This is a genomic window from Chondromyces apiculatus DSM 436, assembly GCF_000601485.1.
Lineage (GTDB): Bacteria > Myxococcota_A > Polyangia > Polyangiales > Polyangiaceae > Chondromyces > Chondromyces apiculatus.
Window position 1 is genome coordinate 114,647 of the sequence record NZ_ASRX01000018.1, and the last position, 57,671, is coordinate 172,317.

The window sequence follows — 57,671 nt, forward strand, 5'->3', positions numbered from 1 at the left end:
CCGCAGGTCCCCGCAGCGCCCGTCGATGCCGGTTGCGCAGGAGTCGCGCAAGTCGTCCCCGTCTCGCGCGAGCTGCCGCCCGGACACGCGAGGCGTCAGGGAAGTAGCCTCGCCACGTAGATGTCGCTGGAAGAGGCCACCGTGTCGCTGAACCCGGCGCTGGTCAGGGTGTGGTCGCCGAGTTCCAGGTTCCCCGTGAAGCTCCCGGTCAGGAAAGCGTTGCCCGCGTGGTCGAAGGCGACGCCCGTGGCGATCGCTTCCCACACCTGCCCGTTGGAGAGCTGCCACTCCAGGGCGCCATCGCCGTCGTGCCTCGCCACGACCATCTCGCGGCCTGCCCTGGTGAACCTGTATCCCACGGCAATGCTGTTGCCCTCTGCGTCCACGGCCAGGTCCTGCGGGATGCCGCCGAAATCGTGAGCCCAGCGTGGGATGCCGCTCGGATCGAAGCGCACCACCATGGACAGCATGCCGTGGTCTCCGACAAAGAGCGGTGTGCCGAGAGGGTCTTCCTGCGTGAAGAGGCCCAGGGCGCTGAGGTCGCCTTGCGCATCGATCGCTAGCTCCTGCAAGGTGTCGAGGCCTGGACCGCCGAACGTCCTGCGCCACTGCATCGCGCCGTCCGGATCGAGCTTCATCAGGAGCGCGTCTCGGGTATTGCTGTCCACGGGCGCAGAGCGGTCCGCCGTCGTCGCGTCGTCGATGCTGCCGGCGACCAGCAGGTTACTTGCATCATCGACCGCGACCGCGGTGGCGCCATCGTTCCCAGGGCCACCGAAGCTCACGCTCCAGAGGGTGTTGCCTTCGGGATCGAGCTTCACCACCAGGCCGTCGTGCGCGCCCACGAGGCTGCCCACGCTGGTGAGTGAGCCTCGGCCGAGGTCGATGGTGCCCTCGAAGGAGCCCACGAGGATGGTGTGGCCCATGTGATCCACGGCGACGTCGAAGAGGTTGATCCGCGCGTCTCCGCCCAGCCGGCGGCTCCACAGGATCAGGCCGTTGGCGTCGAAGCGCGCCACGAACACATCGGACTCGCCGATGGGTGGGTGAGGCCCGTCGCCGAAATCGAGGATCTCGCGGGCAGCTCCAGCGAGGGTGAGCCGGCCCTCGTCGTCGATCCGGAGGCGCTCCAGCTTCGCCCTCGCCTCCGGGAAGCTCCTGCTCCAGAGAGGATGGCCGCTGGTGTCGAGCTTCACGAAGAGCGGGACATATGAGCCCGTGGTGACCGTCCCGTCGCCTGCGGTGACCGCCTCCGAGGTGAGCCCCGCGAGGATGGCGTTCCCCTCGGCGTCGGTCACGACGGAAGCGCCATGGTCCGTGAAATAGGAGCCGACGCGCTGGACCCACTCCACCGTCGCACAGCATGCGGCGTCGGCCGCCTGGTCCGACGCCGGCGCCTCCTCCCCACCGCATGCTGCAAGGACCAAGAAGAGGGGGAGCGATGCCCGCAAGGAGGCACAGGCGTTCATGGCGCCAACCTCGCCACGTAGATGTCGCTGCGCTCGCGATCCGGCTGGCCGCTGGAGCCGGCGCTGGTCAGGGTATGGCTACCGAACTCCAGGTCCCCGCTGAAGGTGCCGGTGATGAACACGTTGCCCGCGGCGTCGATCGCCACGCCATCCGCCCAGGCGTACTCCTCGTCCGCGCTGTCGAGTTGCCACTGCAGGTCTCCGTCGGCATCGAGCTTCGCCGCGAGCAGGGTCCAGTTCGGCCAGGAGGTGCTGGACGACCCGAACCCCACGACCACGCTGTTTCCTTCGGCGTCCACCGCGACGTCGACCGCCGCGCGCTCCCCGAAGAGGTGGGACCACCGAGGGTCGCCGCCCGCGTCGAAGTGGACCACCTCGAGGCTCATGCCGTCGGTCCTCCCGGTGGAAATACCGCCTCCCCCCGACGGGGTCGTGGTGCTGGCGAGGGTGATCTCACCCCTCCCGTCGAACGCCAGCGCCCGTATGCCGCCTGAGTCCTCGTCCTGAGTGCCGAAGCGCTCGGCCCACGACACCGTCGCGCAGCATCCCGGCTCCGCGCCAGCCTCCCGCCCCTCCACCTCGCCCCCCCGCAAGCAGCGACGGTCACGAGCAGCGATAACGCCATCCAGGAAGCACACACCGCGCTCCTGCAGCCACGCTTGCACGGCTCGACGACCATCGTTCTTCCTCCACGCTCACCCGGGTGCAGGCCACGGCCGTCCCGAGAGGGGCCCAGTAGAGCAGCCGGAGATGGGCCCGTCACGATTCCCGGGTTGCTTCGTGCCGATTCCGGGCTGGACGATTGGCGCGGCGGGCCCTGCCCCCGCCGACTGCCGTCACGGCTCCTCCCCCCGCCGCAGCGCTGCCGACGGCCGACGACGACACCACTTCTGCCGCCGAAGTCATGGCGTCGGACGACGACGACACCCCTTCCTCCGCCCCACCCCCGGCCACGCCTCCCCTCCGCCTCACTTCCCGGCCCAACGTCATGGCCTGCAGCCCGACGACACCACCGCCGCCGCCGAAGTCATGGCGTCGGACGACGACGACACCACCTCCGCCGCCGAAGTCCCGCCCTCGGCCCCGGAGGACGGCACCTCTGCCGGCCACATCGAGGCCAGGGATGGCCGTCGACCACGCTCCTGCCAGCGCGGATCCCTCCCGCAGCCGCCGACGGCCCTGCTCGGAGCCCGGAAGCGCCGGCCGCGGGCCTCCGGCGATCGCTCTGGTTTCGACAGCGCTACCCTCGGCCGACGACGACACCACTTCCGCCGCCGAAGTCATGGCCTCGGCCGCCGAAGACACCACTTCGACGCCCCGGGAGCCCTGGTGCGCCTTCCGCGGGCCACGCTGCACCCCGCGGAGGTGGTGCCGCGTGAGAGCGTCACCCACATTGCGACGCAGCGAAGCGATAACGCGCAAGAGTGATGCCATCGTTCGCAGTTCCGCAGTGCGCCTCTCGCCAGTTCCGCGGCGCACCCCGACTCCCGCATCCACTGTGGCTGGAAACGCATGATCGATTCGATTTCGCTGGCGCCTCCGTTCCGGATGATTATCCGTATTCGCGCGCTCACTGGATGGGCGCACCGTTTCCCCTGCCCTCGTTCGCGCTGGAGGAATGCCCGTGACCATCAAGACCTTAAACGCCGAGATGGCGTTGCTGACGCTCTTCCCTCACGTCACCTACACGCTGGAGCGCCTCAAGGCCCACCCCCTGGGCGCCCCCCACGTCGCCACCTTCCAGGAGCTGCGCGACAGGGGCCTGCAGATCCTCACCACCGAGCTGGCCGTCACCGACGCTCAGGCCGGCGCGCAGGCGCAGGTCGACATCGCCGACGACAGGCTCGACGCATTCGCGAGCCTCGTCTCGAAGGCGGTGCTCACCCTCACCAGCGAGTCGCGGGAGCACCTCCTCTACACGCACTACTTCGGGAGCAAGACGCTCAGCGATTTCAAGCGGCCGGTGCTCGGCGAGCAGCTCGTGAAGATGCGGGGGTGGCTCTCGTCGTTCGAGACGAGCCCGCACCCTTCGCTGCAAGCGCTCGCGCCGGAGCTGACGCAGCTCGTCGCGCAGGCCGACGCCGCCACGAATGCGCGGGAAGCCGCGCGGCAGCAGAACCGCATCTTCCGGGACGTGGGCCTGCGGCGGCAATGGGTGAACGACCTCAACGCGGTCCGCAAGGAGGTGCACGGCGCCCTGTCGAAGGTGATGCACCAGCACACGGGGCTTCCCCCGGGCTTCGCCGACAGCTTCTTCGCCCGGGAGCGCAAGCGTCCGAAGGCCGGCGAGGTGGAGACGATGGACGCGCTGCTGGCCTTGAAGGCGTCGCTGCAGGGCGAGCTGCTGGAGGTGGAGGAGCGGATGGCGTCACTGCAGGAAGCCGAAGAAGCGGAGCGGCAAGCGGCCGACGCGCGCGCGGCCGAGGAGGCGGAACTCGTGGAGATCGACAAGGCCGTGGCGGCGCTGGAGAAGAAGCGGAAGGCGCTGCGAGAGAAGCTGGAGGAAGAGGCGCAGGGCTGACGCTCACCTTCAGCGGCTGGCGCTCTCCGCTCATGGCTCGCGGCGCCCCGTGCCGACGATCCGCATTCCCAGGCGCCCGAGCACCTCGCGCAGGCCTGCGGCCAGGGTGGCGCTGGTGGCCACGCCGGCCAGGTCGATCCCCAGGGTGACGAGGGTCTGCGCGGTGGCGGGCTTCACGCCCGTGAGCAGGGTCGTCGCGCCGAGGAGGCGGGTGGCGGACACCAGGCGTAACAGGTGGGCGGCGGCGGGGGCGTCGAGGGTCGCCGCGCCGGTGATGTCGAGCAGGACGGCGTGGGCGCCGCGGGTGGCGACCTCGTCGAGGAGACGGCTGGACAGGTCGTCGATGCGCCGCGGATCCAGCTCGCCCACGAGGGGGGCGACGAGGATGCCCTCCCAGAGCTGGATGACCGGCGCGACCAGGGCGCGGATCTCCTGGGCCTGGCGGTCGATGAGGTCGCGGGCGCTGGAGATGGCGTCCACCTGGGCGGTCAGGGCGGCGTTGGCGCGGGTGAGCGCTGCGGTGCGCTCCTCGATGCGGGCTTCCAGCTCGGCGAGGAGGGCGTCGTGCGCGGCCTCGACGCGCTTGCGGTCGCTGATGTCGCGCACGATGCCGATGAGGAGCTCCTCGCCGTCGATCAGCGTGCTGCGGGAGCTGATCTCGACGGGGAAGTGCGTGCCGTCCTTGCGGACGTGCACCGTCTCGAAGAGGACGCCCTCGGTGCGCGCGGTGGAGAGCTGGCGGGAGACCTCGCTCGCGGTGACGGCGGGGCGCAGGTCGCGGACGTGGCGGGAGAGCAGCTCGTCGCGGGTGAAGCCGTAGGTGCGCAGGGCGGCGTCGTTCACGTCGATGATGCTGCCGTCGGGCGCGGTGATCAGGATCACGTCGCGCGCGTACTCGAAGAGCATGTCGTAGCGGCGGTACATCCAGTGCAGCCTTTCCCCAGGGGTCCTTCACCAACGTACAACACCGCATGCCGTCCGGGCGGGGTGTAGGCGGGGTGTGGGCGGGGTGTAGGCGGGGTGTGGGCGGGGTGTGGGCGGGGTGTGGGCGGGGTGTGGGCGGGGTGTGGACGGGGTGTGTCGAAGCGGGGCGGTGACCATGGCGTGACGACGAGGAGGCGCGTGCGGCTTGGAGCAGATCTCGACGGGCGGGTCGGGTAAAGGCAAGCGCATGAGACAAACTGTCGCTGCGGGTCTGCTGGTTCTCCTCGCTTCTGCCTGTGCGCCGCTGGAGGTCGATGAGGTCGATGGGGGCGATCCGCTCGACCAGGGGGTCTCGGAGGGTGTCTCCGAGGCGGAGCAGGGCCTCGGGGCGTGCGGGGGGGGCGTGCCGGCGGAGGGGTCGATCGAGGCGCTCGGGATGCTCGATTTCCTCAACAGCGCGGCGGCGACGCTGGCGGTGCTCGATGACCAGGTGGCGCTGGATGCGCGGGCCGCGGCGGGGCTGGTGAACCACCGCAATGGGCCGGACGGGGTGCTCGGCACCGCGGACGACCAGCCCTTCACCTCCGTCGCAGGGGTGGACGCGATTGCCTACGTGAATGCCGCGGCCATCCTCGATCTGGTGGACCATGCCCGGGCCACGTGGTGGATCCCGCTCGCGGATGGGGATTGCCTGGGCACGTTCGAGGGGGTGACCTTCACGGCGGCCGAGGGGCGGCGCGCGCTCGCGCTGGTGAACCAGGCCAGCGCGGCGCGGCTCGGCGGCACCGTGGGCCTGACCAACCAGGCGGTGAATGGCATCCTCGGCGGGCGGGTGCTCTCCGACCTGCCGGCGCTCGCGCGGGTGCCCTACGTGGGGCCGCAGTCGATGATGAACATCCGCTCGGCCCTGATCAACGCGGTGCCCGGGGATCTCTGCGCGGGGACCGTGGAGTGCGGCGCCGGGCTGCACTGCGTGGGGATTCCGCACGACGGGTCCAGCTCCCAGGGGCGGTGTCGCGACCTGACGCCCATCCCTGGCGAGGGGTACTCGTGCGACACCACGGCCTGCGGCTCGGGGCTGTTCTGCTCCAGCTACTTCAGTTGCCTGCCGGGCTGGATGGCGGACTCGCTGACCAACCCGACCGACGTCACCATCCCGGCCTTCACCTCGGCGCCGGTGGAGTCCAGCGTCATCGTGCAGGGGCAGGCGACGGTGCCCGTGGATCTCGAGGTGGTCGTGGCGATCGACCACCCGAACATGCACGCGCTGCGCCTCCGGCTGGTGGATCCGAACGGGACCGAGGCCTTGCTGTGGGACGGGCCGGCGTCGCCGGGGCAGACGTTCCAGAGCCACCTGGAGGTGACGAATGGCATCTCGCGCGACGACATGGTGAATGGCCGGTGGCGGCTGCTCATCGACAATGCGGCAGGCGCGCAGGTGGGCCTCCTGCGGCAATGGACGCTGAACCTGACGAGCCGCTGGGACTGACACCCGGGGGCATCCAGACACCAGCCGGGGCGATCACGTCGGTGGGACCGCCCCGATCGCCCTGGAACTCATCTCGCTTGGATTGATGCGAACATGCTGAATTGACGCCTCGAGCGGGCGCTCACAAGGCGTTCTGCTGTATCCAGCTCACATAGTTGCCCACGCGGGTGTAGACGCCGGGACGGTTCTGCTGGCCGCATCCGTACCCCCAGCTCGTGATCCCCAGCAACTGGCTCCTGGTCTCATCGACGAGGGGACCGCCGCTGTCGCCCTGGCACGTGTCCTTGCCCCCCTCGGCCAACCCCGCACAGATCATGTTGTTGTTGACCGACGAAGAACCATAGATCGATTGGCAGGTCGTCCGGCCGATGATGGGGACATCGACATGCATGAGGTTGACCGAGCTCGGGCCTCCCTGGCTCGTCGCCCCCCAACCGGCGACCCAGACCAGGGCTCCAGAGGCCGGATCGCTCCCCTGAGCGGGCAGCGAGACGGGTGTCACGTTCGCGGCGGCGGAGCTGAGGTGTACGAGCGCGATGTCGTTGTCGAGCGTCCAGGAGTCGTAACCTTCATGGATGATGATCTTGCTCGAGGATTTGATGAGGCTCCCGGACTGTTGCAGACTCCCGTGGTAGGCGACGAGGGCTCGCACGCCTTTAACGCAATGGGCCGCCGTGATCAGCGTGCGCGCGTTGTAAAATACGGCGCCACACATGTGGAAAGTGGGATTGAAGCTGGCGCGCAACGAAGCCATGTAGGGGTATTGCCCAGCAATGGCCGGGGAGCCGCCGATGATGTTGTTGATTGATTCCTCTGGCAGCGGGAGGGGCACGGCTCCGTTCTCGGGTTCCTCGTCCATCAGCGCGCCGTCGTCGCTGACCGCATCGAGATCATCGACAGCGCCGCCGCACCCTGCAATCAGCAGAGATCCGGCGAGCGTCGAGAGTATCGCGCTCGTGAGGGGGAAGAGGCGCCTGGGGTTGGATTGCATCATCGCTGTCTCTCCTGTCGGGTTCGGGTTCGGGTTCGGGTTCGGGTTCGCGCCGAACATCCGCGACTTGAATGGAGCAGAGTGCTTACCATGAACGGCGCTTCGATGCGGCAGCGCCACCAGAGGTAGCGACACTGGGACGCATGCGAGGGACCATGAGGCCCTCGTGGATGATCCTGGCTCGCTGTCTCCGAAGCGCCTGTCAATCCCTGACGAACGGGGCTGCCCGGCATACATGTCTCTGGCGCCTACCGCGCACCTGTCCACGTCCGAGACCTCCTGGAGGAACCATGCTCTCTCTCTTTCGAAGCGATGATCGCCCCCTGCTCCGATTCGCCGTTCCCGCGCTCGCCGCTGCGGCCACCAGCTTCTGCCCCGCCGCGCCCGCCCACGCGGGCTCGCTGGCATCACCGCCCGGAAACGGCACCTACATGATCAAGGCGCTGCACTCGGGCAAATGCCTCGCCGTCAAGAACGCCAGCACCAGCGACGGAGCGCCGATCCAGCAGTTCCCTTGCGATCCCCAGAACGCCAGCCAGCGCTTCACGTTGACCACGGTCGGCCAGACGAACGTCATCCTCTTCGGGGTCACGTACACCATCCCGCTCTTCACGCTCACGACGTTCACCGGAAAATGCGCCGCCATGAGGGTGAACTTCGTCTCGTCTCTGGGAGAGAAGTTCTGGTATGCGATGGGCAATTACGTCGAACAGCAGACCTGCCTCCCAGATCTGCCGCGCTACCAGAAATTCTTCTGGGCGCCGGCACAGCACCCCTGGGAAGGCATGACCATTCGGTCTCCGAACGACGGCACCGCCCTCAGCTCGCATCTTTGTCTGCACATCCAGAGCGCCAGCTCCGACAGCGGAGCAGGACCCCTCCTCGACAGTTGCAACTTGTCCGGAACCGGCTCGAAGAACGACTCCTTCGTCTTCATGCCGGTCTCACCCTGAGGGAACCCCGGGACGGCTCCGGCATCACCGGGCTGGGGTCGAGCCTCCAGGGCTGAGGCGCCCTCCGCGCGCCTGGATCAGCGGGGGCGCAGCGGCGGGAGGGCGCGCCGGGCGCGGTCGAAGAGCGGGGTGCGCCGGCCCTCGTGGTTGTAGCTCCAGGCGTAGAGGATGCCCGCGATCGCCGAGACGGGGCAGAGGATGCCGAAGAGGTACACGAGGAAGAACTTGGGGAGGATCGCGCAGACGAGGACGTGGACGATGATGGCCGGGATGGCCTCCTTGAGAGGCGCGGCATACATCCACCCGATGGGGCCGAAGAAGAACGAGAGCACGCCCGAGGCGAGCAGCGACTTCTTGCCTTCGACCGGGGGAGACTTGGCCTGCAAGCCAGCCGCGCGGAGGGCGAGCTGGGCGCCCGAGGTGAGGCGGTCGACCTCGCCTTCGAGGCGCTCCCGACGCTCCAGCTCCGCGATGGTCTCCGGGCCCGAGCGCGGCCGCGCGGCGCCCCGCACGGTCCACAGGATCTCGCCCTCGTCGTCGGAGTCGAGCTCGACGAGGCGCGCCTTCATCATCTCGTCCATCATGCGGTCGAGCAGGGCGCGCGAGGCCCCGGTGTGGACGAGGAGGTTGGCGCGGGTGAGCGGGATCCGGGTCCGGGTCCACAGATCCAGCACTTTGGCCTCGAACGCCTGCTGCCGCATGGTCCAGAGAGGCTCGCAGAGGGGTCTGGCCCCGTCAATGGCGGTGGCCGGAGGCGGGGGTCAGAGGACGATCGCAGGCTTCTCCCGGAGCATGCTCGTGGTGAGCCGGCCCTTGCCGCTTTCCACCACGCGGCGCTGCTCGTACCAGGGCTTGGCCCGCTCACGGCCGAGCCAGAACATGACGAGCATCGCGGCGGACATCATCACGGCGGCGAATGCGAGGGGGACGTTCAGCATCGGTCGGGAACCGACGGTGAACAGGGAGGGGTCGTCGGGCATGAACACGAGGGGCAGCGTGCGGAGCTCTCCGTCGATCGAGGACTGGTAGGCACTCGGGCTGATCTCGACGACTGCGGTGTGCTCCGCGCCGTCCACGTCCCGGTAGCGGATGGTGGCGTCGTGGCGGGTGTGGCCGGGGCCCTCGTGCGCGCGGTAGGAGACGTCGGTGCGGATCACCTCGGCCTCGATGGCGCGGCCCGTGAAGGTGAGGGCGTGGTAGGTGCGGAGGAAGCCGAGGTGGAGCACGGCGAAGGCGGCGGAGAGCGCGAGGGCGGCGACGCCGTACCAGCGGGCCCAGTGTCCGTGGCTTTTGCCGCGCCCGCCGACGGTGACGCGCAGGGCCTCGGTGAGGCCGGCACGGACGAGGGGGATCGAGGGCGAGCCGCCGCGGTAGACGCCCTCGTTGCGCCCGGGCTGCCGCGTGGAGAGCACGCCGTCGACGCGCGCGAGCTCGCCGGTGACGAGGGTCGCCACGCGCTCGCGCTGGGTGCCCTCGAAGCGGCGCACTTCCAGGGCGTCGCTGTAGATCACCCGCTCGTCGGGGAGCACCCGCACGGCGTCTCCGCTGGAGAGGCGGAGGGTGAAGGGGTGGGTGACGAGGTCGCGGGAGTCCTCCTTCCACTCGTACTCCCACGCCTTGTTCTTCCACTCGCGGCCCGTCTCCCGGAGGGTGAGGGTGAGGGCAGGCGTGTCGTCGTCGGTCTCCACGATACCGTACAGGCTGATCGGGCCGGGATCGAGCGGGGGGAGGCTGGACTCGGCAGCGCGGGCGCGGGCCTCGGCGCGGCGGTGGGCAAACCAGCGCGCGATGGCGAAGAGGACAGTCCCGCCGAGCACCACACCCGTGAGGCCGTACACGACCAGGGTGTCGGCGCTGAAGGGGGACCACTGGCTGACGTCCGGCATGGGAGGAGATTTTCCCTTCCGCATTCCCCGCAGGCAAGGCGGTGGTTCGGGGAAAGCACGACGGCGGCTGGAAGGCGGCCAGTCTGCAGATGCGGGACGGAACGGGCAGCGTGGTGCTCTGCGTGGCTGGCCTGCGGGGCAGTGTCCTTCCCGCCGCCCTCCGGTCAGGGCGCGGCGGGTGCGGCGGGTGCGGCGGGTGCGGCGGGTGCGGCGGGCGCGGCGGGGGAGACGTTGTCGGCAAGCTTGCCCGTGCCCTCCTCCATCACGCGGTGTTGCTCGTACCAGGGCGTCTTCTGGCGGCGCTGGTGCCGGAACATCAACAGCACGAAGGCGCTGAACACGCACACGCTCAGGGCCCCGAAGCGCGACAGTCCTGGCTCGGTCCCCGGCACGTGTACGGAGGGGAATGCTGGCGCGACCAGGAATGGCATCCACCTGAGCTCTCCGCGGACCACCGCGTTGTAGGCGTCGAGGCTGACTTCGTCGGACGCTGCCTGCATCTGGCCGCGTTCATCCTTGTAGCTGACCTTGACGATGTAGTGCGACTGCAGCTCCTTCTCGGAGGTCGTGGTGTAGCTGTGGTGCCCGACCACGTCCGCGTCGACGACGTGACCCGTGAAGGTCAGCAGGTGGTATTCGTGACAGATGCCGAGGTGAATGGCAGCCAGGGCGATGCCCAGGTAGAGCGCTGCGCTCCTGTACCACCGCGCCCAGATCTGGTGCCTGTCCGCGAGCCCCCCCACGACCACCTGCAGCCGCTCGGTGAGCCCGGCGCGCACCTCGGGGAGCGGGGCCTCGCCCGCGCGGTACACGCCCGCGCTCCGCTCCGTGGGCCTCTTCGACAGCACCCCGTCGACGCGGGCTCGCTCGCCGTGGATGAGGGTCGCCTTTCGCTCGCGCGTGGTGGCGTTGAAGAGGCTCGCTTCCAGGGTGTCGACGTAGATCACCTTGTCGTCGGGGAGCACGCGCACGGCCTCGCCACTGGAGAGGCGGAGCGTGAACGGCTGGGTGGTGAGCTTCCGCTCGCTCTCCTTCCACGCGTGGTGCCAGGAGTTCTTCGACTGCCACTCGCTGCCCGCTTCCAGGAGGGTGAGGGTGAGGGCAGGCGTCTCGTCGTCGGTCTCCACGGTGCCGCAGAGAGAGATTGATCCCGGCTCGAGCGACGGCTCACGGCTCTCGGCAGCGCGCGCCAGGGCCTCGGCGCGGCGATGGGCGATCCAGCGGTACACCGCGAAGAGGAAGAGGCCCCCGAGGCCGAGCCCCCCGATGCCGTACACGATCAGCACGGCCAGGGGACCGACCCAGGTGCTCCACGGCGTGGGTTCCAGCATGGTTCGATCTTCGCCGCGCCACCTCGTGCATGCAAGCCACGCCGGGTGGCCGCGGAAGACGCACGCGGCTCGTGCGGCATCGGGTGCAGTCCACGCCACGCGCTCGGCCGGCGCCGCGGAGACCCTCCCCGCCCATGCCTACCCATAGCGACATGAAGGTATGGGCACAGGGTTCTTTCGCTGTCACGCCCGCGGGCCGCACCGCCATGAAGACGCGGCGCCGTGGCCTGCCCATAGCAACTCCTGGGCCTATGTAATTTCGTCGTCCGGCGGCACGGAGCCTCCACAGCACGACAAAAGCCCTTCATGGATGCCCTGTGGGCGTCGAATTCGCTCGACGTTGGGAGCGCGGTTGCTCATCCTCCCGACCCCCTCGACCGGCGCCCGGATTGCGCTGGACGATGGTCGAGGGCGGGGGTGTGCCTGCGGCGTGTCTGAAGAGACGTGCAGCGCGACAGGAGCGGGGCCACGGCCGGGAAAGGCCTTGAGCCAGACCGTGAATGGCGGGCTGCTGCAATGAAGGAGGCGTCCATGGAATCGAACGCGATGGGACTCACGGGGAGCGAGAAGAGCGACGTTCAGGCGCTGGGACGCGCCATCGAGCGCCATGTCGAGGAGAGCTGGGCAGCCTTGCTCGATACCCACCAGGACAGGCTGGGGTACGTGTACGAACGGTCCGGAGACCAGGCCTATGGCGTGTACGCGGACCTCTTGTTCAAGCCGGTGCACCAGGCGCTGAGGCAGGCCGGGCTGCGGGCCACGCCGAAGCTCCCGGGTGAGTTCGACATCTCGCGGGAGTGGGGCAACGCGGACGAGAGCGACCAGCAACGCTGGATGTGGAGCACCATCCGGCCGGCGAAGGGGGCGCAGGACGAGGCGCCTCTCGGCACCATCGTCACCATCCTCTTCCACGACCACACCCGGTTCCGGCTGCCGCGGCGGCCGCAGGTCCTCGCCCTCGTGGAAGTCGGCAAGGAGGCGGTCGCGGAGGCCCTGTCGCGCCGCTCCGACGAGTTCCGCAAGGCGCTGGAGTTCAGCGTCGCGTATGCGGAGTACCTGAAGCACGAGGCAGAGGCGGCGGCGAAGGCGTAGCGCTCCTGCCGGACGGCGCCGCAGAGCGTACCCCCGGAGCGCCAGGCCACCCGCCTTCCTCGGTGCGTCAGTCGAAGGTGATGTCGCCCGAGCCGGAGGAGCTGCCGTGGCGCTCGGGCGGCGAGCCGGCCACGTGGATGTCCCCCGAGCCCGAGATCCTGGCGCGCGCCGAGCGGTGGGCGGTGAGGCGCACGCTGGCCGAGCCGCTGACGGTGATCTCGGCGCTCTCCGCGGAGAGCGCAATGGCCTCGATGTCACCGCTGCCCGAGGTGGCGACCCGGAGGTGCGCCGTGCGGCCTCCGAGCGTGATGTCTCCCGAGCCGCTGGTGCTCAGATCCACCCGCTGGGCGTCGAGGCGCGCCACCCGGATCTCGCCCGAGCCGCTCAGATCAAGGGTGAGGGCGTCGCTCTGCAGCGAGGCGATGTCCACGTTGCCCGAGCCGCTCAGGGCCACCTCGGCGAGGTGCGGCGAGGCGCCCGTGACCCTGGCCTCGGCCGAGCCGTGCACGCGCAGGCGCGCCATGTCCGGGGTGGTGACGTCCACGCGACAGGGCACCTTCGGAGAGATGCCGAGGACCCTGTCGTCCACGTCGATGACCAGCTCCTCGCCGCGGAGGTCGGTGCGGATGAGGGGCACGAGGTTGTCGTCGCACCGGACGACCACCGAGATCCTGGGATCGATGGTGACGTGGGCGTCGATACTCCCCTCCAGGGTGATGGCGCGAAACGCGGGGGTGTGGACGCCGCCGATGGACCTGGCCTGGACCGCGGGGATCCCGCTCCCCTGGGTGATGCACGCCGGAGCGCAGAGCATCAGGGAGAGGCCGGCGAGGCGCACAGCCCAGGGATGGAGGGAGGGCCGCTCAGCGCGGGAGAGAGGACGAGGGGAAGCGGTCATGGGCAGAAAAACTCCAGGAGGGCTGCGGGCGACGCGGCAGGTGCTCACTCTCCCTTCGCACGATGCACCCTGTTTCTTTCAAGGCGCCGTTCTTTTTTCACGGCCAGAAGCGGGTGCTCTGGGCAAGCATGCCCCTGCCCCGCGCCACGATGCGTGACTGCTCGTACCAGGGCTTCGCGCGGTCGCGCAGCAGCCAGAACACGAGCAGGGCAACCCCCGAGGCCACGACCACCCCGAACGCCTGGAAGCGCGGCAGCAGCGGCCGGGTCCCGGCGTTGTGCACGGCGGGGTTCCTCGGTGAGACCAGAAAAGGCAGCGTCTTCGTGTTGCCGTAGGTCACCGCGTGGTGGGCGCTCTCGTGGATCTCGCCGGAGGCCTCCCACGTCTTGCCGCCCGCGCCCTTGTAGCGGACCTGGACCGCGCGGTGCGTGCGCTGGCCTCCCCTGTCGCGCGTGGTGTAGGTGATCGAGGAGGCGCGCCTCCAGGGTGTCGATGTAGATCACCTTCGCGTCGGGGATGACCCGCACGCCCTGGCCGCTGGAGAGGCGGAGGGTGAACGGGCGGGTCACGAGCCAGCGCGTGCTCTCCTTCCACTCGTGATGCCACACCTCTTTCTGCAGCCACTCGCGGCCCATCTCCTGGATCGTGAGGGTGAACGCGGGCGTGTCGTCGTCGGTCTCCACGGCGCCGTGGAGGGCGATGGGGCCCCCCTTGAGCGGCGGCAGGCTGGACTCGGCCGCGCGCGCCAGGATCTCGGCGCGGCGGTGGGTGAGCCAGCGATGCACCACGAAGACCAGGTGGCCGCCGAGGACGAGCCCACCGAGGCCGTAGACGATCACCTGGGCCAGGAGACCGGCGAAGACGCCCTGCGGGGTGAACTCGATTTCCACCGGCTGATCTTCGCCACCCTGCTCCGGGAGACAAGCCGCTTCAGCGCCGGGCGCGGAGCGATCAGCAGGCGGTGGCGGCGAGGAGCGCAGGGACGCGCGCTGCGAGCGCGTCGATGGCCGTGCGCACCTTCGAGGTCAGGTGCCGTGTCTGCGGCCAGACGGCGTGGATGTCGCAGCCGAGGCCCTTCTCCCGGGCGAGCACCCGCACCAGCGTGCCCTCCCGGAGGCGATCGGCGACCAGCCAGCAGGGCAGCCAGGCGATGCCCGCCCCCGCCAGCGTGGCGTCGGCGATCACCTCCAGGTCGTCGAAGCGGATGCGGCTCTTGATGGCGGTGGTGCGCTCGCGCCCCCCGGCGTCGGCGAAGCGCCATTGCACGATCCCCGAGTCGCGCCCGTAAGCGATGTTCTGGTGCAGGTCGAGATCGGCGAGGGTGGTCGGGGTGCCACGCTCGGCGAGGTACGAGGGCGCGGCGCAGACCACCATCACCTGGGTGCCCAGCCGCCGCGACATGAGGCCCGCGCTGCTGGCGAGAGGACCGACACGCACGGCGAGGTCGATGCCGTCCTCCACGAGGTCGATGACCCGGTCGGTGAGCGATACCTCCAGCTCGAGCTGCGGGTGGTGCCGCGCCAGGTCGAGCAGGATGGGGGCCACGCAGCGACGCCCGAAGAGCGCGGGGACGCTCACCCTGAGCTTCCCGGAGGGCGCGCGCCGCCCCGAGTCCAGGGCCGCCTCGGCCGCCTCCAGCTCGGCCAGGGCGCGGGCGCAGCGCTCGTAGAAGCCCTGCCCATCGTCGGTGAGGCTCTGGCTGCGGGTGGTGCGGTGGAAGAGCCGCACGCCGAGCTGCTCCTCCAGCCGGGCAATGCTCTTGCCCACGGCGGACCGCGACAGGCCCATGCGCTGGGCGGCGAGGGCGAAGCTCCCGGCCTCGGCAGCCTGGACGAAGGTGACGACCCCGCTCAACCGATCATGCACGGCGCCCTCCTCCGACAGGGCCCGGAGCCCGTCGCGATTGGTTCCACCCTCTCTACACTGAGGGGACATCTTGCCGCCACCAGGGACCGGGCCTCCACAGTAGGGTTCCTGCATCTGCGGACGACATCTGCGGACGACATCTGCGGATGACATCTGCGGACGACATCTGCGGACGACATCTGCGACCGCGCCTCTCGATGGCTGCCGGATGACGGCCAGCGAGGCTGTGAAGCGAGGACCCATGACCTCTCTCGAACGGTGGTTGACTGCCCTCTCTCTCGTGCTCCTGTCCGCCTGCGGGAGCGGCACCCCGGCGCCTTCGTCGGAGCCTGGGCCCGCGCCGGAGGCTGCACCCGCGTCAGGCGCCGCGGCGCAGGCGACGGCAGCGCAGCCGGCAGGGGCGGCAGGGGCGGCAGGGGCGGCAGGGGCGGCAGCGCAAGCAGGGCCAGGGGCGACCACAGGAGGGCCTGCGCAGGGTGAGGCGGCCGCCGCCTCGGTGCGGCTCTACGCGCTCGACTGCGGCCGCGCCGACATCCAGGACATGACGTACTTCGGCGACGACGGCGGCCCGAGGACGCTGGTCGCGACCTGCTACGTCGTCCGCCACCCGCGCGGCACCATGCTCTGGGACACGGGCGTGGGCGACGAGATCGCGAAGAGCAAGGACGGCGTCCTCGTGGACAGGAAGGTGGGCATCCGGTTCAGCCTGCAGACGCCGCTGCGCGACCTGCTCGGGCAGCTCGGGATCACCCCCGCCGACGTACAGTACGTGGCCTTTTCGCACATGCACGTCGACCACGCGGGCAACGCCAACATGTTCCCCGGCGCGACCTGGATCGTGAACCGGCGCGAGCTCGACTGGGCGACCAAGGAGCCGGCGCCCGCGGGGTACAACCCGGCGCAGTACACCTCCTACCGCTCCGTGAAGACGAAGCTCCTCGACGGCGAGGCGGACGTCTTCGGCGACGGCGCGGTGACCATCGTCCCCACGCCGGGCCACACCCCTGGCCACCAGAGCCTGGTGCTCAAGCTCCAGCGCGCGGGGACGGTGATCATCTCCGGCGACGCGTGCCACACCCACGGCAACTGGGAGCACCGCCGCACGCCGCCCTTCAACACCGACCGCGCGGAGTCCGTGAAGTCCATGGATCGCCTCGCCGCACGGGTCGGCGCCACCCACGCCCGCTTCCTGGTGCAGCACGAGCCCGACGACCTCGCGAAGCTCCCCCGCTTCCCCGCCTACCTGGACTGAGCTGCCCGCAGGGCCCACCGCCGTCCCACGAGAACGGCCCGTGGTATGAGGCGCCCATGCCCTACCACCTCCGCAGGACCTGCATCGACTGGCACTACGGGGAGGCGACGCCCGCGCTGCAGGCCGTCCTGCGCCGGGCGAACCAGGGCCTCTCGTCGCGTGACCTCACGGCGCAGGCCTTCGCGGAAGGGCTGCGCAAGCTCGCGGCGGAGAGGCCGGACCTCATCGCCGAGGCGCTCGTGGAGGATCGCTCGCGCGTCTACCGGATCTACCGGGCGCGGGGCGGCGCGGTGGCCGCCGCGGAGGTGGACGAGCGCCCCGAGGGGGCCCTCGGGCAGGCCGTGGCGCTGCCCTACCGCGCGATGGCCACCGTGACGCTCGCGCGCGAGGGGGACGAGATCCGCGCCATCCTCGAAGGTGAGAGCCACTTCGACGGCGGCGAGGACGAGGCGTTCGATCTCCCCGTCGACTACGACGACGAGGACGCCATGCGCTTCATCCTGGAGCGGGTGTCGCGGGCCATCGACGAGGGGGACCACCGGTTCGTCGCCGAGGCCGCCATCGCGGGAGGGACCACCGCGCGGTTCCTCGTCGCGCTGCGCCCCGGAGAGGTGTCCGTGCACAAGCTGGTGACGATGACCGAGCCTGCACTCGTCGCCCGCCTCCTCCGCCGCAATTTCGTGGAGGTGCCGCCTCCCGTCCCCGAGGACGGCGAGGGCGAGGGCGAAGAGGCATGAGCCCCGGGCGGCGAGGCTGTACGCGGCTCCGGTGGGGTGTCTAGACTGCGCCCGTGCCGACACTGCACTGCAATGGCGTCGATCTCCACTACGAGGAACGCGGGACGGGCGTCCCCGTCGTGTTCTCCCATGGCCTGCTCTGGAGCGGGCGGATGTACGAGGCGCAGGTCGAGGCGCTCTCCGAAAACGCTGGCGACTCCCGCGGCTACCGCTGCATCGCCTACGACCACCGCGGCCAGGGCCGCAGCCAGACCTCTCCCGTGCCCTACGACATCGAGACCCTCACCGCCGACGCGGAGGCGCTGCTCGCGCGCCTCGGGGCCTCTCCCTGCCACTTCGTCGGCCTCTCCATGGGGGGCTTCGTCGGCCTGCGCCTCGCCCTGCGGCGCCCGGAGCTGCTCCGCTCCCTCACCCTGATCCAGAGCGCCGCCGACGCCGAGCCGCGCTGGAACGTCCCCAAGTACCGCGCCATGGTGCTCTTCGCGCGCCTCGCCGGCTTCGGGCCCCTGGTGCCGGCCGTGATGCGGATCATGTTCGGGCAGACCTTCCTGCGCGACCCCAACCGCGGCGCCATCCGGCAGCGCATGGCCGACGCGCTGGGCGCCCTCGACGTGAACCGGACCGAGGCGGCCCTCGCCACCGTGACCGGGCGCGCCCCGGTCCTCGCAGAGCTGTCGGCCATCCGCACCCCGACCCTCGTGCTCCATGGCACCGAGGACCGCGCCATCGTGCCTGCCCGCGCCGAGCAGACCGCGCGCGCCATCTCCGGGGCCAAGCTGGTGAAGATCCCCCGCGCCGGCCATACCTCGAGCGTCGAGGAGCCCGCGGCCATCACCCGGGCCCTCCGCACCTTCCTCGACAGGCACTGAGCCCCACCACCGGCACACGCGGCACACACGCGGGCTTCCTCGGGTGCCAACGTCGGGGCTAACCTGGCGGCAGTTGGGAGAGCGCTCATGTTCCTGGTTCGAGACACGCAGGTCAGGGCGTTCGAGCAAATCGCGCTGACGGAGTTCGAGGACGAGATGGTGCGCCACTGCCGGGAGTCGTCCCCGCACCGGTGCCGCCTGCTCTCCGAGGCTGCGCTGCGCCGCGCCATCCAGGGCGCCCTGGAGGGAGCCTCGCGTCACGGCTTCACCCACCGCGGGCCGGCGCGGCTCTACGTGGACCTCACCTTCCTGCTCGGGAGCGGCTTCGACAGCGATCCCCAGGTTCCGTGGGCCGCGGAGGCGCTGGGCGAGGCGGGGCTCGGCCAGTCGTACCGGGCCGAGGCGCTCCACCGCGAGGTGTGCGCGTACCTGGAGGAGATCGGCGGGGAGGAGCCGGCGCGCACGCGCAGGTCTCTGGAGCGGCTGGCGGCACTCGCGGGCGGTGAGGGCCTGGCGAGGGCGGGCAGCCTCGCGGAGGACGCCCTGCTGCGCATGGCGGAGATGCACCCGGAGAAGGTGGCCCGGGTCGGCGAGGCGCCGCTGCGGCAGCTCGTGGACCGGGCCGGGGAGCGGGTCGAGGCCGCGTGGGGGGCGCGCGAGCCACGGACGGTGGCGCTCGTGTCGGGGCTGATGTTCGTGTTCGGTCATCGCTGCGACGAGGACCCGGTCCACCCCTGGATCGAGGCGATGCTCGGCGCGCGGGAAGAGCGGGGAGATGCAGAGCCGGGGCGCGTCGCCGGAGAGCTCTGGCGCGTGGCCGCGCTGTGGGGCGACGATGGCGCGGGGGACACGCGCGAGGAACAGCGCTGATGGCGAAGGCAGCGACAGGGACGAAGACGAACGCGCAGGTGCCGGCGAGCCCGTCCTCCGGGCAAGGCTCGAACACGCCCGTGAGTGCCACGCAGCAAGGCTGCCAGGAGAAGCGGGTCATCGTCATCGATCCGGGCCACGGGGGGACCGCGAACGCCGATCGCAGCACCTGGAACAACGCGACCTCGGTGTCCGGGGTGATGGAGAAGGATCTGACCCTCCAGTACGCGCAGAGCCTGAAGCGGCAGCTCGCGAGCGCCGCGGTGAAGCAGATCTTCACCTCCAAGAACTACTGCGACGTGCAGGTGATCCTCACCCGGGAGACCGACGTCAACCTGGCCGCCGCCGACCGCGTGGCCGTGGCGAAGACCAACAAGGCGGACATCTTCTTCAGCATCCATTTCAACGGCGCCGCCGCGGCGAGCGCGCGCGGCACGGAGACGTTCTACCGATCGTCGAGCAATGGGCATCAGACGAACGAGGCAGAGGACAGGGCCCTCGCGAGGTCCGTCAACGCTGCCGCCGTCGCGGCCATCGGCGCCGTCAGCGCCGGCTCCAAGGACCGCGGCGCGAAGGCAGACTCGGCGACGGGGCACGGCTCGCTCTACGTGCTGCGCGACCCGGGCATCGGCCTGAGCGGGGACATGTGCCGGTCGGTGCTGATCGAGGTCGAGTTCATCACCAACACCGCGGTGGATCAGGCGCTGGTGAAAGGCCCCCAGGCCACCGCGAACCGGGACGCGGTGATGCTCGCGGTGGCCAAGGCGCTGGCGAACGCGCTGTGATCGCGTGGCGATGGCTCGACGCGTGGCGATGGCTCGACGCGTGGTGATGGCTTGAAAGGAAGGGCGGCGATGGCGGACCAGAAGAAAGTACCAGCGAGCCCGACCTCCGGGGACAATGCCACGGCGAACGTCAATGCGACGACGCAATCGTGCCAGGAGAAGCGGGTCATCGTCATCGACCCGGGCCACGGGGGGACCGCGGACGAGCAAAGCAGCACCTGGAACAACGCCACGTCCGCGTCCAAGGTCCTGGAGAAAACCTTGACCCTCCAGTATGCCCAGAGCCTGAAGCAGCAGCTCGCGAGCGCCGAGGTGAAGCAGATCTTCACCTCCAAGAACTACTGCGACGTGCAGGTGATCCTCACCCGGGAGACCGACGTCAACCTGTCGGCCGCCGCCCGCCTCGCCGTCGCCACGCAGCACAAGGCGGACATTTTCCTCAGCATTCACTTCAACGGCTTCGACCCGGCGAGCGTGCGCGGAACGGAGACGTTCTACAAGGCGACGAGCAACGGCTATCAGACCAACGAGGCGGAGGACAAGGCGCTCGCGGAGGCGGTCTGCGCGGCCGCCGTCGCCGCCATGAAGGTCTTCGACAGCAAGGCCAGGAACCGGAACGTGAAGGCGGACAAGGACACGGAGCACAAATCGCTCTGGGTGCTGCGCGATCCGGGCGTCGGGCTGAGCGGAGAGATGTGCCGGTCGGCCATGATCGAGATGGAGTTCATCACCAACCCCGTCGCGGACAAGAACCTGGTGAGCGGCCCGAACGCGGCCGCGAACCGGGACGCGGTGATGCTCTCGGTGGCGAAGGCGCTGGCAAAGGCGCTGTGAGCGCGAGCGACGGGATCTGCCGGCTGCGCGGGGCACCGGGGGCGGTTCCTTGACGCTCCTGACCGACCGTGCGACGGGCTAGCCGTGGCGTCGAAGACCAGATCGGCCGGCCAGAGCGGGTCGTTCATCGAGGCTGCCCGGCGCGCGCAGCTCGTGCAGTGCGCGATCGATACCATCGCCTCGGAGGGTTACGCGCAGGCGTCGCTCGCCCACATCGCCGAGCGCGCCGGGATCAGCAAGGGCGTCATCTCCTACCACTTCGCGGGCAAGGACGAGCTCATCGAGCAGGTCCTCACCGAGATCATGACCCTCGCAGTGAAGACGGTCATCCCCGAGGTGGAGGCGCAGCCCACGGCGCGCGACAAGCTGCGCGTGTACATCGAGCGCAACATCGCCTTCGTGGGCGGCTACCCCGCGCACGCGATCACCCTGCTGGAGATCTGGACCGGCATGCGGAGCGCGGAGGGCCAGCAACGCTTCGACGCCCGCTCGTACGAAGCGGGGTTCGAGTACATGAAGGGCATCTTCCGCCAGGGCGAGGAAGAGGGCGACTTCCGGCCGTTCTCCCACCGGGTGATGGCGATGATGCTCCGCGGCGCGATCGACGCGGTGCTGCTGCAGCGGGTCACCTACGGCGACCAGGTGGACCTCGCGGAGTGCGCGCGCGAGATGGTGGCTTTCTTCGACGTAGCCACGCGCGCAGCCACGCACGCGGCTACGCAGGCGGCCACGCGGTCGGAGGCGCTGCGCGCGGGGGGCTCCCGGGCAAAGGTTGCCGTGAAGGGCAAGGCTTCCGGCGGGAGCAAGCCGGATGCGCAGGGCAAGCCGGCGACGCAGGGCAAGCCGGCTCGGGGCGCCAGGACCCCACGCTGACCCTGCGGGCCCTGACGCGGAGCCCTCGCGGGCTCGGAGGCGGGCGGCGCGCTCAGATCTGCGCCATGCCGCCGTCGACGAAGAGCTCGACGCCGTTCACGAAGCTGCTGTCGTCGGAGGCGAGGAACACGGCGGCCCTGGCCACCTCGTCCGGATCGCCGAGGCGGGCAAGGGGGATGGCCGAGGCCATCTGCGCCTTGAACTGGTGGGCCTCCTCGTCGGTCTTTCCCAGCCCGTGCAGCCCTGGGGTGTCGATGGGGCCGGGGCTGAGGGTGTTGACGCGGATCCGGCGGTCCTTGAGGTCAAGGATCCAGTTCCTGGCGAAGCTCCGGATCGCGGCCTTGGTGGCGCCGTAGACGCTGAAGGCGGGACTGCCGGTGCTGCCGGCGGTGGAGCCGGTGAGCAGGATGGAGCCGCCGTCGCGGAGCAGCGGGAGCGCCTTCTGGACCGTGAAGAGGGTGCCCTTGACGTTGACGCCGAAGGTCCTGTCGAAGTGCGCCTCGGTGATGGCGTCGAGGGTGGCGAACTCTCCGCCGCCCGCGTTGGCGAAGAGGATGTCGAGGTGGCCCTTCTCGCGCTTCACCACCTCGTAGAGGTGGTCGAGGTCGGCGAGGTTCGCGACGTCGCTGCGGACGCCGGTCACGTTCGCGCCGATGCTCTTCACCGCGGCGTCCAGCTCGGCCTGGCGGCGGCCGGTGATGAACACGTACGCACCCTCGTCCACGAACCGCTTCGCCGAGGCCAGGCCGATGCCCGTGGTCCCGCCGGTGACGACCGCGACCTTGCCTTCGAGTTTCTTGCTCATGGGTCTGCTCCTTGGAGGCGCGGTGACCACCGCGCGCACTGGAGGCGCGGTGACCACTGCGCCCCTGAGGAGAGTTCTAAGAACGGAACGCCGATGGCTGTAGAGGGCGAAATCAGTACTCTGCGTTCCACCAGATGAACGCCGAGGGTGGCCGATGCGGGACCTGAACGACCTGTTCTTCTTTGCGGAGGTGGTGGCGAACGGGGGGTTCGCGCCGGCGGGGAGGGCGCTCCAGCAGCCGAAATCGAAGCTGAGCCGCAGGGTGGCGCAGCTCGAAGAGAGGCTGGGGGTGCGGCTCATCGAGCGCTCCAGCCGGCGCTTCCGCGTCACGGAGGTGGGGCAGGCCTTCTACGAGCGCTGCCGCGAGGTGATGGCCGAGGTGGCGCAGGCCGAGGCCATCGTCGCCGAGGCGCAGGGGGAGCCGCACGGGCAGGTGAGGTTTAGCTGCCCGACCGGGCTCCTGGAGCTGGTCTCGCGGCCGCTGACGGAGCTGATGACGAAGTACCCGCGGGTGAAGCTGCACGTGGTGGCGACGAACCGGCGGGTGGATCTCATCGAGGAGCGGATCGACGTGGCGCTGCGGGTGCGCACCAGCATCGACACCGACGCGGCGCTGACCATGCGGAACCTGGGGAAGAGCCGGCGCATCCTGGTCGCCAGCCCGCAGCTCGCGCGACGCCTGGGCGACCTGAGGGACGTGGAGGCGCTGGCGTCGGTGACGACGATCAGCTCGACGGAGCTGTCCGGCGAGGTGGTGTGGGACCTGTGCGGGCCGGAGGGGCAAACGCGCTCCGTGCGGCACGCGCCGCGGCTCGCGTGCGCCGACTTCAAGGCGCTGCGCGAGGTGGCCGAGGCCGGGCTGGGGGTGGCGCTGCTGCCGGAGCACGCATGCTGGCTGGCGCTGCGGGAGGGGAAGCTCGTGCGGGTGTTGCCGGAGTGGTACGCGCCGGAGGGCATCGTGCACCTGGTGTTCACCACGCGCCGCGGGCTGCCGCCGGCAGTGCGCGTGTTCATCGACCACCTGACCGAGCGGCTCCGCGACGACAGGCTGCTCGCCACCGGCGAGGAGTGAGGAGCGTCCACGAGATCGCGGCGCGTGCATCCCGCGCGTGGCGGAGAGGTGGAGATGTCGCGACGCACAGCGTCGGGTCGATGCCGTGATCGTGAGGTGTGAACTTCCACCGGCGCGGTGCGCGCGCGTGAGGAAGGTGCTGACAGCGTGCCTCTACGGCGTCAGCGCACGCGTGTGCGCCGCGCGCGCTCGGGTCCGGGTGGTCCGCCCTCGGGCCGTGAGGTAGGTTGGATCGAGGAGACGAAGCTCATGTCGTATCGTATCGAGAATCCCGAGAGCTATCAGGGCAAGGTCGTCGACAACGGCGAGTGTGTCCGGTTCGTGCAGTCCCTGGCGAGGATGCCGCAGACCAAGAACTGGTCTCCCGGGCAGTACGTCAAGACGGCCTCTTACATCGCGCCAGGCACCGTGATCGCCACCTTCGTCGACGGCCATTATCCCAAGGACGACCACGGCAAGCATGCTGCGGTGTACATTCGGCACGACGACTTCGGCATCGACGTCTGGGACCAGTCGGCCGGACACCCCGTGGCCCGCCGGACCATCCGGTACAAGGAAGGCGACCAGTACCGCAGCAACGACGGCGACACGTTCTACGTCGTGGAGTGAGCCCGGCGCGGACTACTTCTTCTTCGGGTCGGGTTTGTCCTGCCCGTCCCAGAGCGTGACGGGGGCGTCGAAGGTGCCGGCGACCCAGGAGGGCTTGTAGCCCTCGCCCGAGGTGTCGGACATCACGACGATGCGGCCCTGGGCGCGGCCGACCTCTTGAATGCCCTTCTTGGCCTTGTCGTAGGGCTTCACCTCCCAGGAGGTGAACTCGATGGCCCAGGCGTTGTCGCAGTTGTAGCTCGTGGTGCCGCCGTCGGGCTTCTTGATCTGGAAGTAGCCCCGGTTCTGGCCGAAAGGCACGGAGGGCTTGGCGCCCTTCTTCGGCGCCTCCTTGAGGTAGACCGTCACGGACTGGCGCTCCTCGAAGGGCAGCTCCTTGTCCTCACCGATCTCGATCCTCCACTCGCCCTGGCTGCGGGAGACCTCGGCGGTCGCCATCTCCACGGCCATGCCGTTCGCATCGGACACCGCGACCGTCTTGGGAGCGTCGTCGAGCTTCGGGGTCTTGGTCCAGGTGAGCGCGGGGAGCTTGACGGTGACGTGCTTGGCCTGAGGCTCGGCCGGCTCGGACTCCTCCGCCACTGCCTCCTCGGCCGGGGGCTCGGCGTCGGCGGGCTCCGCGTCGGGGGCCTCGGCGGGCTCGCTCGCGGCCTGCGGCGGGAGGGGCGCGGAGGGGGGAGGCGCCGGGGGCGGGGGCGCGCCACCGCAGGCAGCGAGGAGCAGGACGGCAACGACGACGGACGTTCGGTTCATGGGCCGGGTCTCCTGCACCAGCTCCGTGCCGATGTCACGACCCTGATGGGCCTACCGCGACGGACCTGCCTCGTCAGTCCTCCTGTTTCCATCATCCCTCACCGAGCGCCGCGATCTCTTCCTCCAGCGCTTCCCACTCCGCCGACAGCGCCTCGACCTTGGCCCCGAGCGCTGCCTGCTCCTTTTCCAGGGCCGCGATCTCCGCCTTCGGGGTCTTCTCGAAGAAGCCCGCCGTGCAGTAGAGCGCGTCGATCTCCTTCTTGCGCGCCTCCGCCGCGTCGATCGCCGCGATCACCTTGTCGCGCCGCGCTGGCAGCTCCTTCTGCTTGTTCTTGCGGCGCTTCTGCTCTTCCCACGAGAGGCCCGCGCCACCTCCGCCACTGCCTCCTGCTGCGGCTCCTCCGGTCCCCTGGGCCTCGGTCCCCGTCCCCTTCCCTGCCCCATCCCCGCGCGCGTCCTTCTGCTCCCTGGCGGCGCGCTTGGCCTTCAGGGCCACGCTGTCGGAGTCGAGGTGGTCGTCGCCGCAGCGGGCCAGGTACTCCTCGTAGGTGCCCTCGAAGTCGTTGGGGCCGGCAGGCGTCACCTCCAGGATGCGCGTCGCCAGCCGGGAGACGAACCAGCGGTCGTGAGAGACGAGGATGGTGGTGCCCTCGAAGGACTGGAGGCCCTCGGCGAGCGCCTCGATGGACTCCAGGTCGAGGTGGTTGGTCGGCTCGTCGAGGAGCAGGACGTTGGGCTCGTCGGCCATGATCCGGCAGAACAGGAGGCGCGCGGCCTCGCCGCCGGACAGGCTCCCCACCCGCTTCGTCACGTTGTCGCCGGAGAAGAGCATCTTGCCGAGGCGGCCGCGCACGCCGCTCTCCGGGTCGGTGGGGAGGGCGGCGCGCAACACCTGCAGCGGCGTCGCCGAGGGGTCGTCGAGCACCTCGCGGTGGTCCTGGGCGAAGTAGCCGAGGCGCACCTCGTGGCCCCAGTCCACGGTGCCCGCGTCGGCGGCGAGCCTGCCGGCGAGGATGCGCAGGAGGGTGGACTTGCCGATGCCGTTCGGGCCGATCACCGCGATGCGCTCGCCGCGGCGGGCGACGAGGCCGACCCCGGAGAGCACCCGCTTGTCGCCGTACGCCTTGGAGATGCCGCGCGCGGTGAGCACGTCACGGCCGCTCGGGCGGGCCTGCACGAAGCGGAAGTGGGGCGCGCGGCGGGAGGTCTCGGGCAGCTCGGCGACCTCGATCTTCTCGATCTGCTTGAGGCGGCTCTGGGCCTGGCGCGCCTTCGTCGCCTTGTAGCGGAAGCGGTCGACGTAGGCCTGCTTGTGGGCGATCTCGGCCTCGGTGCGGGCGATCTCCGCCTTCTTCTGGTCGAGCTGGGCCTTCTTCTCGGCGACGAAGGTGGAGAAGCTGCCCGTGTAGAGGGTGACCGTGCCGTAGTCGACGTCGAGGATGTGGGTGGCCACGTTCTCCAGGAAGCGCTGGTCGTGGGAGATGACCACCACGCAGCCGGCGTGGGTGCCGAGGAAGCGCTCCAGCCAGCGAATGGAGAGGATGTCGAGGTGGTTGGTCGGCTCGTCGAGGAGCAGGACGTCGGGGCCGCCGATCAGCACCTGGGCCAGGAGGACGCGCAGCTTGAAGCCGCCGGAGAGGGTGCCGAGGGGCATCTCGTGCGCCTCGCCGGGGATGCCGAGGCCCTCCAGGATGGCCGTGGCGCGCGCCTTGAGGGTGTAGCCGTCGTTGGTGCGGATCCGCTCCTCCAGCTCGACCACCCGGGCCGGGTCGCCGTGGCCCTCCTCGATGGCCTTCTGGGCGCAGAGCGCGTCCCAGACCACGACGTCGCCGCGCATCGCCAGGTCGAGGATGCGCTCGTCGTCGCTGAGGAACCGGTCCTGCCGCAGCACGCCCAGGCGGGACTCGCGGGGCATGCTGAAGCTGCCCTCCGTGGCCGGCTCGTCGCCGGAGAGGACCTTGAGCAGCGTGGTCTTCCCCGAACCGTTCGCGCCCACCAGGCCGTAACGGGCGCCGGGGTTGAGCTTCAGGGAGACGTCCTCGAACAGGACCCGATCACCATAGGACTTCCCGAGGTTCGACGTGACGATCATCGCCCGCCGACTGTAGTCCGCAACGGAGCCCGCGGGACAGCGCGGCGTACCGCGGTCTCCCCCGACCGTGGCGCCGGTGAAGCGGGCCTGCCTGCTGATCCTTTGCGCGCCGGGCTCCGCCGGGTGATGCTCGGCCCGTGCCGCCTTCGCCGCCTCCTCCGGGTGCATCGAGCGCTCCACGCCTCCTGCCTCTCGCCGGGCTCACCGCAGCCGTGGTGCTCGTGGCGGCAGCCGCCGCGAGCTGCGGTGCCCGCAGCAGCCTCTTCGAGAGCGACGAGGGCTCGCCGTCCACGAGCAGCACCGAAGGTACAGGCGGCGACGGTGGCGAAGGCGGGGCCGGGGGTCTCGGGGGTGGCACGACGACCACCACGATCACGACCACCACGACCACCACCCCCACCGAGCCGCTCTGCACCTCCGACGCGGACTGCGACGACGGGCTCGAGTGCACCCTCGATTTCTGCGACGTGTTCGGGTGCTACTGGTACGCGGAGCACACCTTCTGCGACGACGGGATCTTCTGCACCGTCGACGAGTGCCACCCGGCGATCGGGTGCACGAACATGCACACGGACGACATCTGCGAGGACGGGATCGCCTGCACCATCGACGTCTGCGACCCCGACCTCGACGCCTGCGTCGTGGAGCCCTGCGACCTGGAGTGCATCAATCCCCTGTTCTGCGACGGCATCGAGCGCTGCGATGCCCAGATCGGGTGCATTTCCGGCCCTCCGGCGTGCTCGTTCGGCCTGGGCTGCGACCAGAGCACCTGCGCGGAGGGGGACGACACCTGCACCCACACCCTGCCGCCCGGGTGCGTGGCGCCCGACGTGCACCTGCTGGTCACCGACGACAGCGGCAACCTGTACGATGTGGCGCCCTACGCCTCGGGGCCGCCGGTGCTCATCGCCCCCACCACGGGGCGCGTTCACCTCGACATCGCGGTGCTCGGGGGGCGCTGGTTCTCCATCGGGGCCGATCTGGCGGAGCTGCTCCCCGGGACCAACCAGGTCATCGCCACGTTCCCGGACGTGGGCGGCAACTCCCTGGGCGCCGGTCCCGATGGCATGCTCTACGGCGCGGCCCAGCTCGTGTACCGCATCGACCCCAACACCGGCGCGTGGGCGTTCATCGGGGCGCTGCCGCCGGGGCACACCTCCAGCGGCGATCTCACCTTCATCGGCGACCTGATGTACGTGGCGACGGACGGCATGTGCGGGGGCAGCCTGGTCGAGTTCAACCTGGTCACGGGGACGAGCCAGGTGCTCGGCGGCAACGGCCTCGGCTGCGTCTTCGGCCTCGCTGCCATGGGGGACCAGCTCGTTCTCTACACCTGCGACGGCAGGATCGGGACCTTCGACCCGGCCACGCGCGACGTCCGGATGATCACCACGACCAGCATCCCGGTCTACGGGATCGACCTCCTCTCCGGCCCGTGAGGCTGCCCCGGGCCCTCCCGCGGCCAGCGCCGCGTCCTTCACGGGGCGCGAGGGAGGGTGCGATAGTCGCCGGGATGGCTCGCGGGCAGTTTCCTCTCGGCGTCGTGGCGGGGCTCGCCGGGCTCTGGGGACTGCTGCGGCTCTTCTTGATCGCGGCTGGAGGGGTGCCGGGTCAGGGGGTGGCGCTGCAGGTCGGGGAGGCGCGGGTCACGGCGATCCATCTCATCGCGTCGGACGGGGGAGAGAGGGCGCCGCGGCTGCTCGTGGCGGCGCACGGGGGGCTGGCGTCGAAGGAGACGCTGCTCGGGGCGTGCTGGGAGGCGCGCCGCCGGGGCGCGGATTGCCTCGCGGTCGATCTGCTCGGGCACGGGGGGGCGAGCGCGATCCCGGGGTCGCGGGTCGTGGAGGAGATGCACCGGGCGCTCCGCGTGGATCGGGTGCTCGGCGGCTACCGGGAGGTGCGGTTCGTCGGGCACTCGCTGGGGGCTGCGCTGGGGTGCGGGGGGGCGTTCCCGTGCCAGGCGTCGGTCGCGATCGGCAACCGGGCGCCGTGCGCGGAGAGCCGCATCGTCTGGGGAGACGTGCACCGCGCGCTCGGGCTCCCGGCGCCGTTCTACGCGCTCTCTCACGTGCTCGAGCCCTGGACGCCCGGGGTGCTCGACCAGGCCGTCACGCGCGTGCTCGGGCCGGCGCCAGCGGTGGACGCGCCCGCACCCGGGGGAGGAGGGCTCGCGCGCCTCGGCGCGGGCCTCCACAGGCTGCTGGGGGGGCCCATCGCCGCCACGGTGGCGGTGGCGTGGGCTTCGTTCGTGGTGATGATGGTGCTCGGGGTGGTGGTGGCGGGGTGGGTGCGCCGGGCGGTGGAGGCGCCTCCCTGGGCGCGGGGGTTGCTCGCGGCGGCGGCGGTCTACGCGGCGCTCGCGGTGGGGGCGTGGCGCGCGCTGTGGTTCCTGATCCCGACGCAGGGCTCGGACGTGGTGATCGTCGGCCTGTGCAGCGCGGGGGCGATCGGGGTGGCGCGCGGCCTGCGGACGCTCGGTGTGCGCGCGCCCGGGTGGGGCGTGCTGCTCGGGGTGGTGCTCGGACAGGCCCTGGGCATCTGCGGGTGGTGGCTGTTCCCGCGCCGTGAGCTCGCCGGGATCGTGATGATGATGCCGATGCTCCACGCGCCGCTGGCGATCACGGTGGCCGTGTGGGAGCGCGCCTCGCGAGCGCGGGGGGCCTGCGTCGTCGAGAGCGCGACATTCGCCACGGCCCTGCTGGCGACGTTCCAGGCGCTGCTGCTGCCAGCCTGGTGAGCGCGCTCCATCCGGTGTGTCAGCCACATAACCAGGACCCCCGCGACCTCGTGCCCTGACAGAGGGGGCCTCGTGTCCCAGGTAGGACACCACCCCGCGAACACCTCGGACCTGTTCCCGGAACACCTCGGACCTGTTCCCGGAACACCTCGGACCTGTTCCGCGAACACCTCGGACCTGTTCCCGGAACACCTCGGCGCCGCCTGGGCTCCCGCAGCATCGACGCCGTCTCCACGAAGACCTGATTCCCGGGGGATTCCCGGGCGTTGCGCGCAAGGGGGAGGGGCGTAGAGTGAGGGAGCCCATGAGTGCCCTCCGCGCCGCGCGTGCCCTCCTCCCCGCCCTGACGCTCTCGCTGCTCCTCGGCTGCCAGGACTCGCGACGGGTGCCGCCCCCGCCGGAAGCGTCGCAGGGGGATGGTCCTTCGCCCCGCACGGAGCCGCAGGGCTCTCCACAAGCTGCCGGCCGCGGGCCCGATGGAGAAGCGGTCGTTCCCAGCAAACCTCCGGTGCCCGGGGAGGACGGACCACCCCCCGGCGCCACGCCCCCTGGCGCCACGCCCCCCGCCTCTCCTGCCTCCCAGGCTCCCGGCGCTCAGGGAGCGGTGGCGGGAGCGACGGCCGGGACGGCGGCGGCGGCACAGGCTGGGGGCGGCACAGGCGCGGCTCCCCAGGCGGGCGGGGCGCGCGTCTTCGACCACCGCCATACAGACATCGACCGCATCCCGGCGAAGTGCATCCAGGCGCTCACCTCGTCGCCGAACGTGATCCATTACGGGCACCGCTCGCACGGGGCGCAGATCCTCGCGGGGGCCAAGGCGCTCAAGGCGTCGAAGCCGGCGCTCAACCTGGCGGTGGGGTATGCCTCCGTCCCCCACGATACGAACGCGCTCCGGATGTGGGACGGGATGCTCAAGGACAACGCGGTGAAGGCCGAGAATTACTGGGCGACCGACGCGGCGGTGGCCGATCTGCGCACGCTGCTCAAGGGGCACCCGGAGATCCGCACCAGCATGTGGGCGTGGTCGTACGAGATTGCGCAGCAGTCGCAGGAGCAGATCCAGCGCTATCTGACCACGCTCTCGGCGCTGGAGAAGGAGTTCCCCAAGGTGACGTTCGTCTACATGACCGGACCTGGCGACGACACGTACAACGGCAAGAACCGGGCGGAGCGCAATCAGCAGATTCGGGATTACTGCCAGGCCAATCACAAGGTCCTCTATGATTTCGAGGATCTCGACGTGTGGGGCGACGGCAAGCGCCACACGGCCACCGCGGATGGCGCGGTGATCCCGATGCAGCACCCGAAGTTCAGCGTGAAGACCCCTGGCAACACCGACTACCAGTGGACGCACGCCACCCAGGAGAGCAGCGAGACCAAGGCCCGCGCCTTCTGGTGGATGATGGCCAAGCTCAATGGCTGCGAGCTTCCCTGAAGGCGAGGCGCACGGGTAGCGCGACGCTTTGCCTGCGGGAGCAGGGGCCGAGCCGGGCAGGGTTGGCGAGGGTTGGGGGCCAGGAGGCCCGGGGTTCCCGGGCCCGGCCAGTCACCGGCAGAAAGCCGGCCGTGGATCCGCCGCGCGACGTCGGCGGAGAAAGAGGCGTCGCCCACGCGAACGCCGCGGACACCGGATGGGTCCCGCGTCGGTGAGCAAGATCCAGTGACTCAGATCGAAGCCTTGGACATTGACCATGAATGTTGCGACGCAGCGTGGCTGGCGGCTCCGTTCTCTCGAACGGATGAGCCACGCAAGAAACCGCAGGACCTCGAAGAGCGCCGATAACCCGACAGCACCTCAGGCGAAGCATCCCGGAGCCCCGGTCGGCGTTCCCGGACAGGAGGAGACCAGCAAACGCCAGCCCCATCTCCGAGCGCCCCCCCCAGGGCGCGCCGACTCTTACACTTTATCGCGCGAGCGCTGGCGACGTTATAGGAGCGAGCAGCATAGGCTGGTCCGGTACCACCTGAAGGAACTTGCGGACATCGCCCCACTGCGCCGCGTGGCCTAGCCGCGGTGGCGACGCTCGGAGTCGGTCCACCATCCCCGGCAGCTACGGAGCGCATCCGCGAACTGCACGGCCGCCGCGCGGGTCATCCACTCGAGCTGGGTGATCTGCTTCGGCCGCAGGACAGGCCTGCGCTTGAGCTGGCCGAGACACGCTTCGTTCACCCTCAGGTATTCCGCCTGCGCTCGCTGCGCCTGCGCCGCAGCGCGCTGGTAACGCTCCGCGGCATCGCGGAGCCGTAGCCTCAAAGAGGGGTCACCGGTCCCCTCCCGCGCCGTCTCTCCCTGCCCGTTCACGACCCCCGGGAGCGCCGACGCGACACTTGCCTTCGTGCTCGCTCCTGCAGCTACTTCCAGGCTCGCCTCGCTGGTGACTTCGCCCGTGGCCTCGTCGATGATCACGAGCTGCTGCGACCCGAGGAGATCGCTCTTCTGGGAGCGGAAGAGGCTCAGGGCATCCACGGCCGGAAGGTTTCTGCCAAGCGCCAGTCGACCCCTGCGCACCAAGACGAAGAGGCTGAACGAGGTTTTTGGCCCTACGATTGCGTCTTTCTCCAGCATAAGGATCTCCCCCCGTGGCGTTGGTAACAGCTACAGGATACTGGTCTAGAGAGAAATGAGCACCACGAGTTTCGTTCAGGCCGCTCATCCCCGTGAAACAGGCGCGATTCGCATGTTTCCCGCGATCCTGCGCAACCGTGTTCACGACACGCCCTTGCGGGTCTGGGTTCCTGCCTGCGGCACCGGCGAGCGCGTGTACGCGCTCGCGATGGACCTCGTGGAGTCGATGGAGAAACTCGGCGTGAGCTACCCCGTCCGCATCTACGCGACCGATGCGGACGAGCAGGTGGTGGCGAAGGCCCGCGCTGGCAGATACTCCGCCGACTCCCTGAGCGAGATGCCGCCGGAGCGGCTCCGCCGGTTCTTCACCACGTCGACCCATGGCGTCGAGATCCGTCACACCATCCGCGATCTGTGTGTCTTCGCGACCCACGATCTCGCCCACGATGCTCCTTACACCAAGCTCGATCTGATCGATTGCAGTGCGCTGACCGGTCCCTCCGGAGAGGAACTCCTCGCGCGCGCGCTGCCACGGCTCCACCATGCGCTCACCGCATCCGGGGTCCTGGTCTGCGACGATGACACGACGGCGCCCGGGCATACGTCCCTCTTTCGGCCCCTCGACCGGAAGCGCGGGGTCTTCACGAAACCACCGTCTGCTGGCCGCCTCCCTGAGGGCGTCTCGCCCACGTTCGCCCGCGGCAGGTCGCTGCCCCTTCCCCAGCCCCTCAACGGCCCAACCGAGGACCGGGACCCGCGGGGCGCGATCCAGGAAGCCCACCGGATCCTGATGGTGCGCTACGCTCCGTCCGGGGTGATCGTCGGCCCTGATCAGCAGGTCCTGCAGTTTCTGGGAGCCACCGGCCCCTACCTCGAATCGCCACCCGGGGAGCCCAGCCACCATATCTTCGAGATCGTGCGTGGCTGGCTGACCGCGGCGCTCGGCGCCTCCCTCGAGCGCGCCAGGGAGTCCGGTCAGTGCGTCCGCATCGGACCGATCAGCCCTCCCGAAGGCTTCGCGCTCAGCCCGGTCATCGTCGAAGCCATCCCGCTCCGGGCGCACGAGAGCGACGACGCGGCCGCGCCGCCCGAGCCCTACCACCTGGTGCTCTTCGAAGCGCAGAAGGGCGGCGAGGCCACCGAGCCCCTCGTCGCGCCGCCGCCCGGCAACGACCTTCCCGAGGCCCCTGCGGCACCGGACGTCTCGCCCAGCGTCAGGCAGATGGCCAAGATCCGACGAGAGCTCCAGATGTCACGGGAGAGCATGCAGTCGCTCATCGAGGAGCTCACCGCCACCAACGAGGAACTCCAGGCCTCCAACGAGGAACTCCTCGCCAGCAACGAGGAACTCCAGGAACTCGCCGACACTCTCGACACGACCCGCGAGGAGTTGCAGAGCACGCACTGCGAGGTCGTGGTCCTCAACCAGGAGCTCGCGCGCAAGAACCGCGAGATCAACCAGCTCAGCACGGAGATCGGGAGCGTCTTCGACACCACCGATCAGGCCCTGGTGCTCGTCGGCGCAGACCTCAGGGTGATCAGGTTCAGCCGCGCAGCCGCGGAGATGGTGGGTCTCACCGCGGAGAGCATCGGGGGGTTTCTGGGAGCGCTCTCTCTGAACCTTCCCACCGCCCCGCTGGAGCGCCGTATCTCCGACGTCATCGACACCCTGGAGGGCTTCGAGGGCGAGGTGCAGGACCACGGCGGGCGCTGGTACGGTCTGCGCGTCCAGCCCTGTCGCGCCTCGGGCGGCATGCTGGTCGGCGCTCTCCTCCAGCTCACCGATCTCGATCTCCTGCAGCAATCGCTCGAGCGCGCCCTGGGGCGCATCCGCGGCGAGGCGCGCCGCCCTCCCGACGCCTCGCCCTGAGCATTGCGGCAACATCGCCGCGGCGCTGCTGTGACGGAACGTCAACGCTGCGGTACGGGACGCCAGCGCTGCGGTACGGGGTGCCAGCGCTGCCGCCCTTCAGACCCCCCGTGGGACCTCTTCCACGGGCAGGCGCGGGTCGTCCGCCGGATCTACGGGCACCCGCGGCTCCGGCAACTCGGGCCCTGGGTCTCCAGGGTTCGGCCTCTCCTTTGCGGGTTCCTCCTCGGTCTCCCGGCGCGGCAGCGCTGGGTCAGGACCAGGCGTCTCCGAGGCTTGAGCCGACAGCAGAGGGATCTCCACCACCATCTTCGTCCCGTGCCCGCGCCCGGCGCTCTCGGCGTGGATGGTTCCCTCATGCGCCTCCACCAGGTGCCGCACGATCGCGAGACCCAGCCCGAGCCCTCCGTGCCGGCGGGAGTCGTTGCCCACGCCCTGGCGGAACGGCTCGAAGATGTGAGGCAATAGCTCCTCCTCGATTCCCTGCCCCGTGTCGGCCACCTCCAGGAAGGCCATGCTCCCTCTCCTTCCCACCGTGACCGAGATGGTGCCCCCCTCGGGCGTGAACTTCAGCGCGTTGCCGATCAGGTTCGCCACGACCTGCTCCATCCGCTTCGGGTCGGCCAGGATCATCGCTGGGGTCCCCACTTCCGTCGGGCCTTCCAGGGTGAGGTGCTTCGCCGCAGCCCCGGGTGAGAGCTCCGCCACCGCACGCTCGACCACCACGCAAAGCGGCATCGGCTCCTTCTCCAGGCCGAGCTTTCCGCTCAGCACCCGCGAGGTGTCGAGCAGGTCGTCCACGAGGCGCGCCTGCAGCCGCGCGTTGCGGTCGATCATCTCGATGGCGCGCGGCACGTGCTCCGGCTTCACCACCCCGGCCTGGAGCATCTGCGCCCAGCCCAGCACCACGGTGAGGGGCGAGCGCAGCTCGTGCGAGATCATGCTGAAGAACTGGTCCTTCGCGCGGCTCGCCAGCGCCGCCTCGCGCACCGCCGCCTCGGCGCGCGCCCGGTGCGCGCTGGCCTCCTCGAACAGCTTCGCGCGCTCCACCGCGTGCCCGCACAGCTCGGCCAGCGTGAGCAGGAAGGTTTGCTCCTCCTCCCCGAAGCCATCCGGGTGCGGCATGCGGACGCCGAGCGCTCCTACCGGCTGCCCCTCCACGAGAAACGGCACACAGGCGAAGGTACCACCGCGGGTGCGCCGGGAGCTGGGGCTGCGGTCCTTGAGCCGCGCGCCCGATCGCTGGCCAGCGCCGCGCGTCCCTGGCTCCGCCCTCGGCCACCATGGCATGTGCGTCTTCAGCACCTCCGGCAGGTAGCGCAAGAGCATCGCGTCCCGGACCCCTTCGATCTCGGCCGCCTCCCCCGCCTCTCCCACCACGCGCGGCGTCTCTTTTTCGGCTGGCATCAGCAGGGCCACGGTGGCCACCGCCCCGAGCCCCTCCAGCGCCTCCCGCGCCGCCACGGCGGCGACCTCCGTGAACCCGGGCGCCCGCGACAGCGCCGCCGTCACCCGCTGCAGCCGCCGCAGCCGCGCCGCGGCGTCCTCGGCCGTCTTGCGGCCCGCGGACTCCGCGTCGTGCGACGACGCCCGCTCGAGGGCCCGCCTCCCCGCGCGCTCCAGCGATCCGAGGAAGGCCCGGTCCCCCGCGCTGAACTCCCGCGCCCTGTCGAAGAACACCGCCAGGGCGCCCACCACGCCAGCCCTGCAGCGCAGGGGCACGCACGCCATGGCCGCCACCCCTGCCAGCTTCAGGGTGCGCGAGAGGTGGGGGTGCGTCTCCGAGGACGAGGCCCACAGCGGCTCCCCGTGACGCGACACGAGGGTGAGGGGGAACGGGGCGTCGAGCGGGGAGCGCGCCCAGAGCGCGCCCACGGTCGGATCCAGGCCCTGGCCGTTGATCAGCGCCACCTCCTGGCCCATGTTCGACAGGAGCCCCAGCGCCCCCCCGGTCGCCCCGAGCGCCACCATCGCGGCTTCCACCAGCACCGCCGCCACTTCCTCGACCGTCGTCGCGCTGGCGAGCGCCGTGGCCACGCTCTGCAGCTTCAGAACGCGCTGGGCAGGATCGTTCAGCGCATCCGCATCCGCATCCGCGAGCACCTTGGCTTGTCGAGCCCCCGTCATGGACGTGGAGTTTGATTCATCCGCGTCGTTACCGCGCTTGGGGTCGCTCCTGAAGTTCATCTGGTGAATGACCTTATTCTCCCTGTTCCTGGAGCTCTCGCCTCTTCGTCTCCCGGACCGCGACCAGGAGGAACTCCGCGGGTTTTCCTCCCTGCCCGGGGATCGAGCGTGCGCTCAGGAGCACCGGCTGCCGTGCTCCGTCGGCGAGCTCCAGCTCCAGCAGGTGGTCCTTCAGGATCACCTGCCTGGGCAGCACCTCCTCCAGCAGCACCCGGGTGCTGTGGAGGCGCCAGGGGCCACCATCCAGATCGTAGAAAAACCGCCCTCGCACCGCGTCTGCCGTGACCTGGAAGAGATCCTGGAAGGCCCCGTTCGTGTTGCGGACGCGCAGCGCCCCGTCGAGAACGCACATCGGCTCGGGCAGCAGCGCGAGTATCCCGTCCGCGTACGCGCGTATCTCCTGCGCCTCCTCCAGGGCGCGCCTCGACGCGTCCACGTCCACCAGGGTGAGCACCGCCCCCTCGATCTTGTTCTCCACGGTGCGGTAGGGCCGGATGCGCATGGAGAACCAGCGGCCGTCGCGATCGCGCACGTCCCCCTCGAAGCTCTTCATGGTGTCGATCACCTCGGCGATCCGCGCCTCCAGATCGACGACCTCGATCTTCGGGCGGATGTCGCTGATGGGCCGTCCGATGTCGGTGGGGATCAGGGTGAGCACCCGCTCGGCCATGGGGGTGAAGCGCCGGATCTTGAGGTCCGTGCTCAGCATGACGATGGGCAGGTTGACGCTGCTCAGCGAGTTGTTGAGGTCGTTGTTGAGCTGCGTGAGCTCCAGGTTGCGGCCCCTGAGCTCCTCGTTCACCGTGGTGAGCTCCTCGTTCGTCGACTGCAGCTCCTCCTTCGCCGTCTCCAGCTCCTCGTTGATGCTCTGCAGCTCCTCGTTGCTCGAGAGGATCTCCTCGTTCGCGGACTGCAGCTCCTCGTTCACCGCCTCCCGCTCCTCGATGATCGACTGCATGTGCTCGCGGCTCGCGGCGAGATCCTGCTTGAGGTGCGCCACCTCGTGCCGCTCCTCGGCCGTCAGCGGCCGCTCCCGGGAGTGCCTCCGCTGGTTCCTGCTCTCACGGGTCGGCATCTGCGAGGCCCGCTGCGCCTCGAAGAGCACGACGTAGTGCACCGGCGCGCCGAGGTCCCGCCCCTCCTGCGTGATCGTGCGCAGGGGGAGCACCTCGACCACGACGGTGCGCGGGGTGCCGTTCACCGAGAGCACGACGGGGTTGCTCCGGGTGGCCTCGCCGCTCTTCTGCGCCTTGTGGACCGCGGTCCGGATCTCCATGGGGAGCGGAGGTCGCGCCATCTTCATCAGGTTGAACGAGGGCTCTCCGGGCGCGGGCTCCAGGTAGTCCCCCGTCTGACCGCGGAACTGCACCACGTGCATGTCCTGGCTGATGACCACCCCCGGCGGGGCGTACCGCGCCATCACCAGCCGGTCCGCGTCGCGCTGCGTCGTCTGGCCGGTGGTCTCGCTCAGCGCCCGCACCAGGGCCGGCCTCGTCGTGAGGCCCGACGCGGCGGGCTGCAAGGTGGGCAGGAAGTCGACCGCGACCCGCGACAGGGCCGAGGTCTTCGCGAAGATCTTGTGCTTCCGGTCGATGACCTTGAACAGCTCGCCCGCGCTGCTCGTGGTCTCCGAGTGCCCGAGCACCAGGATGCCGTTCGGTTTGAGCGCGTAGTGGAAGACGTTGAGGACCCGCTTCTGGAGCGGGGGCTCGATGTAGATGAGCACGTTCCGGCAACTGATGAGGTCCACCCGCGAGAACGGCGGATCGCTGGTGAGATCCTGCCGCGCGAAGATGCACATCTCGCGCACCACCTTGCTGATCACGTAGCTCTTGCCCGACCTGACGAAGAAGCGCCGCAGCCGCTCGGGCGACACGTCGAGCGCGATGTTCTCCACGTAGACCCCGGCGCGCGCCAGCTCCAGCGCCGTCTCGCTCACGTCGGTCGCGAAGACCTGCACCGGCAGGTACACCTTGAGCTGCTCCATGCACTCCAGGAGCCCCATGGCGAGCGAGTACGCCTCCTCCCCGGTCGCGCAGCCCGGCACCCAGATCCGCACCGGCTGCTCCGGGATGTGCTCGCGCAGGAGGGCCGGAAACACGGTTTCTTTCAAGATCTCGTGCACGGCAGGATCGCGGAAGAAGCTGGTCACCCGGATGAGCACGTCCTGGTAAAGCGCGTCGATCTCCGCGGGTTCGTCCTTGAGCAGCTTCAGGTAATCCGCGAGCCGGTGCAGCTTGTGCAGCAGCATCCGCCGGATGATCCGCCGCCGGATGGTGGTGTGGCGGTAGAGAGAGAAGTCCACGCGCTTCGCGCCACGCAAGAGGGCGATGATGCGGCGCAGGTCCTGGTCGCCTCCCAGCCCCCGCTCCAGCTCGTCGTGGCTGTAGGCCCCCTGCAGGCGGGGACCCACCAGCGAGATCTCGCTGCCGATCTCCGGCGCCGAGAAGACGCCGTCGATGCACCCCGTGGCGATCGCGCTCCGAGGCATCGCGCTGTGCTTCGCCGTCTCGTCGCTCTCCGCGAAGGTGAGCCCCCCCTCGGCCTTGATCGCCTTGACGCCCAGGGCCCCGTCGGTCCCCATCCCCGACAGGATCACCCCGATCGCGCGCCCGCGGCACTCCATGGCCAGGGAGCGGAAGAACAGGTCGATGGGCATGTTCTGGCCCCGCGTCGGCCGGGGCTCCAGCGTGAGCCGCCCCGCGACGAGGAGCACCGTGGTGCCCGGAGGCATCACGTAGAGGTGGTCAGGCTCGAGCGGGAGGCTCTGCGTCACGGTGATCACGGGCATGGTGGTGAACCGCGCCGCCAGCTCCGGGAGGAGGCTGTCCTGCCTGGGATCGAGGTGCTGCACGAGCACGAAGGCGAGCCCCGTGTCCGGCCTGAGGTTCCGGAGCAAGGCTTCGAGCGATTCCAGGCTCCCGGCCGAGGCGCCGATGCCGACCACACCGAACGCGCGCTCCTCCTCGCTGCCGCCCTCGTCCTCTTCCGCCTCGGGAGGTCGGCCGCTCAGCTCGGGTTGCTCTTTCCCAGCGTCCTCGTTCCCGGGCCCCACCAGGTCGCCGTCGCCGCTCTCCTCCGCGCTGTCCTGGGTCTCTGCCTCCGCTCCGTCTTCAGTGGCCGGCACTGGACCCTTTGCCGGGACAACCTCGGGCGTCCCGTCGTCTGGACGCTCCTCTCCATCCGTTCCCATGCGCTCACCTTCCCCATGGCTCCCCGGTGAGTATCTCCAGGCGTCCAAGGGCATCGGAGCATCGGGCACTGCGTCCGGAAGCGGAAGGCCAAAGATCGCCTCTGTGCGTTCTTCTCCGCGTCCCTCTCGCCTCCTCGCTGTGCGCGCCGTACGCGCCGTGCGCACCGTACGCGTCGCGCGGCCTCTGACCCGGCCCGCCCGCGGAGCGCACGCCCTCCCCGGCAGTGCCCAGGTGCGATAGGGGCGAACCTGCAGGGAGAGCCCTAGAGGAGATAAGGGAGACCGGGGGCTCATGGCAGGGCAGGAACCATGCAATAACGGGCTTCCGTGCCATCCAAGCTCATTGTCGTCGGAGGGTCTGCTGGAAGCATCGAGGCCCTGCTCGCTATCATCCCCGGGCTCCCCGCAGACCTCGACGCGGCCCTCCTGGTCGTGGTGCACACCGGGAGCGCCGACAACCAGCTCCCGCTGGTGCTCTCGCGCCGGGCGGCGCTCCACGCAGTGCATGCGAGCGACGGAGAGACCATCCAGGCAGGCCGCATCTACCTCGCCCCCCCGGACCACCATCTCCTCGTGGAGGGCGATCGGATGCGCCTCAACCGGGGCCCTCGCGAGAACCGGCACCGGCCGGCCATCGATCCCCTGTTCCGGACCGCCGCGGCGGCCCACCGAGAGCACGTCATCGGTCTGCTCCTCTCCGGGGCGCTCGACGATGGGACCGCGGGTCTGCGCGCCATCAAGGCGAGCGGTGGCCTCGCCATCGTGCAGGACCCTGCTGACGCCATCATCCCCACCATGCCGCAGAGCGCCCTGACGCACGTCAACGTGGACTTCGTCCTGCCCGCTGCGGCCATCGCTCCCGAGCTGACCCGCCTGTGCGCGCCCCAGGCGACCACACCGCGTCCCTTGCCCCAGCCTCTCCCTATGCCCTCACCTCCCCCTCCACCCAGCGATCCTGTCGAAAATTCCCGCGTCTTCGGGTGCCCTGACTGCGGTGGTGTCCTCCGGGAACGCTCCGGGGACGGCACGCTCCAGTTCCTCTGCCGCACCGGCCACCTCTACTCCCCCGAGGCCCTGCTCGCAGGTCAGTCCGACGCCCTGGAGGCTGCGCTGTGGGCTGCTCTCCGCACCCTCGAAGAGCGGTGCTCCCTCGCCACGCGCCTGGAGCGCTCCGCCCGCGACCGCGGTCACTCCCTCTCCGAGGATAACTTCCAGCGCATGGGGGCCGAGGCTTCCGAGCGCGCCGGCTTGATCCGCTCGGTTCTTCTCGGACTCGGCCTCACCCCCCAGCCCTGACGCATTCTGCCCGGTGCCCTCGACGCGGCCGGCTCCCCGTGCGACGCCCTGCGGCATGGCGACAGAAGACACCGCGATCCTCGCAGGCGCGAGCGGCCTCATTGGCGGGCACCTGCTCCGCAAGCTTCTCGATGGAGGCCTCTACGGGCGCGTCATCGCCCTCGTCCGGCGGCCCCTGCCCGAGGCCCACCCGCGGCTCACGCAGCGCACGGTGAGCTTCGACGCCCTCCCCGACGACGCCTTCACCGGCACCGGAGACGTCGCAGGCGCCTCCGGGGCCCCGAGCGGCACCAGCGCTGGCACCATCGACGTCTACTGCGCCCTCGGCACCACCATGGCCAAGGCGGGCTCGCAGCAGGCCTTCCGCAAGGCAGACCATGACGCTCCCCTCGCCCTCGCCGAGCACGCGGTGAAGGCCGGGGCCCGGCAGTTCCTGCTGGTGTCGTCGGTCGGCGCCGACGCGGAGTCCGCGACGTTCTACCTGCGGGTGAAGGGCGAGCTGGAGCGCGACATCGCCGCGCTGTCGCTGCCGACCGTGCACGTGTTCCAGCCGAGCCTCCTGCTCGGCGACCGGAAGGAGCGCCGGGTGGGTGAGGCCATCGGGAGCGTGGTCGCCCGGGTGGCCAAGGGCGCGATGATCGGGGGCCTCCGGAAGTACCGCCCCGTGGAGGCCGACACGGTGGCCCGATCCATGGTCGCCGCCTCGCGCCAGAGCGACCCTGGGCGCCACACCTACCATTACGACGAGATCACCGATCTCGCGGCCCGCGCCTGGACCTGAAAGCGAGGCACCCCGCGCCGGGAGAAACCCGGGCGGGGTGCTGCATTCACCTGCCCTCGATCCTGCCCTCAATGGCAGGTCGAGGGGCGGGGCTGGAGCTCACTGGAGGCCGCTGTGCACGGCCTGGATCAGCTCCCCGTTGGCGGTGTCGCCGCTCAGCTCCCAGAACATGGCGCCGCCGAGGCCCTTGCTCTTGATGTAGTCCATCTTCACGGCGAGGGAGGCCGGGGTGTCGTAGCTCCAGAACTCGGTGCCATTGAAGGTCCAGTAGGACTTGGTGTCGGGGTGGGTGAAGCCCGGGTGGCCCTTGGCCTTGAGGACCTTGTAGTCCTCGATGCCCACCTCGTACGCGCCCTGAGCACCGCCGGCTGCCGTCTGCCACAGGCCGTTGTTGCCGCCCGCGACGCCGGTCCAGCCGCGGCCATAGAAGGGGACGCCCATCACCAGCTTGCCAGGAGGCGTGCCGCCCGCGAGCCAGGCGCCGAGGGCCTCGTCGGTGCTGTACTTGAGCGCCTTGGCGGGGTTCGCGCTCGCGTTGTAGAGCGCGGCGTGGAAGTTCGTGGTGGTCTCCCAGGCGCCGTGCATGTCGTAGGTCATGACGTTGACGAAATCGAGGTACTGGTGAATGGCGCCGACGTCGATCTTGGCGATCTTGTCGAGGCCCGCCGGCGCGGCGATGCTCAGCTCCAGGTCGGGGTCCACCGCGTCGAGCTGGCCGCGGAACTCGGCGAGGAGCGCCGTGAAGTTCTGGGTGTCCTCGGGGCGGTAAGCGCAGGTGTTGCCGCAAGAGCCAGGGTACTCCCAGTCGACGTCGATGCCGTCGAAGAGGCCCGCCCAGCGGCTGTCCTTGATGAAGAGGTCGACGCAGGAGGAGACGAAAGCGGCGCGGTTCTGGGGGAGGGCGGCGTCGGAGAAGCCGGCTGACCAGCTCCAGCCACCGAGGGAGATCATCACCTTGAGGTGGGGGTACTTCTGCTTGAGCTTGCGGAGCTGGTTGAAGCTGCCGCGGAGGACGCCGTTGTCCCAGGTGTCGGCGACGCCGTCGACGCTCTCGGCAGCGCTGTAGGCGCGGTCGTAATCGGCATAGGTGTCGCCGAGCTGGCAGCGGCTGTTGACGACGTTGCCGAAGGCGTAGTTGATGTGGGTCATCTTGGCGGCCGAGCCGCTGGTGTCGATGTTCTTGACGTGATAGCCACGGCCATAGACGCCCCACTCGGCGAAGTAGCCGATGATGCGGCCGTCGGTGAGGCCACCGCCGCCGCTGCCGCCATTGCCGCCGCCGGAGCCAGAGGCGCCGGAGCCACCGTTGCCACCGTTGCCACCGTTACCGCCGCTGCCGCCGTTGCCGGCGCTGGTGCTGCTGCTGGTCGAGGCGCTGGTGCTCGCGCCGCTGCCCTCGCAGGTGGACTCCTGCCAGAGGGCGGGGACCACGTCCGGGGCCCAGGTGGAGAGGGAGGTGTGGCCCTGGATGCACTGGTAGGCCTTGCCGCCGTACATGACGACGGAGCCGACGGCGTACGCGACGTTCTCCGCCCACTGGGGGGCGCTCGCACAGACGGCCGCGCTGAGGTTCTCGGTGCTGGGGTCCGCAGCGTCGGAGGGGTCCGGCGCGCTGACGCAGGCGACGAGGGCGGCGGAGGCGAAGAGGGGGAAGGCAATCGACGCGGCGAACTTCATGACGGTCTCTCCTGGATGCTGGTGTTGCGTTGCTTGGAGAGGCCTCATCGCAAGCGGTGTGCCGACGTGCACCTACAGGGGAGCCAGCGAGATTTCCGCGGGATTTGCGTGGGAGGGCCGCTGAGGGGGCGATCTGGGAGGGGGCAGATAGGGGGGCTGGAGGGGGGGAGGGCGATTTGGCAGATCGCCCCCCCGAACTGGCAGATCGCCCCCGGAGGCGCTGCGGTGGATCGCCCTGGAGGGCTGGAGGGCTGGAGGGCTGGAGGGGCTGGAAGGAGGGGTGGAGGCCGGTGGAGCGGTGGAGCGGTGGAGCGGTGGAGCGGTGGAGCGGTGGAGAGGCGGGGCCTCTGAGGGTGGGGCAAGTGCCCTCGCTTTCGCCGAGGCTCATATGGAAGAACCAAGATTATATCTGCAATGCATTCGTCAGCCGCCTTGATGGAGATTGCTCATGGCAGGTTTCGCGGACCCAACGCAAAGCGATCTGCATACGCGCAGGACCGCCCGAAAGAAATCTCTCGAACGCACGCAGCGTGCTAGGAGCGGCGCAGGGCAGTGCACGAGGCAAGGTGTGCACTGCTGAACAGGGTTCGTTCATTCTCCCCACGAAAGGGAGTTTACCGATGCAATGCGCGCGAAAGGCGATGGCGTTCCTCGTGGCACTCGGCCTGGGTGCATTCACCTCCTGCAAAGGAGAGGAGATCGGGACGTTCAGTTCGGAGCCGTCAGGTCTGCCTTGCCAGGGAGGAGCGTGCGTTCCCGCGCCCCCCGCGGGGTGGACGGGCCCGGTGTGGCTATGGACGGGGGCCGAGGCCGAGGCGCCGCGGTGCCCGGATGGGACGGCGGAGCTGGCGTACGAGGGCCATGCCGGCCTGCACGTGACGGCGAGCTGTGGGAGCTGCGCGTGTGAGGCATCGACGTGCGTGTTGCCCGAGGGTCTCAGCATCAGCACGGGTGGGCAGGACTGCGTGGAGCCGCTGCACGAGGTGTACACACCAGCGGGGTGGGATGGCTCATGTTTCTCGATACCGCCCGTGGTCGATCCCACCGGAGTCCTCTTCTGGGGATTCACGCAGAGCCCTTGCGCACCGGTGATGCCCAGTCCCGAGAGGGAAGCCGCATTTACGTGGGAGATCTTCGCGCGGGCCTGCAAGCCGTCGACGGTCGGGGAGCCCTGTGATGAGGGGAGTGCGACGTGCGTGGAGCCGGCTCCCGAAGGGTTCCGGCAATGCATCCTGCGCGAGGGGGAGCAGGAGAGGTGCCCCGCGGAGTACCCGGAGATTCAGCGCTTCCACGGGGGCGTCGAGGATGGGCTGAGGTGCAGCGCGTGCACGTGTGATGCTCCCGAGAAGAGTGGGTGCCGGCTCGCCATGAGGGTGTTTCAAGATGGCCATTGCAGCATGCCCGGCACAGGGTCGCTGGTTCCTTACGAGAGAACGTTCTGCGACAACACCTGGCTCCCGGATCGCTACGCGAGTGTTCGTGGCTACATCAACGAAGGCGAACCCGATGCATGCGTCCCTGGGGGTGGGGCGCTTGTCGGTCAAGCCACTCCTGGGCTGCCGACCACGTTCTGTTGCCGCAGCTTGCAGACTCCCGAACACTGAGGTCTGAAAAGCATCTCGCGTCTGGTCGCTCTGCCTTGCGAAGGAGCAAGAGACACCACGCGATCCGGAAGCTGTTGTTCACGCCACAACACCTGTGGGCGTAGCAAGAGTTCACGATGGGTGGCAAAGATGGTGACTCTGACGCAATGGCGCGCATAACGCCATGGGCGAGATGAAATGCGGATCCTCGCAGAGCGCCGGCATGATACGAGCGCTCTGCAGGTAATGCAGAGGGGGAGCCGGACGGCGTTGAACAATGAGCCCTATGTTTCGAGCAACGAGCATGGTCGCACCGCATGCATTGGTCTTTCTGACGGCGCTTTTCCTGGGAAGCTCCATTTCCGTGGCTGCGTGCACGACAGGGCGCATCGACATCTACACTTGCGAGAACCCTTGCTATGAATGCGAGGATCCGTGCGCTGGCGAGTGTGTCACGGGCGAGTGCGTTCCGTTGCCGGCCCTCGGGTGGCAGGGCCCGGTGCTGCTCTGGCAGGGTTCTCCGGAGGAGGAGCCCTCGTGTCCTCCGCATGCGCCGGCTCCCGTGTACAGGGGGTACGCCCATCCAGTCCGCGGTCAGCCTTGCGGGACCTGTGCATGCGCGTCGCCTTCGTGCAAGCTCCCTGCGACGCTCGGGGCGAGCACAACCGATGCGACCTGTGGTGGCACGTTGCAGACAGTGGCTCTTCCCGGGAACTGGGGCGGGACCTGCCTGCCGATCACGCCGCTCGACGCGCCGCAGTCCTTGCTCGCCGGGGCCACCACGGTCACCGCATGCGAGCCCGTGGGGACGCCACCCCTGGAGGAGACCGTCGCCTGGCGGGTCATGGCCATCGCGTGCGCCAGCGGAGCCGAACTCAAAGCGTGCGAGGACCCCGACGCGCTCTGCGCGCCTCCCTCCGGGAAGCCACTGGAGGGTTCGAAGCAGTGCGTCTTTCACCAGGGCGAGGCTCTGGTGTGTCCGTATGGGTATCCGCTGCAGTACGTGTTCAACAGCGCTCCGGGGGACAGTGTGACGTGCTCGCCGTGTACCTGCCTGCCGCCCCAGGAGAGCGTCTGTGAGGCCCTGGTAAACACGTACACAGACGCTAGCTGCGCGCAGTACATCCGAGATGTGCCGGCATCGGTGGGTACGGAGAGTTGCGTGGCGATAGATGCCGTTACAACCCAGGTTGGCAGCGTGCAGGCGGTGTTCTCGCTGGCCCAGCCAGGCAGTTGTACGCCTCAAGGAGGACAGATGGTCGGCGGCGGAGTGCCCGTCAAGCCCTCCACGTTCTGCTGCATGTAGCCAGGGATGCCAGATGATGGCCTGAGCTGAGCCCCTGTGAGCCTGTTGCATCCAGTCCGGACAGGCACACCGAGTTTAGCTGGGATACTTTCGCACGTGCCTGCAAGCCCGTGATCGGCTCCAGGGGCTGCGACGGGAGGAGCGCAACGTGCGCGGCACGAGCGCCTGAAGGCTTCCGGGAATGCATCCTGCGCGAGGGGGAGCGCGATGGATGCCCTGCCGGGTACCTGAAGCCTCACCGTTTCCACGGCGCCGGGACTTTGGTCCCTCACGACATCGTCTGCCGGGACAACGGGAGCCCATGCGATTACCACCTCGAGCCCGGCGCTGGACCGGGCGACGGTTTCGCGACTTTCAGCGGCGAACGCGCGGCGGGGGAATGGGAGGTCTGCGCGGCCGACGACGGTGGCGGCCAGATCGGTTCCATCAGGCGCGTGCAACTCTCGGTCTGGGCCTGCTGAAGCGCGATATGCGTCGCACGCGCTCGTCGTCCTTGCTGCTGGCTGCTCAGCCCTCGTCCGGCGCGATGGCGTCCCAGATGGCGGTGAGGTCGAGTTCGATGGCGTCGAAGGGGCTCGCGCGCACCACCTCTCCCTCTACGAAGGTCTGCTCCTGCGCGTACCGCTTCCGGTCGAACAGGTGGAAGACCTCCAGCGACTTGGCGAGGGGGTCGAGTAGCCACAGCCACATCACCCCTGCGCGGGCGTAGACCGGCATCTTCCGGAGGCGGTCATGGGTCGCCGTAGAGGGGGAGAGCACCTCGCACACCCAGTCGGGAGGCAGCGTGAAGAACTTCACGGTGGGGATCAGCGGCATGCGCTCCCGGCGCCAGCCGGCCAGGTCCGGGACGAGCACGTCGTCCCCAAGGTGCAGCTCGGGCTCCACGATGAACCACCATCCCCCCGGCCCACCTCGGCCCCGCTGAAACGGTTGCCCCAGGTCCATCGTGAGCGACGTGGCGGCTGCGCCGTGGGGACTCGCTGGACGGGGGAAGGTGTGCAGCACGCCATCGACGATCTCCGCAACAAGGTGCAGAGGTACAGCCTCAAGATCGGCGTAAGTCGCGGGGCGCTGCTTGGCGGGTTCTCCCATGGTTCACTTCCGATCGTAGCGTGAGAGCGGATGTGCATGCATCACAGCCGTGATGTTTTGTGCGCCTCTCTGTGCGCACGGTCCAAGCCTGCGAGCTCGCAAAACGCTCGGGTTGCCCCCAGCGCGAAAGTCGTGAGCGAATCGGCAGCCATGGTTGACGAAAGAATCGCCGAAGAGCTGTTCACTACGTGAAGAGTTCAGGCTGGTGGCGTACCGACGCCCTCAGGGCGCGGGCACGAAGCGGTAGAGGGCGCTCTCGGTGTCGGAGGAGAGGTAGATGGTCCCGGAGCGGCCGATGGCGACGCCCGTGGGGATGTAGCCGGGGGGCAGGCCCGCGCTCTCGGGGAGGCCGATGGGGAGGTTGCTCGCGAGCACGGTGGAGCGGCCGGTGGTGGGGTCGATGCGGACGAGCTGTTTGCGGCCCACCTCGGCGACGATCAGGGCGCCGTCAGGGTGGCGGGCGATGCCCTCGGGGGCCTGAAGGCCGCTGGCGACCGTGCTGCGGGAGCCGTCGGAGAGGCGTACCCGGGTGACGCTGCCCGAGCGGACTTCGGTGACGTAGACGCCGGGCTCCTTGGCGTCGGTGTCTGCGGCGAGGCCGACGGGGCCCTCCAGGCCCTCGGTGAGGACCGTGGTGCCCGCGGGCTCGGCGGTGTCGAGGCGGACGAGCTTGCCGGTGGTGGCTTCGGCGACGAGGAGGGTGCCGTCGGGGAGCTCGAGCGCGCCCTGGACGCCGTTGTCGTTGGTGATGGTCCGGAGGACCTCGCCAGAGGCGCGATCGAGGACCTGCACGCTGCTCCGGTAGGCGCTGCTCAGGACCACGTGCTTGGGGCTCAGGCTGACGTGCATGGGGAAGGTCAGGGGGGTGGAGAGGCCCCGGGTGGTCTGGGTGATCTTGCCGTCGCGGCCGCGGACGCGGCGGAGGGCGTAGACGTCGGCCACGTAGAGGTGCTCGTCAGGGTCGTCGGGGGCGACGGCGAGGCCGGAGGGGACGGTGAGGCGGGCCTCGACGAGGAGGCGGATGGAGCCGTCGGCGGGGTTGACCACGCGGATGTCGTTGTCGACCATGTTGGAGACGTAGACCTGGTCGTCAGGGCCCATGGCCAGGTTGTCGAGGCCCGTGGGGAGCTTGGCGATGACCTTCTTGTCACCCGTGGATACGCGGACGCGGACCAGCTCGCCGCGCACGGAGTCGACGACGTAGAGGTGCTCGCGGCTGGCGTCGAAGTTGACGGCGACGGGCATGGCGAAGCCCTGGGCGACGACGTCGATCTTGCCGGTGTCCACGTCGATGCGCGCGATCTGGCCCTTGAGCAGGAGGGGGCCGTAGAGGCGGTCGTCGGGGCCGAACTCGAAGCCGTTGAGGAAGCCGGGGCCGGAGAGGACCTGGCGAGGAGGCTTGTTGCCGTCGGGATCCACTTCCCAGAGGGCGTCGCCGCGGCCGACCTGGGTGACGTAGAGGCGGCCGTCGCGGCGGAAGGCCAGGGAGTTGAGGCTGGGGAGATCCTTGGCGATGACGCGGGTCTTTCCATCCGGAGTGCGCCGCATGAGCTGACCGGTGAAGTAGCCGGTCCAGTACACGGAGCCGTCGGGGCCCAGGGTGACGTCGTCGGCAGCGCCCTGGGGAGGGCCCACCAGGGTGGAGACGGCGCCGGTGGCGAGGTCGATGGAGTGGACCGTCTGGCCGAGCAGGTTGCTGGCCAGCAGGTGTCCCTGGCCATCGACGACCATGCCGTGGACGCCCTGGAAGGGGGAGCCGGGCACCACCACCTCCTGGCGGTAGGTCGTGGCTGCGGGGGGTTGGGGCTGGGGAGTGGGGGGAGCGGCTGGGGGCTGGCACCCCAGCAGCATCGAGGCGAGCAAGAGCTTGTCGAGGAATCGGTACACGGGGGAGTCTCCGGGTTGGGCGCAGGCGCTCACCCGCCAGGGGCGCGTGGTGAGCCTTCATGCCTGCAGGCGAGGCGGGCTTCGTCGCGGTCTCAGGAGGCGGGGGGCTTTTCCCCGGGCGTGACCTCCAGGCCTTCGAGGGCGTCGTTCTTGCGCCAGTTGCGCAGGATCTCGATGAAGCCGAGCGTGCCGCCGCCGAAGCCGGCCATGCGGATCATGGCCGGGGTGATGCCGGAGCCCTCGTTGTTGTAGTAGCCGGGGGTGCAGTCGGGGCCGCCGAAGCCGCCGCTCCTCCTCATGCTGCCGAGGATCACCTGCCACCACTGTTCCTGCGCCTGCGGCGTGGGTTCGATGACCTCGATGCCCTTCTTCACGCAACGGTCGATGATGTAGGCGGCGTGCTGCGACAGCTCGTCGAGGACGTGAACGAGGTTGATCGCCCAGCCGCTCTGGGTGGTGCTGATCAGGAGGAGGTTCGGGAAGCCGCGGGTGGTCATGCCGTGGAGCGTCGACGCGCCGTCGGCCCAGCTCTCGCGCAGGGACCTGCCGCCGCGCCCGTGAATGTCGAAGCCGAGGCGGCGGGTGTACTCGGTCGAGACCTCGAAGCCCGAGGCGAAGATCAGGCAATCGACGGGGTATTCCTTGCCGTTCACCACCACGCCGGTGGGGGTGATCCGCTCCACGCCTTTGCCTTCGGTGTCGACGAGCTGGACGTTGGGGCGGTTGAACGTGTCCAGGTATTCGTCGTGGAAGCAGGGGCGCTTGCAGAGCTGGTTGTAATAGGGCTTGAGGGCCTCGGCGGTCGCCTGGTCCTTGACGATCGTGTTCACCCGCGCGCGGATCTCCTCCATCTTGCGGTAGTCGGCGAGCTGGCGAAGCTCCTCGGCTTCCTCGGGGGTGCGGGCGCGGCGGAGCGCTTCGTCCTGGAAGATGTAGGTCCAGCCGTCGCCCACCATGTCGATGTTCTGCGGCTGACCCGAGACGATCGAGGAGAAGTTGTGGACGCGGTCCCGCTGCCACCCGGGCTGCAGTTCCTTGGCCCAGGTCTCGGGGGTGGGCTGGTTGTTCCGCGCGCCGATGCTCGAGGGGGTGCGCTGGAAGACGTAGAGTTGCCTGGCCGAAGCGCCGAGGTGGGGGATCGCCTGGACTGCGGTCGCTCCCGTGCCGATGATGCCCACGCGCTTGTCGGCGAGCTTGCTCAGGTGGCCGCTGGAGTTGCCGCCGGTATAGGCATAATCCCACCGGCTGGTGTGGAAGCTGTGGCCCTTGAAGGTCTCGATCCCGGGGATGCCGGGCAGCTTCGCCTTGTGGAGCACGCCGCCGGCGATGATCACGAACCGCGCGGCGAGCTTGTCGCCTCGGTCGGTGGTGATGTTCCAGCGCCGGGTGTCCTCGTCCCAGTCCATCCCCTCGACCCTGGTCTGGAAGAGCGCCGCCTCGTACAGGCGGAACTGCCGGCCGATGCGCTGGCAGTGGGTGAAGATCTCCGGCGCCTTGGCGTACTTCTCCGTGGGGATGTAGCCGGTCTCTTCGAGCAACGGCATGTAGATGTACGACTCCACGTCGCAGGCGGCGCCCGGGTAGCGGTTCCAGTACCAGGTGCCGCCGAAGTCGCCTCCCTTCTCGACGAGGCGGAAGGAGTGGACCCCCGCCTGGCGCAGGCGCACCGCCGCCAGCATGCCGCCGAAGCCGCCGCCGACGATGAGCACGTCGATGTCCTCGGTCAATGCCGGGCGGGTGAAGCCGGGCTCGACGTAGGGATCCCTGTCGAAGTCGGCGTAGACGCCGCTCAGGTCGACGTACTGGGTGCTGCCATCGGCACGCAGCCGCTTCTCGCGCTCGACCCGGTACTTCTCCTTCAGGGCTTCCGGAGAAAAGGCCACGCCGCTCTTGTCGAAGTCCATCCGCACAGTTCCTTTCTCGATTGCGACCGGCCCTCCCGGTGGCTGTGGTCCTGGCCACGGCCGGCGGAGAGGGGCGGGAGAACCGCTGCTGTCAGCGCTCCTCAAGACTGCGGGGGGGAAGGTTAAGCTGTTTGACTTACTAAGTCAAACGACTTAAAGATCCTTGTCGAGGACAGGCATGTCCGCTGCGACATCTGCTCCCGACATGGTTTCCCAGGCACCTTCTGGGCAAGGAGGCGCCGCTGCGAGCACCCCCGCGAGCACCCCCGCGAGCGCTGCTGCGAGCGCTCCTGTTCCTGCGAGCGCTCCTGCGAAGCCGAAGCGCAGGGCAGGCGCGTTCCTGCCCGTTTCGCTGCTCGTCACCGCTGCCAGCGGCGGTTACTGGTGGACGCAGCGCTTCGCGGAGAGCACCGACAACGCGCAGGTGGACGGCGAGGTGGTCGCGGTATCGGCGCGCACGGGAGGGACTGTGGCGCAGGTGCTCTTCACCGAGAACCAGCAGGTGAAGGCCGGCGAGACGCTGGCCGTGCTCGACGACGAGAGCGCCAGGCGAAGCTCGCGCAGGCGGAGGCCAACGTGGAGGCTGCGGAGATCATCGTGCTGTTCCTGCCCCTGGTGATGCTGCTGGGCAAGCCGCAGCGCGGGGTGAAGGTGGAAGCCGGGCATTGAGGGCGTGAGCGCTCCCGGGCGAGCGAGGCTTCCCTGGGCAGGGCCGGGATGTCAGGGCTCGCCAGGGGCGGCGCGGCGGGCGCGGAGGATCTGGAAGTAGCGGCGGGCGATGCCGGAGGCGGCGGCGGCGCTGCGCACGTTGCCGCCATGCTGGGCGAGGACGCGCTGCACGTAGCGGCGCTCGAACTCCTCGACGACGCGCTCGCGGGCGCGGGCCAGGGGGAGGTCCATGCCGAGGGTCTCTTCCACGACGTCGGTGGTGGAGGCGGCGCTCTCGGTGGCCCCGGCGGCGGCGGCCAGGGTCGCGAGGGAGGGAGGGCTCGCGGTGGAGCTGGGAGGGGGCGGGATGCTGCCGGGGGCCGGGGGGGCTGGCTGGGGGCGCGAGGTCTCGATGGGGGCGGCCTCGCCCAGCGCGACGCGGCGGGCGACGGCGTTGTACAGTTCGCGGACGTTGCCAGGCCAGTCGTAGTCCTCCAGGCGCTCGGCGAAGCCCGGGGGGAAGGGGACGCGCTTGCCGGCGAGCTCCTGCCAGAAGTGGTGGGCGAGGACGGTGACGTCGCCGCGGCGCTTGCGGAGGGCGGGCAGCTCGATGCGGGCGACGGCGAGGCGGAAGAAGAGGTCGTCGCGGAAGCGGCCGGCCTGGATCTCTCGCTCCAGGTCGCGGCGGGTGGCGGCGAGCACGCGGATGTCGACGCGGATCCACCTGGCAGATCCGACGCGCTGGATCTCGGAGCGCTGGATGGCGCGGAGGAGCTTGGCCTGAAGGGCGATCTCGAGATCGCCGATCTCGTCGAGGAGGAGGGTGCCGCCGTGGGCTTCCTCGAAGACACCGCGGCGGGAGTCGCTGGCGCCGGTGAAGGCGCCGCGCTCGTGGCCGAAGAGGGCGGACTCCACGAGGGTGGGGGGGACGGCGGTGCAGTCGAAGACGACGAAGGGCTTGGCGGCGCGGGGGCCCTGCTCGTGGATGGCCTCGGCGAGGACTTCCTTGCCGGTGCCGGTCTCGCCCTCGATGATCACCGGGACGCTCGACGCGGCGAGGCGATCGCAGAGGGGGTAGAGGCGGCGCATCTCTTCGCTGGCGCCGACGAGCTTGCCGAAGCGCACGGCGGGGGTCAGCTCGGGGGCAGGGACGGCGCCCAGGGTCTCGACGCGGAGGACCGTCTCGCCGAGGCGGATCATCTCGCCGCCGCGGAGGTAGACGTCGCCGCTGAGGAGGCCCTGGACGAAGGTGCCGTTGCGGGAGCCGAGGTCGGTGACGCGGAGGCGGGAGCGGGACAGCTCGAAGGCGATGTGGCGGCGGGAGACGAGGCGGTCGGCGAGCACCAGGTCACAGGCGGGGCTGGTGCCAGCGAGGACGCGCGCGGGCATGCCGGGGGCCACCACGATCCGCTTGCCCTCGTCGGGGCCGGCGAGGACGGAGATGGCAAAGCTCTCATCGAGCGAGGCCACCACCGACGGCGAAAGCTCCGTGGTCGTTGCGGCTTCCTCGGCAGTCCACCTGGGCATGGGCGCATATGAGCAGGCCTCGCCCCCGGCGTCACGCTGGTGCTGACACACCGTCCTCGAGGAGGGTGCCGCGGCAGACACGCGCCCCAGCACCACCGCGTCCACCATCGACCGACACGGCGGCACATCCTCCCGGGCTCCCCTCCCCTGCCCCCACGTCGTTCCGTGTGAAGCTGCGTCACGGCGGCGCGTTGCCATGACCTCGGCCCGGGAATGTGCCGTGAGCCACCCCGAAGAACGTCCAGCGCAGGAAGGGTCGGCGTTTCCCCGCAGGTACGCCCGGCACACGAGGGCCGGAACGCGATGGACGGTCCCGGGCACCCGGAAACTCCGGAGGCGCGAACCCGGCATTGCCGTAGACGCGAATGCATCGATGAATCCAGTCGGGAGCCTGCTGTGCCGCCGTGTGCGCACGTGTCCGCACCCGAAAATGAGCACGAATCGCGCGGCAGCGCTTGGACCGGTCGCCGATCGCACGCTACGGTATCTGCACTCGACCCATCCCCCCACCACCGAGGGATTTCAGTGCGCCGAATGAGCCTTTTTCAGCGCCTCGTCGTTGCTGTCGTGTGGATCTGCATGGTCGGAGCGTGCGCGCCGGTGCGCCCCTTCCTGCTGGCCAAGCTGCCAGCAGTGCCGATCCCTGACCTCACGCTCGACGACCCATTCTCCACGGACCCATTCTCCACCGACCAAACCTCCACGGACCCATTCTCCACCGACCAAACCTCCATTGACCAACCCTCCATTCCTGCGCTTCCGTCAGCATCGCTCAGCGGCACGCGTTTCCTGAAATCCATTGCGCAGAGCGACGAGTCGCGGCGGGAACGGCTCGTGCTGGAGGAGATCCGTCGCGGCAATGTCCCCGCCTCGCACCGGACGCTGGTGCGCCTCGATTTCAGCGGTGAATCGCGCTCCGGGCAGAAGCACGACGTGACGCTGTGGGTGATGCCCGACTACGTGTCCATCGGTGACGACGCGGACCACGTGCGGGTGCCGATGACGCCGCTCACGGCGCAGCTCGTGGCGGACCACCTCGGGTACCTCCTGCCCACGTCGCGGATGGTGGACCTCATTCACCAGAAGGCGGCGGTGAGGTTGCAGCCGTATCCGCTGCCGCCGAGTGAGCGCATGGTGCTGATGGAGGAGTTCGCGCGGCACAGCCGGCTCATCGATCGGCAGCTCGGGGAGCAAGGGCTGGTCGGCAGGGGGGCGATGCTCGTGGCGGGGCACAAGAAGGACATCGTGCTGTCGAACCGGCTCTTGTCGGCGCCGCACCGGGTGGCCATCTATGGCTGGCACGATCCGCGCGCGCAGCCGATCCAGCCGCTCAGCACCATTCACGGGGACTGGTATGCCGACTACAGCCACGGGGTGCGGCTGGTGAGCACGACGATGCTGCTCGACGGGACGCCGATGCGGGTGGAGGAGGCGCTGCACGATGTCGACCTGGCGCAGCTCCTCAGCGACGAGGGGCCGATCGTGCGGACGCGCTATCCGACGGAGCTGGGCTTCGGCAAGCCGCGGGGGCTACCGGGTCTGGCGCCCGCGCCCGCGCCCACCCCCACGCCCACCCAGCACCTGGGTCCGGAGCAGGCCCTCGCCTTCTACCAGGGCATTCCCAGCACGGCGCGCTGAGAGCGCGCCAAGGGCGCGCGGGGCACGATCCTTCGGCCTGCCCCGCGCGCTTCATGTCACGTGGTCACGCAGGGCGCGGGGCGTCCTTCGAGGCCTTCGAGGCCTTCGAGGGCTCCGGCACCTTCGGGCCCTCGGGGGGCTGCTCGGGTGTCTCGGTCTTCGGGCCCTTGCCGGGCCTGAGGAGGGTCAGCCCGAAGGCATGGCTCACGGCCGGCTTGCCCAGGCGCTGGGAGGCTCCGCGGGCGGCGCGGCGGGCCTGCCGCGCGAGGGTGGACGTGCCCTCACATGACAGCGACGTGCCCTCTCCTGACAGCGATGTGCCCCAGCCCGACAGTGGCAAATCCTACGTTCCCCAAGTTCGTCCCGGGTCCTCGGCTCGGCGTTCAAGCCAGGTCACGGGGGTAGCGACCATCGGGAGCGTAGGGACCCTGGGTCCCTGCGTTAGGGTACGCAGTACTAGTTGGGGACCTGGAGCTGGCCGTAGCTGTCGTTGCCCCAGCAGAGGATCTGGCCGCCGGTGCTGAGGGCGCAGTTGTGGGTCTGGCCGGCGCTCACCTGGGTGAAGGTGCCGGGGATGGAGTAGCCTGCGGCGTAGGGACCGACGTCGCCCCAGCAGTCGACCTGGCCGTCGGGGAGGAGGGCGCAGGTGTGCGGGAAGAACTTGCTGATCTGCGCGATGGGGCCGGGCTGGTCGTCGCTCTCGCCCCAGTAGTTTTCGCCCCAGCAGGAGGCGGAGCCTTCGGTGGTGAGGGCGCAGTTCGAGGCGTAGCCGGCTTCGACGTCGATGAAGGGGCCGGAGGGGGCGTTGGGCATGCCGTAGGACTCGCCGCCCCAGCAGGTCAAGGTGCCCTCGTTGCGCAGGCCGCAGACGTGGAAGGCGCCGACGGCGATGTCCTTGAAGGTGCCGCTCGGGATGGAGCCGGGCCAGAGGTCGCCCCAGCAGGAGAGGGCGCCGCTCATCAGGACGCCGCAGGCGTGCTTGCCGTAGGTGTCGATGGTGAGGAAGGGACCGGAGACGTGGACGGGGGCCTGGCCGTCGACGTTGCTGCCCCAGCAGGTGACGTCGCGGTTGGTGCGCAGGGCGCAGGTGTAATCGTAGCCGGCGCTGATCTGGAGGAAGGGGCCGGCGACGCTGGGCAGCGCTTGACCGCTGGTGTTCCTGCCCCAGCAGGCGGCGCTCCCGTCGGTCCGGAGGCCGCAGGAGTGGTAGCCGCCGACGCTGACGGCGGTCCATGTGTCTTCCTCGTCGGGGCACTCTCCGCCTTCGAAGACCCAGCTTCCCTCGTCGCAGGCGTACCACTGGAAGTCCCCGCCGCAGATCCGGTCGCCGCAGGGGGTGCCCGAGGCGCTGTTGCCGAGGTAGTCGGTGCCGCCGGAGCAGGCGCAGGTGGTGGGATCCGGGGGAGGCTCGGGGCAGTCCCAGTGCTGGTTGGTCCAGCCGTTCGCCTCGCAGGAGTACCACTTGAAGTCCTTGCCGCAGACGAGCTGACCGCAGCTCGTGCCGGTGACGGGGATGTCCTGGTAGGACATGCCGTTGGGGCAATGGCAGGAGGGGTCGGGGGGTGGGGTGGACGAGCAATCGTCGCGCTCCCAGAGGAGGAAGTCGCGGAGGCCGATGGGGTCTCCGCCGTTCGGGCGGAGGACGTCGAGCTGGAAGGTGCAGAAGCTCTCGGCGCCGATGAAGGAGGAGATGGAGACGGGCTGGCCAGCGTCGTAGGTGCCGAGGAGGACGCCGCCGTTGTGGTCACCGTCGCAGGAGCCGCCGTAGGTCTTGCCGGGGCACCCGTACACGACCACGCGGCTGCCGGCGTCGGCCGGGTCGGTGCAGGTCCCGTCGGTCCAGCCGGAGTAGCAGACGCCTTCGCAAGGGCCCGCGGGGCTGTAGCCCGTGTAGCCCGGGGAGAGGGGCGGGGCCTGGCCGCAGATGCCGGTGACGTGGCCGGACATGCCTGCGTGGCTGCGGGGGGTGGCGGCCACGAAGGTGGCCAGAGCGGCGGTGATGGCCAGCAGGGTTGGGAGGAGGGGGCGGGGCGGTCGAGGGAGAGGTTGGGAGAGCGGAGACGGTTGCTGACGGAGACGCATGTGTTGCTCCTCGAAACTTGATGACGATTGCGTGTCGGAGTCGGTTCATTGCGTGGAGAGGGCTCTCCGGTGGCCTGGAGAGGTACGCCGCGCTGGCCGTACCTCGGGCGCGCCGGGTGCACATCCGGTCACCCCTCCGGCGTGGAGGGGCTGCTCTGGACTTCATGATGTGCGACGCAATGGTTCCCTTCCGGGCGCGGTACGCCGGCTGCTCGGGCGTGGAGGGCTCCGTGAGGGGCCTGTCCGCGGCGAGGGCCGGCGCGGTGCGCTGGCAGGGTCGTTCCGACGGGGAGGATGGTGCCACACGGGGATCTGGCGCGGCAAAACTCTCAGCGCATTTCTGGGGAGTACGCTCGGTCGGTACCTCGTCGTGTCGTCGTGGCGATTCGCCGCCTCTTCACCGCGCGTGGCGCGCGTCGCCCGGATGCCTTTCGTCGGTCACTGCACCATGGTACGCATGGCCTCTTTCCCTGCGGCATGATTGCGGAGGACCCGTGCGCGTTGGAAACCCGGACAGTATGCTCGATACTTTCTTTGCGACCTGTCCTCAGCTCCTTTTCGTGGCAGGAGCGGATGGGCACATCCAGAGGACGAGCAACAGCCTGGATCGCTTGATGGGCGAGGGCAGCGACGCCGGCCTCACCCTGAGCGACCTGGTGCACCCCGAGGACAGGGAGGCATTGCAGGAGGCCTGGGCGCGAATGCAGGAGGGAGGCGCGCCGCTCC

General features: G+C 69.7%; 46 protein-coding genes (1 of these 46 cut by a window edge). 23 read left to right on the plus strand and 23 right to left on the minus strand.

What is annotated here, in order from left to right:
- Positions 1–95: 95 nt before the first annotated feature.
- Both CAP_RS13700 and CAP_RS13705 read right to left on the minus strand, forming a co-directional pair.
- Positions 96–1,469 (minus strand): NHL repeat-containing protein, encoded by a 1,374-nt coding sequence (locus CAP_RS13700; protein WP_044240750.1) that lies wholly within the window; start codon positions 1,467–1,469, stop codon positions 96–98.
- Positions 1,466–2,134, minus strand: a complete 669-nt coding sequence (locus tag CAP_RS13705; RefSeq protein WP_156040767.1) for an NHL repeat-containing protein — start codon at positions 2,132–2,134, stop codon at positions 1,466–1,468. The genes CAP_RS13700 and CAP_RS13705 overlap by 4 nt, the downstream gene beginning before the upstream one ends.
- 959 nt (positions 2,135–3,093) lie before the next feature.
- On the opposite strand from CAP_RS13705, the gene CAP_RS13710 reads away from it, so the two are divergent.
- Positions 3,094–3,990: a hypothetical protein gene (locus tag CAP_RS13710; protein ID WP_156040768.1), complete on the plus strand. Its 897-nt coding sequence runs from the start codon at positions 3,094–3,096 to the stop codon at positions 3,988–3,990.
- Between the two features lie 30 nt (positions 3,991–4,020).
- On the opposite strand, the gene CAP_RS44535 is transcribed toward CAP_RS13710, so the two are convergent.
- The gene (locus CAP_RS44535; protein WP_052375123.1) at positions 4,021–4,914 is read right to left on the minus strand and encodes a PAS domain S-box protein; all 894 of its coding nucleotides are present in this window, start codon (positions 4,912–4,914) and stop codon (positions 4,021–4,023) included.
- Positions 4,915–5,161: 247 nt separating this feature from the next.
- On the opposite strand from CAP_RS44535, the gene CAP_RS13720 reads away from it, so the two are divergent.
- Positions 5,162–6,403: a proprotein convertase P-domain-containing protein gene (locus CAP_RS13720; protein WP_156040769.1), complete on the plus strand. Its 1,242-nt coding sequence runs from the start codon at positions 5,162–5,164 to the stop codon at positions 6,401–6,403.
- A gap of 121 nt (positions 6,404–6,524) precedes the next feature.
- Here CAP_RS13720 and CAP_RS44540 read toward each other — a convergent pair whose 3' ends face one another.
- Complete coding sequence (locus tag CAP_RS44540) at positions 6,525–7,454, minus strand: serine protease (protein ID WP_052375127.1); 930 nt, start codon at positions 7,452–7,454, stop codon at positions 6,525–6,527.
- Between the two features lie 230 nt (positions 7,455–7,684).
- Here CAP_RS44540 and CAP_RS52270 point away from each other — a divergent pair, with 230 nt between their 5' ends.
- Positions 7,685–8,347 (plus strand): RICIN domain-containing protein, encoded by a 663-nt coding sequence (locus CAP_RS52270; protein ID WP_044240757.1) that lies wholly within the window; start codon positions 7,685–7,687, stop codon positions 8,345–8,347.
- A 77-nt stretch (positions 8,348–8,424) separates the two neighbouring features.
- Here the strand turns inward: CAP_RS52270 and CAP_RS13735 are convergent, their stop codons facing one another.
- From CAP_RS13735 to CAP_RS13745, 3 genes are all read right to left on the minus strand, one after another.
- Complete coding sequence (locus tag CAP_RS13735; protein ID WP_044240759.1) at positions 8,425–9,048, minus strand: hypothetical protein; 624 nt, start codon at positions 9,046–9,048, stop codon at positions 8,425–8,427.
- A 60-nt stretch (positions 9,049–9,108) separates the two neighbouring features.
- The gene (locus CAP_RS13740; protein ID WP_044240761.1) at positions 9,109–10,233 is read right to left on the minus strand and encodes a DEAD/DEAH box helicase family protein; all 1,125 of its coding nucleotides are present in this window, start codon (positions 10,231–10,233) and stop codon (positions 9,109–9,111) included.
- A 164-nt stretch (positions 10,234–10,397) separates the two neighbouring features.
- Positions 10,398–11,564, minus strand: coding sequence for a hypothetical protein (locus tag CAP_RS13745; RefSeq protein WP_044240763.1), 1,167 nt, complete (start codon positions 11,562–11,564; stop codon positions 10,398–10,400).
- 531 nt (positions 11,565–12,095) lie between these two features.
- Here CAP_RS13745 and CAP_RS13750 point away from each other — a divergent pair.
- Positions 12,096–12,656: a DUF6022 family protein gene (locus tag CAP_RS13750; RefSeq protein ID WP_044240857.1), complete on the plus strand. Its 561-nt coding sequence runs from the start codon at positions 12,096–12,098 to the stop codon at positions 12,654–12,656.
- 67 nt (positions 12,657–12,723) lie between these two features.
- Here CAP_RS13750 and CAP_RS44545 read toward each other — a convergent pair whose 3' ends face one another.
- The 3 genes from CAP_RS44545 to CAP_RS13765 all read right to left on the minus strand — a co-directional run bounded on the left by CAP_RS44545 (position 12,724) and on the right by CAP_RS13765 (position 15,420).
- Entirely contained in the window at positions 12,724–13,554 is an 831-nt protein-coding gene (locus CAP_RS44545) for a head GIN domain-containing protein (protein ID WP_052375129.1), read from the minus strand.
- Between the two features lie 97 nt (positions 13,555–13,651).
- The gene (locus CAP_RS13760) at positions 13,652–13,837 is read right to left on the minus strand and encodes a hypothetical protein (RefSeq protein WP_156040770.1); all 186 of its coding nucleotides are present in this window, start codon (positions 13,835–13,837) and stop codon (positions 13,652–13,654) included.
- A gap of 668 nt (positions 13,838–14,505) precedes the next feature.
- Positions 14,506–15,420 carry a LysR family transcriptional regulator gene (locus tag CAP_RS13765; protein ID WP_044240767.1) on the minus strand — a complete coding sequence of 305 codons (915 nt, stop codon included), beginning with the start codon at positions 15,418–15,420 and terminating at the stop codon, positions 14,506–14,508.
- A gap of 241 nt (positions 15,421–15,661) precedes the next feature.
- Between CAP_RS13765 and CAP_RS13770 the strand changes: the two genes are divergently transcribed.
- From CAP_RS13770 to CAP_RS13800, 7 genes are all read left to right on the plus strand, one after another.
- Positions 15,662–16,672 carry an N-acyl homoserine lactonase family protein gene (locus CAP_RS13770; protein WP_231511450.1) on the plus strand — a complete coding sequence of 337 codons (1,011 nt, stop codon included), beginning with the start codon at positions 15,662–15,664 and terminating at the stop codon, positions 16,670–16,672.
- 56 nt (positions 16,673–16,728) lie between these two features.
- Positions 16,729–17,409 (plus strand): hypothetical protein, encoded by a 681-nt coding sequence (locus tag CAP_RS13775; protein ID WP_044240769.1) that lies wholly within the window; start codon positions 16,729–16,731, stop codon positions 17,407–17,409.
- A gap of 53 nt (positions 17,410–17,462) precedes the next feature.
- Entirely contained in the window at positions 17,463–18,278 is an 816-nt protein-coding gene (locus tag CAP_RS13780; RefSeq protein ID WP_044240770.1) for an alpha/beta fold hydrolase, read from the plus strand.
- 87 nt (positions 18,279–18,365) lie between these two features.
- Complete coding sequence (locus tag CAP_RS13785; RefSeq protein ID WP_044240771.1) at positions 18,366–19,148, plus strand: hypothetical protein; 783 nt, start codon at positions 18,366–18,368, stop codon at positions 19,146–19,148.
- The gene (locus CAP_RS13790) at positions 19,148–19,933 is read left to right on the plus strand and encodes an N-acetylmuramoyl-L-alanine amidase family protein (protein ID WP_044240772.1); all 786 of its coding nucleotides are present in this window, start codon (positions 19,148–19,150) and stop codon (positions 19,931–19,933) included. The genes CAP_RS13785 and CAP_RS13790 overlap by 1 nt, the downstream gene beginning before the upstream one ends.
- Before the next feature lie 69 nt (positions 19,934–20,002).
- On the plus strand, positions 20,003–20,767 hold the full coding sequence (locus CAP_RS13795; protein ID WP_044240773.1) for an N-acetylmuramoyl-L-alanine amidase: 765 nt from the start codon (positions 20,003–20,005) through the stop codon (positions 20,765–20,767).
- Between the two features lie 84 nt (positions 20,768–20,851).
- Positions 20,852–21,640: a TetR/AcrR family transcriptional regulator gene (locus tag CAP_RS13800; protein WP_052375133.1), complete on the plus strand. Its 789-nt coding sequence runs from the start codon at positions 20,852–20,854 to the stop codon at positions 21,638–21,640.
- 52 nt (positions 21,641–21,692) lie between these two features.
- Here CAP_RS13800 and CAP_RS13805 read toward each other — a convergent pair whose 3' ends face one another.
- A complete protein-coding gene (locus tag CAP_RS13805; protein WP_044240775.1) occupies positions 21,693–22,445 on the minus strand; it encodes a glucose 1-dehydrogenase in 753 nt (250 codons plus the stop codon).
- Between the two features lie 154 nt (positions 22,446–22,599).
- On the opposite strand from CAP_RS13805, the gene CAP_RS13810 reads away from it, so the two are divergent.
- Together CAP_RS13810 and CAP_RS13815 are read left to right on the plus strand one after the other, a co-directional pair.
- Positions 22,600–23,517: a LysR family transcriptional regulator gene (locus tag CAP_RS13810; protein ID WP_044240776.1), complete on the plus strand. Its 918-nt coding sequence runs from the start codon at positions 22,600–22,602 to the stop codon at positions 23,515–23,517.
- Positions 23,518–23,766: 249 nt separating this feature from the next.
- Positions 23,767–24,126: a BPSL0067 family protein gene (locus CAP_RS13815; RefSeq protein ID WP_044240777.1), complete on the plus strand. Its 360-nt coding sequence runs from the start codon at positions 23,767–23,769 to the stop codon at positions 24,124–24,126.
- A 12-nt stretch (positions 24,127–24,138) separates the two neighbouring features.
- Here the strand turns inward: CAP_RS13815 and CAP_RS13820 are convergent, their stop codons facing one another.
- Complete coding sequence (locus CAP_RS13820) at positions 24,139–24,879, minus strand: hypothetical protein (RefSeq protein WP_044240778.1); 741 nt, start codon at positions 24,877–24,879, stop codon at positions 24,139–24,141.
- Between the two features lie 91 nt (positions 24,880–24,970).
- Positions 24,971–27,151 (minus strand): ABC-F family ATP-binding cassette domain-containing protein, encoded by a 2,181-nt coding sequence (locus tag CAP_RS13825; protein ID WP_231511451.1) that lies wholly within the window; start codon positions 27,149–27,151, stop codon positions 24,971–24,973.
- Between CAP_RS13825 and CAP_RS13830 the strand changes: the two genes are divergently transcribed.
- The 3 genes from CAP_RS13830 to CAP_RS13840 all read left to right on the plus strand — a co-directional run bounded on the left by CAP_RS13830 (position 27,109) and on the right by CAP_RS13840 (position 31,143).
- Positions 27,109–28,410: an NHL repeat-containing protein gene (locus tag CAP_RS13830; RefSeq protein ID WP_044240779.1), complete on the plus strand. Its 1,302-nt coding sequence runs from the start codon at positions 27,109–27,111 to the stop codon at positions 28,408–28,410. The two genes, CAP_RS13825 and CAP_RS13830, sit on opposite strands and share 43 nt — an antisense overlap.
- Positions 28,411–28,484: 74 nt before the next feature.
- Positions 28,485–29,708, plus strand: a complete 1,224-nt coding sequence (locus CAP_RS13835; protein WP_044240781.1) for an alpha/beta fold hydrolase — start codon at positions 28,485–28,487, stop codon at positions 29,706–29,708.
- 304 nt (positions 29,709–30,012) lie between these two features.
- The gene (locus CAP_RS13840) at positions 30,013–31,143 is read left to right on the plus strand and encodes a hypothetical protein (protein WP_156040771.1); all 1,131 of its coding nucleotides are present in this window, start codon (positions 30,013–30,015) and stop codon (positions 31,141–31,143) included.
- A 570-nt stretch (positions 31,144–31,713) separates the two neighbouring features.
- Here CAP_RS13840 and CAP_RS13845 read toward each other — a convergent pair.
- Complete coding sequence (locus tag CAP_RS13845) at positions 31,714–32,175, minus strand: hypothetical protein (protein ID WP_044240783.1); 462 nt, start codon at positions 32,173–32,175, stop codon at positions 31,714–31,716.
- Between the two features lie 154 nt (positions 32,176–32,329).
- Here CAP_RS13845 and CAP_RS13850 point away from each other — a divergent pair, with 154 nt between their 5' ends.
- Positions 32,330–34,144, plus strand: a complete 1,815-nt coding sequence (locus tag CAP_RS13850) for a CheR family methyltransferase (protein WP_081864864.1) — start codon at positions 32,330–32,332, stop codon at positions 34,142–34,144.
- Positions 34,145–34,243: 99 nt separating this feature from the next.
- Here the strand turns inward: CAP_RS13850 and CAP_RS13855 are convergent, their stop codons facing one another.
- On the minus strand, positions 34,244–36,271 hold the full coding sequence (locus CAP_RS13855) for a GAF domain-containing sensor histidine kinase (RefSeq protein WP_197041169.1): 2,028 nt from the start codon (positions 36,269–36,271) through the stop codon (positions 34,244–34,246).
- Between the two features lie 73 nt (positions 36,272–36,344).
- Positions 36,345–39,524 (minus strand): CheR family methyltransferase, encoded by a 3,180-nt coding sequence (locus CAP_RS13860; RefSeq protein WP_197041170.1) that lies wholly within the window; start codon positions 39,522–39,524, stop codon positions 36,345–36,347.
- Positions 39,525–39,851: 327 nt separating this feature from the next.
- Between CAP_RS13860 and CAP_RS13865 the strand changes: the two genes are divergently transcribed.
- Both CAP_RS13865 and CAP_RS13870 read left to right on the plus strand, forming a co-directional pair.
- Positions 39,852–40,820, plus strand: a complete 969-nt coding sequence (locus CAP_RS13865; protein WP_044240786.1) for a chemotaxis protein CheB — start codon at positions 39,852–39,854, stop codon at positions 40,818–40,820.
- Positions 40,821–40,875: 55 nt separating this feature from the next.
- Positions 40,876–41,601 carry an NAD(P)H-binding protein gene (locus CAP_RS13870; RefSeq protein WP_044240787.1) on the plus strand — a complete coding sequence of 242 codons (726 nt, stop codon included), beginning with the start codon at positions 40,876–40,878 and terminating at the stop codon, positions 41,599–41,601.
- A 99-nt stretch (positions 41,602–41,700) separates the two neighbouring features.
- Here CAP_RS13870 and CAP_RS13875 read toward each other — a convergent pair whose 3' ends face one another.
- Positions 41,701–43,278 (minus strand): glycosyl hydrolase family 18 protein, encoded by a 1,578-nt coding sequence (locus CAP_RS13875; RefSeq protein WP_044240789.1) that lies wholly within the window; start codon positions 43,276–43,278, stop codon positions 41,701–41,703.
- A 2,280-nt stretch (positions 43,279–45,558) separates the two neighbouring features.
- Here CAP_RS13875 and CAP_RS13885 point away from each other — a divergent pair.
- On the plus strand, positions 45,559–46,167 hold the full coding sequence (locus CAP_RS13885; protein ID WP_044240794.1) for a hypothetical protein: 609 nt from the start codon (positions 45,559–45,561) through the stop codon (positions 46,165–46,167).
- Between the two features lie 507 nt (positions 46,168–46,674).
- Here the strand turns inward: CAP_RS13885 and CAP_RS13890 are convergent.
- The 3 genes from CAP_RS13890 to CAP_RS13900 all read right to left on the minus strand — a co-directional run bounded on the left by CAP_RS13890 (position 46,675) and on the right by CAP_RS13900 (position 51,050).
- Positions 46,675–47,259 (minus strand): Uma2 family endonuclease, encoded by a 585-nt coding sequence (locus CAP_RS13890; RefSeq protein ID WP_044240795.1) that lies wholly within the window; start codon positions 47,257–47,259, stop codon positions 46,675–46,677.
- A gap of 222 nt (positions 47,260–47,481) precedes the next feature.
- Positions 47,482–49,146 carry an SMP-30/gluconolactonase/LRE family protein gene (locus tag CAP_RS13895; RefSeq protein ID WP_081864867.1) on the minus strand — a complete coding sequence of 555 codons (1,665 nt, stop codon included), beginning with the start codon at positions 49,144–49,146 and terminating at the stop codon, positions 47,482–47,484.
- 92 nt (positions 49,147–49,238) lie between these two features.
- Entirely contained in the window at positions 49,239–51,050 is a 1,812-nt protein-coding gene (locus tag CAP_RS13900; RefSeq protein WP_197041171.1) for a flavin-containing monooxygenase, read from the minus strand.
- A 205-nt stretch (positions 51,051–51,255) separates the two neighbouring features.
- On the opposite strand from CAP_RS13900, the gene CAP_RS48030 reads away from it, so the two are divergent.
- On the plus strand, positions 51,256–51,669 hold the full coding sequence (locus tag CAP_RS48030; protein WP_197041172.1) for an HlyD family secretion protein: 414 nt from the start codon (positions 51,256–51,258) through the stop codon (positions 51,667–51,669).
- A 101-nt stretch (positions 51,670–51,770) separates the two neighbouring features.
- Here the strand turns inward: CAP_RS48030 and CAP_RS13915 are convergent, their stop codons facing one another.
- Complete coding sequence (locus CAP_RS13915; protein WP_044240866.1) at positions 51,771–53,225, minus strand: FHA and sigma-54 interaction domain-containing protein; 1,455 nt, start codon at positions 53,223–53,225, stop codon at positions 51,771–51,773.
- A gap of 834 nt (positions 53,226–54,059) precedes the next feature.
- Between CAP_RS13915 and CAP_RS13920 the strand changes: the two genes are divergently transcribed.
- Positions 54,060–54,863, plus strand: coding sequence for a hypothetical protein (locus CAP_RS13920; protein ID WP_156040772.1), 804 nt, complete (start codon positions 54,060–54,062; stop codon positions 54,861–54,863).
- Positions 54,864–54,927: 64 nt separating this feature from the next.
- Here CAP_RS13920 and CAP_RS50350 read toward each other — a convergent pair whose 3' ends face one another.
- Together CAP_RS50350 and CAP_RS13930 are read right to left on the minus strand one after the other, a co-directional pair.
- Complete coding sequence (locus CAP_RS50350) at positions 54,928–55,071, minus strand: hypothetical protein (RefSeq protein WP_156040773.1); 144 nt, start codon at positions 55,069–55,071, stop codon at positions 54,928–54,930.
- Between the two features lie 248 nt (positions 55,072–55,319).
- The gene (locus tag CAP_RS13930) at positions 55,320–56,945 is read right to left on the minus strand and encodes an RCC1 domain-containing protein (protein WP_044240802.1); all 1,626 of its coding nucleotides are present in this window, start codon (positions 56,943–56,945) and stop codon (positions 55,320–55,322) included.
- Between the two features lie 518 nt (positions 56,946–57,463).
- Here CAP_RS13930 and CAP_RS13935 point away from each other — a divergent pair.
- Positions 57,464–57,671, plus strand: partial view of a PAS domain-containing protein gene (locus tag CAP_RS13935; protein ID WP_044240804.1) — the 5' end (the start) only. Its footprint extends 917 nt past the window's final position; 208 of the gene's 1,125 nt are visible here — the first part of the coding sequence; the start codon lies at positions 57,464–57,466; its stop codon lies off the right edge, out of view.

Excerpts from the sequence above, each read along its gene's own strand:
- CAP_RS52270 (WP_044240757.1), top strand. The coding sequence starts at position 7,685 with ATGCTCTCTCTCTTTCGAAGCGATGATCGCCCCCTGCTCCGATTCGCC.
- CAP_RS13750 (WP_044240857.1), top strand. The coding sequence starts at position 12,096 with ATGGAATCGAACGCGATGGGACTCACGGGGAGCGAGAAGAGCGACGTT.
- CAP_RS13860 (WP_197041170.1), bottom strand. The coding sequence starts at position 39,524 with ATGGGAACGGATGGAGAGGAGCGTCCAGACGACGGGACGCCCGAGGTT.
- CAP_RS13870 (WP_044240787.1), top strand. The coding sequence starts at position 40,876 with ATGGCGACAGAAGACACCGCGATCCTCGCAGGCGCGAGCGGCCTCATT.
- CAP_RS13810 (WP_044240776.1), top strand. The coding sequence starts at position 22,600 with ATGCGGGACCTGAACGACCTGTTCTTCTTTGCGGAGGTGGTGGCGAAC.
- CAP_RS13890 (WP_044240795.1), bottom strand. The coding sequence starts at position 47,259 with ATGGGAGAACCCGCCAAGCAGCGCCCCGCGACTTACGCCGATCTTGAG.
- CAP_RS13875 (WP_044240789.1), bottom strand. The coding sequence starts at position 43,278 with ATGAAGTTCGCCGCGTCGATTGCCTTCCCCCTCTTCGCCTCCGCCGCC.
- CAP_RS44535 (WP_052375123.1), bottom strand. The coding sequence starts at position 4,914 with ATGTACCGCCGCTACGACATGCTCTTCGAGTACGCGCGCGACGTGATC.
- CAP_RS48030 (WP_197041172.1), top strand. The coding sequence starts at position 51,256 with ATGGTTTCCCAGGCACCTTCTGGGCAAGGAGGCGCCGCTGCGAGCACC.
- CAP_RS13850 (WP_081864864.1), top strand. The coding sequence starts at position 32,330 with ATGAGCACCACGAGTTTCGTTCAGGCCGCTCATCCCCGTGAAACAGGC.
- CAP_RS13775 (WP_044240769.1), top strand. The coding sequence starts at position 16,729 with ATGCCCTACCACCTCCGCAGGACCTGCATCGACTGGCACTACGGGGAG.
- CAP_RS44545 (WP_052375129.1), bottom strand. The coding sequence starts at position 13,554 with ATGACCGCTTCCCCTCGTCCTCTCTCCCGCGCTGAGCGGCCCTCCCTC.
- CAP_RS13900 (WP_197041171.1), bottom strand. The coding sequence starts at position 51,050 with ATGGACTTCGACAAGAGCGGCGTGGCCTTTTCTCCGGAAGCCCTGAAG.
- CAP_RS13720 (WP_156040769.1), top strand. The coding sequence starts at position 5,162 with ATGAGACAAACTGTCGCTGCGGGTCTGCTGGTTCTCCTCGCTTCTGCC.
- CAP_RS13745 (WP_044240763.1), bottom strand. The coding sequence starts at position 11,564 with ATGCTGGAACCCACGCCGTGGAGCACCTGGGTCGGTCCCCTGGCCGTG.
- CAP_RS13735 (WP_044240759.1), bottom strand. The coding sequence starts at position 9,048 with ATGCGGCAGCAGGCGTTCGAGGCCAAAGTGCTGGATCTGTGGACCCGG.
- CAP_RS13835 (WP_044240781.1), top strand. The coding sequence starts at position 28,485 with ATGGCTCGCGGGCAGTTTCCTCTCGGCGTCGTGGCGGGGCTCGCCGGG.
- CAP_RS13915 (WP_044240866.1), bottom strand. The coding sequence starts at position 53,225 with ATGCCCAGGTGGACTGCCGAGGAAGCCGCAACGACCACGGAGCTTTCG.
- CAP_RS13790 (WP_044240772.1), top strand. The coding sequence starts at position 19,148 with ATGGCGAAGGCAGCGACAGGGACGAAGACGAACGCGCAGGTGCCGGCG.
- CAP_RS13770 (WP_231511450.1), top strand. The coding sequence starts at position 15,662 with ATGACCTCTCTCGAACGGTGGTTGACTGCCCTCTCTCTCGTGCTCCTG.
- CAP_RS13840 (WP_156040771.1), top strand. The coding sequence starts at position 30,013 with ATGAGTGCCCTCCGCGCCGCGCGTGCCCTCCTCCCCGCCCTGACGCTC.
- CAP_RS13700 (WP_044240750.1), bottom strand. The coding sequence starts at position 1,469 with ATGAACGCCTGTGCCTCCTTGCGGGCATCGCTCCCCCTCTTCTTGGTC.
- CAP_RS44540 (WP_052375127.1), bottom strand. The coding sequence starts at position 7,454 with ATGTTCGGCGCGAACCCGAACCCGAACCCGAACCCGAACCCGACAGGA.
- CAP_RS13805 (WP_044240775.1), bottom strand. The coding sequence starts at position 22,445 with ATGAGCAAGAAACTCGAAGGCAAGGTCGCGGTCGTCACCGGCGGGACC.
- CAP_RS13820 (WP_044240778.1), bottom strand. The coding sequence starts at position 24,879 with ATGAACCGAACGTCCGTCGTCGTTGCCGTCCTGCTCCTCGCTGCCTGC.
- CAP_RS13785 (WP_044240771.1), top strand. The coding sequence starts at position 18,366 with ATGTTCCTGGTTCGAGACACGCAGGTCAGGGCGTTCGAGCAAATCGCG.
- CAP_RS13740 (WP_044240761.1), bottom strand. The coding sequence starts at position 10,233 with ATGCCGGACGTCAGCCAGTGGTCCCCCTTCAGCGCCGACACCCTGGTC.
- CAP_RS13795 (WP_044240773.1), top strand. The coding sequence starts at position 20,003 with ATGGCGGACCAGAAGAAAGTACCAGCGAGCCCGACCTCCGGGGACAAT.
- CAP_RS13815 (WP_044240777.1), top strand. The coding sequence starts at position 23,767 with ATGTCGTATCGTATCGAGAATCCCGAGAGCTATCAGGGCAAGGTCGTC.
- CAP_RS13855 (WP_197041169.1), bottom strand. The coding sequence starts at position 36,271 with ATGACGGGGGCTCGACAAGCCAAGGTGCTCGCGGATGCGGATGCGGAT.
- CAP_RS13930 (WP_044240802.1), bottom strand. The coding sequence starts at position 56,945 with ATGCGTCTCCGTCAGCAACCGTCTCCGCTCTCCCAACCTCTCCCTCGA.